Here is a 57,671-nt window from a genome sequence, read left to right as displayed (position 1 = left end):
AACCTGGGATAACTAATAACTTAAATCGGGAAGACAATAATGAAGAAACAGATCGCTCGGAAAGTATTAGGTGTTGGCGCTTCAATTTTATTAATGGGCGGCTTGAACCTGGCTAACGCAGAGACTATCAAAATCGCCATCGCCGGCCCGCAGTCCGGTGACGTTGCTCAGTATGGCGACATGCAGGTAATCGGCGCGGAAATGGCTGTTGAGCAGATCAACGCTGCTGGCGGCGTAAACGGCGACAAGCTTGAGGCGATTAGATACGACGACGCCTGCGAACCCAAGCAAGCGGTGGCCGTAGCCAACAAAATCGTTAATGACGGTGTTAAATTTGTAGTGGGCCACTTGTGCTCCAGTTCCACTCAACCGGCTTCCGACGTCTACGAAGACGAAGGCATCATCACTATCACGCCAGCTTCCACCAACCCGGACATCACTGAGCGCGGCTACCAGATGATTTTCCGCACCATCGGTCTTGATAGCCATCAGGGTCCGACCGCTGGCAAATTCATCGCGACTGTAGTCAAGCCCAAGCGCGTTGCAGTTATTCACGACAAGCAACAGTACGGTGAAGGCATCGCAACTGCGGTAAAGAAAACGCTGGAAGAGAAAAACGTCAACGTCGTTCTGTTTGAAGGCGTTAACAAAGGCGACAAAGACTTCTCTCCCCTGATCGCAAAACTGCAGAAAGAGAACGTAGACTTTGTTTACTACGGCGGCTACCACCCTGAGCTGGGCCAGATTCTGCGTCAAGCGTCAGAGAAAGGCTTGAACATCAAGTTCATGGGTCCTGAAGGCGTGGGCAACAAAGACATCAGCCAGATCGCAGGTAAAGCTTCCGAAGGACTGTACGTAACTCTGCCACCCGCTTTTGATCAGAGACCAGAAAACAAAACGCTGGTTGACGCATTCAAAGCGAAAAGCCAAGACGCCAGCGGCGCATTCGTAATGACTTCCTACGCAGCAGTTCAGGTTATTGCTGACTCAATCAAAGGCGTAGGTTCTACCGATACTGATGCGATCCAAGCTTACCTTCGTAGCCACTCCTTCAAAACCCCCATGGGTGAAATTGCGTTTGACGAAAAAGGCGACTTGAAAGGTTTCGATTTCGAAATCTACACCTGGCACGCAGACGGCTCCAAAACCGTAGTAAAATAAACCGTATCGCTTCATAACAACACCTTCTTTCCGGTTCGCCGGAAGAGGGTGTTTTTATTAGCAAAGCCTGTCAGTTTCTAGGCCGGTTCAAATCTTCCGGAGTAACACCCATGCTAGAAGTGATTCTTTACTTCATTCAGCAATTAATTAACGGAATTACCATTGGGAGCACTTATGCTCTCATCGCCATAGGCTATACCATGGTCTACGGCATCATAGGAATGATCAACTTCGCTCACGGCGAAGTCTACATGATAGGAACTTACGTCGCGTTCATGGCTATTTCTGGTATGGCCATGCTGGGCATTGAGTTTCTTCCATTAATCTTCCTGGTCGCCCTGCTTTCAAGCATGTTGGTGTCCAGTAGCTTCGGTTGGGCCATTGAGCGTATCGCCTACCGCCCACTGCGTGGCGGCAACCGTTTGATCCCCCTTATTTCGGCCATCGGGATGTCCATTTTCCTGCAGAACTATGTTCGTTTAGGACAAGGTTCACGGGATATCGCCATGTCATCTCAGATCAGCGGCGGCTGGAGCTTCGGTCCGGAAGACGGCTTCCAGGCGTCCCTTTCCTATATTCAGGTTCTGATCTTCATCGTCACTATCATCTCCATGACAGTGCTGACGTTGTTTATCTCTCGATCCAGAATGGGCAGAGCCTGTCGCGCCGTGGCGCAGGATTTGAAAATGGCGAACCTGCTTGGCATCGACACCAACCGCGTTATCGCTTCCACTTTCGTCATTGGCGCAGCGCTGGCGGCGGTAGCGGGCACGCTGCTCGGCATGTACTACGGTGTCGTAAATGCATTCGTCGGATTCATTGCCGGCCTTAAAGCCTTTACTGCAGCCGTTCTTGGCGGCATCGGCAGTATCCCTGGCGCAATGCTGGGCGGCATCATTCTCGGCGTCACCGAAAGTATGACCGCCGCGTATTTCAGCACAGAGTACAAAGACGTTGTCTCTTTCGCGCTACTGGTACTGATCTTGTTGTTTAAGCCGACAGGCATACTCGGCAAGCCGGAAGTGGAGAAAATCTAATGCGCAAGAATCTGCCGTTCGCTTTATTCACGGCCGTCATTACTCTGGTTCTGTCCTTGCCGATATTGGGCCTGAAGCTGACTCATGAAGGCACCAAACTCGTACTCGAAGGCGCTACACAAAGCACCTACGTGTACATTTTTCTCGCCGCTGCAGCGGTTTTCCTGAGCCAGCTGTTTAGAGAGCAACTGAATGCCGCCAAAGCGGCGGTCAAGCCCAAAGGAAATATTCTGGCCAAGCTAATGCCGCCGGAAGAAAAGCGCGACATGGCCGGCAAGATCTTTTTTGTCGTCCTGCTTATCGCTGCAGTTCTGATTCCTTTCAACACGGGACGCATCTGGTCAGATATCGCCACCTTGGCGCTTATCTACGTTATTCTCGGCCTTGGCCTGAATATCGTAGTGGGTCTGGCTGGCTTGTTAGACTTGGGATACGTCGCTTTCTACGCTGTCGGCGCATATAGCTACGCCCTGTTATCACAATACTTTGGTTTGTCATTCTGGGTGTGTCTGCCTATCGGAGCATTGCTTGCTGCGACATTCGGTTTCCTGTTGGGCTTTCCGGTATTGAGATTACGCGGCGACTACCTCGCCATCGTGACTTTAGGTTTCGGAGAAATCATCCGTATTCTCTTGAACAACCTGACCAGTCTGACCGGCGGACCTAACGGTATTGGCGGCATTCCTAAGCCAACGATTCCGATGCTGCAGTTCGATCCTGAATTCTCCATCGTTAATCTGGAATTCAGCCGTAGAGCTGCCGAAGGCAATGTTGCATTCCATGAGTTCTTTGGCGTTCCTTACGACTCATCCTTGAAAGTTGTCGTGCTTTACCTCATCGCACTAGTGCTGGCTTTGGTGACGATCGTCATCGTTCGCCGCCTGATTCGCATGCCTGTAGGGCGCGCATGGGAAGCCCTGCGTGAAGATGAGATCGCATGTCGCTCACTGGGCTTGAACCGTACCGCTATCAAGCTGTCCGCCTTCACCATCGGCGCAGCATTCGCAGGTTTTGCAGGTTCTCTATATGGCGCTCGCCAGGGTCATATCAGCCCTGAGTCGTTCATCTTCTTCGAGTCCGTTATTATCCTCGCCATCGTTGTTCTTGGCGGCATGGGCTCGCAAATCGGCGTCATGGTCGCAGCCGTTCTGGTGGTGCTGCTTCAGGAATTGTCGCGGGAATTCGACGAGTATCGCCTACTCGCGTTCGGTATGGTCATGGTGTTGATGATGATCTGGTGTCCGCAAGGATTGATCCCGATGAAACGCCCACATCTGCAGTTGAAACAGGAGTAGGACAATGCTGTCTGTTCGCGATTTATCCATGAGGTTCGGCGGCCTGCTCGCAGTAAACGGCGTGTCGCTGGACGTCAACGAACGGGAAATCATTTCCATTATCGGCCCTAACGGCGCAGGTAAAACGACTGTCTTTAACTGCATCTCCGGCTTCTATAAGCCGACCTCGGGGCAAATCACCTTCAAAGGTAAGCAGGTACAAGGGCTACCTGATTTCAAGATTTCCCGCCTTGGTATGGTTCGCACGTTCCAACACGTGCGTCTATTCAACCGCATGACGGTAATTGAAAACCTGTTGGTGGCGCAGCACCGTCACGTCAACACCAACCTGCTTTCTGGCTTATTGAAGACGCCTTCTTATCGTAAGAAAGAAAGCGAAGCCATGGAGAAAGCCGCCTATTGGCTCAAAAAAGTCGACCTGCTGCCACTCGCCAACCGCGAAGCGGGTAACCTCGCTTACGGTCAACAACGTCGTCTGGAAATTGCTCGCTGCATGGTGACAGGACCAGATCTGTTGATGTTGGACGAACCCGCAGCCGGTTTGAACCCGAAAGAGACCCGGGATCTCGACGAGCTGATAGTCAGCCTGAAGCATGACTACAACGTCTCCATTCTGTTAATAGAACATGATATGGGGCTGGTAATGGGCATTTCTGATCGCATCTACGTTGTCAGCCAAGGCACGCCTTTGGCCGACGGCACGCCTGATGAAATTAGAACGAACCCTGATGTCATCAAGGCGTATTTGGGAGAAGACTAATGCTTACACTCGAGAATGTTTACACCCACTACGGCAAGATCGAAGCTCTGCACGGCATCAGTCTGGAAGTTAATCAAGGTGAAATCGTCTCACTTATCGGCGCCAACGGCGCAGGTAAAACCACGTTGCTGATGACGGTCTGTGGCGACCCGAGAGCCAGTGATGGCCGCATCACCTTCATGGGTAAGGACATCACCGAAACGCCGACATCTGAAATCATGCGCAGCGGCATCGCCATTGTGCCTGAGGGTCGTCGTGTATTCTCTGGCCTCACCGTAGTTGAAAACCTGCAGATGGGCGCATTTTTCTCTGACAAGAGCGACTTTGCGCGCACGCTGGAATACGTCTATGACCTGTTCCCACGCCTACGCGAACGTCACAGCCAACGTGCAGGTACAATGTCCGGCGGTGAACAACAGATGCTGGCGATCGGGCGCGCCCTGATGAGCCATCCTAAAATGCTGTTCCTGGATGAGCCATCCTTAGGCCTGGCTCCGATTATCATCAACCAGATATTTGAGATCATCGGCAAGCTCAGAGAAGAAGGCATGACCATCTTTCTGGTGGAGCAGAACGCCAACCAGGCGCTGCGTTTGGCGGATCGCGGTTATGTACTGGAAAACGGCAAAGTTGTGCTTCAGGATACCGGCGCAAATCTGCTGGTGAACGAGGACGTTCGCAAAGCTTACTTGGGCGGCTAAACACTACCGCCTCGTCTATCCGGCGGCGTCGCAGGCTACCCCTGAGCGCCGCCTTTCCTTAAAAGTAATATCTGTAGACTATCCCAGCCTCCCATCTGCCGTCACTGCGATTCCATTCTTGAGACAAGTGCGCTCTGAAAGCATGGTTTTGCGCAAAATCGAAGTTTTGCTCCAGCACCCCGCGATAGCGTATTTCATCGCTACTAAAGTACTCGCCTTCCACTCTTGTGGACTGAAAACCCCAGGGCAAATTCAATAAATAGCCCGTACTTATTCCTGCCGCCGGGGTGATCCAGGTTTTATACTCCGGATCATGCTCCAAACGCGCGGTCAAAAAGCCAAACAAACTCAATCCTTCCGCTACGTCATAACTGCGCCCAGCGCCGCCATTTACTTGATAGGCCTTGTCACCGCCAAAGTCACTCCAGACGCGCTCAAAGCCCGCTTGAACTCTCCATGACAATGGACGCAGAAACTTATTAACCGGCGATTGCGAAATAATATTAATTATGTCGAAACGATGCAGCTCCCAATTGTCATTCTCGTAAAAGCGGAACTGAGCGTCGCCTGCAATTATTTGAGCGCCTCGTGGATAGCCTTCCTGACGATCCAGCAAATCATGATAGCTGTATCTGAATTGAAGCTGAGTAAAAGCATCCCCATCACGACTACCGCCGCCAATGCCCATCATGGTGCTGCCATGCCCAGTTTCGGGTGGCTCAGGGATAGCTGGCTCAACACTATCTGCAGGCAGTTGGCTTATCCGTTGCAGCAGTTTAAAGCTACGGCGCGCCAGATCCGGACTCCTTTGTGTCTTTCTCTGCTCGTAGCGATTATAGCTGTAAGCGGTCTGCGCCACCGCGCCTTGCCGGGAAAGCGGTAAAGCGCTGAAGTCCAAGGACGCCATCATCTCCGGGTTCTCCGCCACCAGGTAGGCCAACTCTCTCTCGGACTCATCCAACCGGCGTATTCTTTCCTTCAACAGCACGGCCTCAGAGGGGCGGTAGCGCCGTTCCGCGACATAACGCCCTTCTATGACCGCACGTACGGTGTCGGCCGGAATTGCAGTCAACGGAAACTTCGATGTCAGAGGCGAAGACGGACGTGCTATCTCCAGCAACTCAAGAAGACGGAAGGCGCAGTTTTCATCCAGAAAATAATACTTGAAACGCACGTCTTTCAGCTCCCATAAGTGCATCAACATCCGCTCTACTTCCTCGGGGGTCAGGTTCAGACGGTACTCCCACATGTCCCTGTTTTCCATGTAGCTGTACTCTTTGATCTTTTCAAAGTAACGCATCATGCTGAACTGACCTGGATAACCGCCGGCAAGGCCTCGATATGCAAAGAAAATGGAGTTATCGTCGCCATTGATAGTGGCCCCGAAGTTTAGCGCCCAGGACAACCATTCCGAATCGTCTTCAACGTTTGCGGGATCAAATCTCAGAAAAGTATGTCCGAACATTGACGATGGACTATTTAAGTAGGCAGCTGGGAAAATCAAAGAGACTTTGGCTGCGTTTACCTCCTCTCTCCACTGAAGGTATTCAGGGCATGACAAAGGCGCCTGCAAGGTGGAAATATTCGGTAGCTGCGCCTCAAGCCATTTTTTACGCAAAGGAAAGTGGCAGACAACACTTTCTCTTATACCTCTATTCTCGCTCACCATCGCCTGTAGGGTCGCCTCAAGTTCCGCCTCGGCATCAACCTTTCCTGTTTCCGCCAGAAAAAAACTTGGATCATCAATGAAACTTGAATAGCCGGTCGGGCTCAAGGAGTCAGTGCGAAAATGCAACAACCCTAACCACTCAGAAGAGGAAGCCAAGGTGTTTAACAAAGATTGTTGTCTCTTCAAGGTATCTACAGTGACATCAGAAAGAGCGGCAAATGCAGAACTGATTAAAAGAAATACAGCAGAAAGGAAAACGAACAGAGAATGCTTCAACCGCATAGGGCGTCATGCGCTCTTAATTGAGATCAGGTTAGAGAAAGAATCAACGCCCGGGCCACCGGGCGTCGCTTCATATTCTGACTTCAAGCGGCGTACTTGGAAAGCCTCGTGTCTGTCTTCATCACATCTATGACGGACTTCATCACTTGCTCCGCCGTTACGTTTTCACTGGGGAATAGCTGATTAAAATTATCATGCATAACCTGGTTAAAACGCGCACGGTCTTCCTGCTTCACTTCTAGAGCGACAGCAACTGTGGTCAAGGCGTCTCCATGGCCGCGCGCCACATCCTCAGAAAACTCATCCATAATTGGCGTGAGGTTAACCAGGGACGATCCACCATAGGTCAGCACGCCATTCGCCGAACATCCGTTGGTTCCTGAAGTCATGCCGAATGTGTTATTACCCGAAGTGCCATTAGTAATGGTGGCCAAAAGATGGATAGGCAATCCGCTTTCCCCTGCGAACAGCATATTACCCCATCCACAGTCCGGCCCCCCTGGAGCTTCGGCAAATGCGCCTGAAGTCATCGACAAAAACCCAACAGCGAGCATCATTTTTCTCATAACGATTCCTCTTTCAACGTTAGCTTATTCTCGTCGCGTACCATTTGTGCAAATATCAGCGCCCATCCCGGCAACAAACGCCAACCAACTCGTTTAAACGAGTTGCGACAAACTCTTTCTGAAATAGGCATCAAACAGCTATGCTGAAACAGAAACGCTTGGTCATTTCTCACCAGGGCGTACAGACTTGGCGCCATCACATGGCCCGAGGTAAGCCTAGTTCAGGTATACAGGCAGATCAAATTGTGAACGTCAGATCAGATAAATTTAATACTTATACGAAAACTGTTTTCAAACTTGGTTTATTAGGGGCGCTACTTTTTCTGAGTGCTTGCAGTGGGCTGCTCTTTTACCCCGACAAGCATATCTATCGCACACCCGATCAAGCACAAGTTCGTTACGAGAACATATTTCTCGATACGCCAGATGGCGAGCGTCTGCATGGATGGTTGCTTCATGCTTCTATGCCATTACGTGGCGTTGTCTATTTCCTGCATGGAAATGCTGAGAATATAAGTACTCACTGCGGTAACGTGATATGGCTTCCTCAGCAGGGCTATGACGTGTTTTGTCTGGACTACCGGGGGTTTGGTTTATCTTCAGGCAAGCCAGATATGGCTGGCGCTCTTAGTGATGTAGGAACCGGTTACGAATGGTTGAAAGCACATTATTCGGATGCAAACACGCCTTTTTTTGTGCTTGGACAAAGTATCGGCGCAGTGCTCACTATTGATTTTGTAGGACGGATTCCTTTCAATGAAGTAAAACCCACCGCTGTCATCGCCGACGCTCCTTTTAGCGAACTGAGAGATATAGCACGTGAGAAGCTTGCGGCTGGTTGGCTGACCTGGGCTTTTCAATATCCCTTTTCCTATATGCTTCCAGCGAATTACGACCCTGTTGATTACGTTAGAAATATCTCACCCATTCCTTTGTTGATAATTCACAGCACCTCAGATCAAGTCATTCCCTATCACCATGGAGAGAGAGTATTTCAGCACGCAGGCGCCCCCAAATACTTCTTAAGCACCGATACACCTCACACAGCTACCTTTAGCATTCCAGAATATCGCCAAGCACTACTGAACTTTCTCGCCAATCCCGAGAAATCGCCACTCTAAATTTGGCTGCCTAGTCTTGAAATAGGAGCCAACTCTATTCAGGACGGGTCACGGGCATAAAAAAAGCCGCATTATGCGGCTTTTTCTTAGGAAGAGTGGAATTAACCAGCCATTGAAGCTTTTTCGTCTTCAGTCACTTCCTTAATAGAAAGTTTGATACGGCCGCGAGCGTCAATATCCAGCACCTTAACAACGACTTCCTGGCCTTCTTTCAGATAATCAGTGACATTCTCAACGCGCTCTTGCGCGATCTGAGAAATATGCACCAGACCGTCTTTACCAGGCAAGATGTTCACAAATGCGCCGAACTCAACAATGCGCTCAACCTTACCGCGGTACAGCTTACCGACTTCCGCTTCAGCAGTAATCTCTGTGATGCGATAAATTGCTTCATCCGCCGCCAGTTTGCTCTCCGCGTAGATACGCACAGTGCCGCTGTCGTCGATATCGATAGAAGCGCCTGTGTCTTCACAAATAGAGCGAATAGTAGCGCCGCCCTTACCAATAACGTCGCGGATTTTATCTGGATCAATCTTGATGGTTTCCATCTTCGGCGCGTTATCCGCAACGGAGTCACGTGGAGCGGAAATCACTTTATTCATTTCACCGAGGATATGGAGTCGCGCATGCAGAGCTTGCTCTAATGCAATTTCCATGATTTCGTCGGTAATGCCGTTGATCTTGATATCCATCTGCAGCGCAGTGACGCCCTTCTCGGTTCCCGCCACTTTAAAGTCCATGTCACCCAAGTGATCTTCATCACCCAGGATATCGGTCAATACAGCAAAGCTCTCGCCTTCTTTAACCAAGCCCATTGCAATACCTGCAACTGGCGCTTTCACAGGAATACCGGCATCCATCAGAGCCAAGCTGCTGCCGCATACGCTGGCCATTGAGCTAGAACCGTTTGACTCCGTGATCTCAGAAACACAGCGAACTGCGTAGGGGAATTCCTCAAGATTCGGCATCAACGCCTGTACGCCACGACGCGCCAAGCGACCGTGACCAATCTCGCGACGACCTACGCCGCCAACTCGGGATGCTTCGCCTACAGAGTATGGAGGGAAGTTATAGTGGAACATGAACGAGTCTTTCTTCTCACCTTCCAGCGCGTCCACCATCAATACATCACGCATGGTGCCCAGAGTCGCCGTCACCAGAGCCTGAGTCTCACCGCGAGTAAACAGTGCAGAACCGTGGGTATTCGGCAGTACGCCAACTTCAATTTTCAGGTCACGAACAGTTTTTGTGTCGCGGCCGTCAATACGTGGTTCGCCCTTCAAAATGTTCTGACGGACACAGGTCTTTTCAAGCTTGCTGAAATACTTTTTGACCAATTCAGCTTCGAATTTGCCTTCTTCTTCACCTGCCAACGCTTCTTCAGCCTGCTGACGGAGCTCGCCCAACTTGGCGTAACGATCCGCTTTAACACGGATGCCATATGCTTCGCTGATAGAGCCAGCAAATTTGGCCTTCAGCGCATCTAAAAGTTCAGCATTAACCTCTGGAGCCTGCCAATCCCACTTAGGCTTACCAGCTTCCTGGGCGAACTCTTTGATCGCCTGCACAGCCACTTGCATTTCCTGGTGAGCGAACAATACCGCGCCAAGCATCTGGTCTTCAGTCAACTCTTTCGCTTCAGATTCAACCATCAGAACCGCATCTTCGGTTCCTGCGACAACCATATCCAAGCTGGAGTTTTCAATTGCTTTAAAACCAGGGTTCAACAGGTAGCCATCTTCTTCAGAGTAACCAACGCGCGCAGCCGCTAATGGGCCCTGGAAGGGAACGCCGGATATTTCCAATGCCGCCGCAGCGCCAATAATGGATGCGATATCTGGATCGACATCCTTGTTCGCAGACATAACGGTACAGATGATTTGCACTTCATTCATGAAACCATTTGGAAACAGCGGACGAATAGGACGGTCGATCAGACGGGAGGTCAGAGTTTCTTTCTCTGATGGGCGTCCTTCACGCTTGAAATAACCGCCAGGAATACGACCAGCAGCATAGGTTTTTTCTTGATAGTGAACAGAAAGAGGGAAGAAATCACGACCTGGAACGGCTTCTTTCTCTGCAACAGCGGTGACCAAAACAACAGTATCGTCCATTGTCACCAACACGGCTCCAGTTGCCTGGCGAGCTATTCGGCCAGTTTCCAGAGTGACTGTTGAGTTGCCGTATTGAAATGTTTTACGAACTGGGTTCACTTTGACTCCTTACGAGTGTTTTTAATTTTTAAGCTTAAGTTTTAATCCGGAATCAGCTGCTACTTACCGATTCGAGCCTTAGATACCCAACAAAGGAACCTTTGATTTATTCGATCTCTCAACAAGATCGCAGACTTCTCCAACACTTAAGGAGCAGGTGTGTACAGAAAATTTCTGTCAGCGCCCGACCCTCTTGCTTCAATTCATCCGGCTCAATGCCTTCAGAAAATCATCAAGTATCGAATAAATCGGAGGTTCCTCAAAAAGTAACGGGGTATCAAATATTTGATACCCCGGATACTAAAGCAATACCTTTGTCTTCTTAGCGACGCAGACCCAGTTTCTGGATCAGGTCAACATAGCGTTGGGTATTTTTGCCTTTCAGGTAATCAAGCAACTTACGACGCTGGTTAACCATACGGATCAAACCACGACGTGAATGGTGGTCATGCTTATTCGCCTGAAAGTGTTCTTGCAGTTTGTTGATATTTGCAGTCAACAGAGCCACTTGAACTTCAGGAGAACCAGTATCACCTTCCTTTACTTGGTATTCCTTAACAATAGCCGACTTTTCGGTAGCAGATAATGCCATGATTTTTCTCCAAATATGCGATTAATGCGGAAACGACCGCGCATATTAACAGCCGCCCCATTTATTCAGCGCTTAATGCGCTCACATTCAGTAACCGAACGGGTTTTACCGTTCCGTCACTCATCACTTCTCCCAAGCCGATAAACCTACGTCCGTTAGAATATAAACGCACCCTACCCTCGCTTGAGAGAGGCGATATTTTAACCGTTTGCCCCTGGATAATCGAGCCCGTATTAGCTTCATCAAGTAATATTTCAGGGAATTGCCGGACCGATGAATCAACAGGCAACAAACGTTGCTGATATCTCTCTGCCGCAAGCTGACGCCCGCTTTCATCCTCAAATGGCGCAAAGCTGACGCAATCCTCCAGCGCAAATGGCCCGCAACGAGTACGACGCAATTCCGCCACATGCGCACCACATCCTATAACTTCACCAATATCTTCCACAAGGTTTCGAATATAGGTCCCTTTACTGCAGAGAACCCGCAAGCGTAAATATGGTTGAGTATATTCCAGGAGCTCAAGCTCATGGATCACGATGTCTCTCGCTTCCCGCTCAACCTCAATACCTTGCCTGGCAAGCTTATAAAGCGGAGTTCCTTTGTGTTTAAGCGCAGAATACATGGAGGGAATCTGTTTTAGATTCCCTCGAAATTGCTTGAGGATGTTTTCCAGTTCGGAAATAGACAGATCAGGAACAGGCGACTCGGTAATGATATCGCCCTCAGCGTCAGACGTAGTGGTAGTGCGCCCAAGGTAAGCGCAGGTCACATACTCTTTATCTGAATCCAGCAGTAGCTGGCTAAACTTGGTCGCCTCACCGAAGCACAATGGAAGCACCCCAGTCGCAAGAGGATCCAAGGCGCCCGTATGGCCCGCCTTCTGCGCATTCAGCGCATATTTAACCTTCTGCAAAACCGCATTGGAAGTCCAATCTTGCGGTTTATCGACAACCAATACGCCATCTAAAGGCACGCCTTTCTTACGCCTTGCCACTGCCAACGATACCCTCAGTTGAGACTATCGTCTTTAGTGTCAGTAGCGCCGCCATCTTTGGCGCGCGCTTTCTGAATCAGCGCCCCTAATCGTTGGGCATTACTAACGGAAGCGTCGTAATGGAAACGTAGTTGAGGCATGACTCTAAGCTTGATTGCACGTCCTAACTCGGAACGCAAAAACCCTGCAGCGCCCTCTAGAACTTTCAGAGAAGCTTTAGAAGCATCGCCATCTTCCACATCCTTCAAATTCAGAACAGTTACATATACATCAGCGTAAGAGAGATCTTTGCTCACTTTAACGCTGTTTACAGTAACCATTCCCAAACGGGGATCCTTCAATTCCCTTTGAATCAGCTGCGCAAGCTCTTTTTGAATTTGTTCCGCAACTCTGTCTAATCGACTGAACTCTCGAGCCATCTATGTCTTTACTCTTAATTGCATGCAGCGACTACACAAGAAATGAATGAGCGTTACAGAGAACGCTCAACTCTTATCTTGTCGAATACTTCGATGATATCGCCGACTTTAACTTCATAGTTGCGAACACCGATACCACATTCGGTACCTGCACGCACTTCTGCTACGTCATCCTTGAAGCGGCGCAGAGATTCAAGCTCGCCTTCAAAAATAACCACGTTGTCGCGCAATACTCGAATAGGCTTGTTGCGATATACAGCGCCTTCCAGAACCATACAGCCAGCAACTTGTCCAAATTTCGGGCTCTTGAACGTATCGCGCACTTCTGCGGTGCCGACGATATCTTCCCGGAACTCCGGCGCCAACATACCAGTTAGAGCCTTCTTAACATCATCAATAATGTTGTAGATGACGCTATAGTAACGGAGCTCTATGCCCTCTTTTTCAACGATTTTACGAGCGCTTGCGTCTGCACGCACATTGAAGCCCACTATGATCGCCTGAGTAGAAAGCGCCAAGTTAGCATCCGTTTCAGTAATGCCGCCAACACCGCTCGCTACGATCTTGACCTGAACTTCTTCATTACCAATTTCGGTCAGAGCGCCAATCAACGCCTCCAAAGAGCCACGCACATCTGTCTTTAATACAATGTTTAGCTCTTTTACGCCGCCTTTACCCATGTTTTCAAACAGGTTTTCCAGGCTCGCAGCCTGTTGACGCTGAAGGCGGGTCTGGCGCTCTTTATTGTGACGGAATTCGGCAACTTCACGCGCTTTCTTCTCGTCAGGCACAACAATAAACTCATCGCCAGCATCGGGAGTGCCGTTCAAGCCTAGAATTTCCACTGGGATTGAAGGACCAGCATCCTGAACATTCTGACCGTTTTCGTTCACCATGGCCCTTACTCGACCATAGTACTCACCAGCCAAAACAATATCGCCATGGCGCAGAGTTCCGTTTTGCACAAGCACGGTAGCAACAGAGCCGCGACCACGATCCAGACTGGACTCAATGACGACACCTTTACCAGGTGCATCAGGCACCGCCGTCAGCTCCAACATTTCCGACTGTAGCAGTACCGCTTCCAAAAGGTCGTCAATACCATCGCCAGTGTGAGCGGAAACAGGAACAAACTGAACATCGCCCCCCCACTCTTCAGGGATAACATCAAGAGCAGACAGCTCGTTCTTAACACGATCTGGATCTGCTTGCTCTTTGTCCATTTTGTTGACGGCTACTACCAGTGGCACGCCGGCAGCTTTTGCGTGCTGAACCGCTTCTTGCGTTTGCGGCATGACACCATCGTCCGCAGCAACAACAAGTATAACAATATCAGTACATTGCGCCCCGCGAGCACGCATAGCGGTGAACGCGGCATGCCCGGGCGTATCCAGGAACGAGATCATTCCTCGAGGTGTTTCTACATGATATGCGCCGATATGCTGAGTAATCCCACCAGACTCCTGAGCCGCCACCTTCGCGCGACGAATGTAGTCGAGCAACGAGGTCTTACCATGGTCAACATGCCCCATGACACTGACAACTGGAGCGCGCGATTTTGATTCGCCTTCAAAAGAAATGGACTCAAGTACTTCCGTCTCTACCGCATCTTCTTGAAGCAGCTTGACTTTATGACCCATTTCTTCAGCTACCAGCTGAGCGACATCTTGATCGATTGCCTGATTTAAAGTCGCCATGATCCCCATACCCATCAGGCGTTTAACAACTTCTACGCCTTTCACGGACATTTTCTGGGCTAGTTCTGCGACTGTAATAGTATCCGAAATCACAACCTCCCGAACAATTGGTTGGACAGAACGGTCCTGAACCACCTTGCTCTTCTTTTTACGTTGACGAGCCCGCCTAGGGGCATCTTCACTTGAGTCATCCTCTTCAACTGCGATGACTTTTGAAGACTTGAGTTGAGGCGCAGGCTTAGGCTTATGCTTCTCGCGACGTTTAAGGTCTTCGGCGTCGGCAGGCTCTCGACGCACCTCGGAGTCTTCTTTATTACGTCTATGCTTAGATGTTTTTCTTGCTTCTGACTTTTCAGCGTCATCCTCTTCCTGGTCAGCCGTCCCGCCAGCTTTCTCCAGCCCACTTCCAGCAGTTGCGACGCCAACTGCCTCATCGGCTATTGCTTCTGACGCTATCTCGACTTCTTGAGTATCAGTGCTCACCACTTCCTGCTGTGCGCTTTCAACGACTTCAGTAGTAGCCTCTATAACAGACTCATTCTGAAGCGCTGCTTCATCCTCTGTTTCTCGCTCTCTAGCGGCCTCTTCAGAAGCTCTCTGTATATCCTGTTGTTTCTGCGCCTCTATATCGTTGACGGCGTCACTACGTTTGATGTAGGTCCGCTTCTTACGCACTTCAACGTTAATAGAGCGATTAGCCCCTGTTCCTGAGGCTTTCAGCGTAGTGGTGGTCTTACGCTTCAAGGTGATTTTCTTTGGCTCAGAAAATGATTCGCCATGGCTTTGCTTTAAAAACGCCAATAGTTTCTGTTTCTCTGAGTCCGTAACAATATCGCCTTCACCGCGCTTTTCCAGACCCGCGTCAACCATCTGCTTTAACAGACGCTCAACGGGAGCCCCGACGTCTTCGGCAAGCTGCTTAATAGTAACTTCTGCCATGCTTGTCTCCTGTTTGCCCCCGAATTACTGTTGTTCCTCAAACCATGGTTTACGCGCCGTCATGATTAGCTGCGCAGCTCGTTCTTCATCAACTTCATCTATATCGAGGAGGTCATCAACAGATTGTTCGGCCAAGTCTTCCATCGTGACAATACCTTTGCTTGCGAGCACAAACGCCAAGTGCCGGTCCATCCCCTCCATGTTTAACAGGTCTTCCGCAGGCTCCGCTTTTTCCAGTTGCTCTTCGCTTGCTAGTGCTTGATTGATCAGAACATTTTTCGCTCGTTTACGAAGCTCAGTCACCAGATCTTCGTCGAAATCTTCGATAGCGAGCATCTCTTCCATCGGGACGTAGGCGACCTCTTCCAGCGACGTAAAGCCTTCGGAAGCCAATACCTCAGCCAAATCTTCCTCTACGCCCAGCTGGTCGATAAAGCAGTCGACATAGCGTCTAAACTCTTCTTCCTGCTGCTGCCCAGCTTGCTCCTCAGTTAGAACATTGATTTCCCATCCAGTCATTTCTGAGGCTAATTTGACATTCTGCCCGCTACGTCCAATCGCCATCGCCAAATTATCTTCTGAAACAGCCACCTGCATAGTGTGACTATCTTCATCAATGATAATGGAAGCCACTTCCGCTGGGGCCATAGCGTTAATAACCAACTGAGCGGGGTTATCATCCCACAGAACAATGTCGATACGCTCGTTACCAAGTTCACTGGAAACCGCTTGTACTCGCGAGCCTCGCATACCTACACAGGCGCCAACTGGGTCTATACGTCCATCATTTGTCTTAACTGCAATCTTCGCCCGTGAACCGGGATCACGTGCAGCGGCTTTGATCTCAATAACTTCTTCTGCGATTTCAGGCACTTCAATTCTGAAAAGCTCAATCAACATTTGAGAGCAAGCACGGCTCAAAATCAATTGAGGCCCTCGGTTATCCATTCGGATATCCAATAGCAATGCACGAACACGATCACCTACACGATAGGTCTCTCTGCTGATCAACTGGTCCTTTGGCAACAGCGCTTCGGCGTTAGCGCCCAAGTCAACAATTATGTTATCTCGGGTCACTTTCTTGACGACGCCACTTACCAAATCGCCGACTTTTTCTCGATAGCTGTCGACTATTTTAGTCCGCTCAGCCTCACGCACCTTTTGAACAATGATCTGTTTGGCTGCTTGCGCGCCAATTCGTCCAAAGGCGACCGCCTCAACTTCCTCTTCATGGATGTCGCCTGGCTTCAGGTCAAGACCACTTTCATGTATCTCTTCCAAAGTAAGTTCAGTTCCTAAAGCAGGAACAGCATCATTATCCACCACCAACCAACGACGAAACGCCTGATATTCACCAGTCTTTCTATCGATATCCACTCGAATATCGGCCTCTTCGTCTTCATAGCGCTTTTTAGTAGCGGTAGCCAAAGCCAATTCAATAGCTTCGAAAATGACATCTTTATCTACCCCTTTTTCGTTGGAGACCGCTTCCACAACCAACAAGATTTCTTTGTTCATCTTTACCCCGTAATCCCATCAATACTGCGGCACAACATTCGCTTTATCTATCGTTTCCACAGGAAATATAAATTCTTCCGCGTCCACTTGGAGCACTACTTCATCATTTTCAACAGCCGCCAAAAGGCCCTTGAACTTACGCCGCCCATTAAAAGGCGCTTGCAGCCTGACCTCAACAACAGAGCCTATATATGCCTTATATTGCTCAATGTTAAAGAGCGGCCGATCCCACCCTGGTGAAGAAACTTCCAGGGTATACTCCCCCTTTATCGGATCTTCAACATCCAAGATAGCGCTAATTTGACGACTCACTTTTTCACAGTCATCAACCAGCACCCCGGACTCTTTGTCGATATAGATTCGCAACAAACTCCTCTTCCCTTGGGCAATGAAATCCATTCCCCAAAAGTCGCAGCCCATTCCTTCTACCACGGGCTTGAGAAGTTGGTATAGATCGTCTTTACGAGCCAATAGATTATCTCCGATAGGGAGCACACCCAGCGTGTGACCTACGCTAAGTCGCCAAACAAAAAATGGGCACTAAGCCCATCCTCCGACCACACCATAGTGCAGTTAATAAAAAACCCCTGAAAAGGGGTTTTACAACGCGTATCCCAGAAAATACGGCAGCAAAATTATAGTTGCTGCAAAGAAGGCGAGCAACGGGCTCGCCTGTCTTTAATATGGTGCCGAAGGCCGGACTTGAACCGGCACAGCCATAGGCTACTACCCCCTCAAGATAGCGTGTCTACCAATTTCACCACTTCGGCATAAACCTTATTCTAACTCAGGCTTGCTATCGGAAGGAGCTTCCGAAGCGCTCTGAGACTCACCAGCATTTGCAGTTCCTGCTTCAGTAGAAGGCTCACCAGACTCTGAGGAAGAGCCAGAAACCGTTTCAACAACAGGAACTCCGATTGCAGTGACCTGACCAGCTTTCTGCTTAGCAACATAAGCTAATGCAAAACTACTCAGAAAGAAAACGATGGCTAATGTAGTTGTCATTTTCGTCAAAAAAGAACCACTACCACCAGAACCAAAAACTGTTTGAGATGCGCCACCGCCAAAGGAAGCGCCCATGTCAGCGCCTTTACCCTGCTGAATCAACACCAAGCCAATAACACCAGCTGCAACGATCACATGAACTATAACAATCAGGGTTTCAAACAGTTCCATTTAATCTACCTTACTCTACCGCAGCCTCGATAATAGAGACGAATTCTTCCGAGACTAACGAGGCCCCACCAACTAGCGCCCCATCTACATCCGGCATTGAGAACAGTTCTTTCGCATTTGACGACTTAACGCTGCCGCCATACAAAATTCTAATTTTATCCGCAATCTGCGGAAAATGCTTGCGGATATTATCCCGCAACGCTTTATGCATACTCTGTGCATCATTTGGCGATGCAGTTTTACCTGTGCCTATAGCCCATACCGGCTCATAAGCTACCACCCACGACTCATCGGGCTGCACTGACAAGAACACGGCATCAAGTTGTTTAAGCGCAACTTCTTCAGCCCGTCCCGACTCACGCTCTTCCAACGTTTCGCCAATACACAGTATCGGCTTCAATCCTGAATCAATGGCTCGCTTAACTTTACAGGCGATGACATCATCACTTTCAGCGAATAACACCCTGCGCTCAGAATGCCCCAAAATTACCCAAGAGCACTTTACATCGACGCACATTCTTGCACTGACTTCACCAGTATAAGCACCATCCTCGGTGGCGGAGCAATTCTGAGCCCCTAACTCAACCTCAGAGCCAGAAACTGCATCTCCAACACTTGGAAGATACGGAAAAGGAGGACAAACCACCACGTCCACTGAGCCTAGCGCCTTAGCGCCAACTATATTGTCTAATAGATCTGCATTACGCTCGAGACTTCCATTAGATTTCCAGTTTCCGGCAATCAGTTTTTTTCGCATTCAACCCTCCAGTTCGCGCGAGGCGCACATACTAACCAAACTCCCTATAAGTTACAAGTAGCGCGCCGTTATTATCTAACTACTCAATGCGCTGAAGGTGTTCACACAGATCCTTCAACTATTTTGGCCAACTCAGCAACTATAGACCGGACCTTCGCCTCATCTTCACCTTCAGCCATTACTCTAATAACTGGCTCTGTCCCTGATGGCCTCAATAGCACCCTTCCCTTGCCTGCAAATTGTTTTTCTGCGCTAGCAATTGCAGACTGGATTGTCACATGCCCTTTTATATCCACTTTCTGACTCACCCTCACATTTATCATATGCTGGGGCAGCTTACTCATGCCTTTTTTAGCTTCGTGGAGCGTAATTCCCAAGTCAGAAAGCGCAGCCAAAACCTGCAGAGAGGAAATAATACCATCTCCCGTTGTAGTCCGATCCAAACAAACAATATGCCCAGAACCTTCGCCACCCAGACACCAATCGTTGCGCAACAACGCCTCCATGACATATCTATCGCCAACATTAGCGCGCTCAAAGGGAATCCCCAACTCACCAAACGCAAGTTCTGCGCCGAAGTTCGTCATCAGCGTTCCAACAACCCCTCCCTTTAAACGCCCCTTACGCATCTTGTCGCGCGCAATGATATACAGAATCTCATCACCATCAACAATCTCGCCTTTGTGATCAACCATGACAACACGATCCCCATCACCGTCGAAGGCAATCCCCAGATCTGCGCCGGTTTCAACAACTTTGGCCGCCAGCTGATCAGGATGCGTAGAACCTATTTCATGATTAATGTTCAAACCATCAGGCGTCACACCAATAGTTTCTACTTTGGCGCCAAGCTCCTTAAACACGCTGGGCGCGACCTGATAGGTGGCGCCTTGCGCGCAGTCCAGAACAACTCGCATCCCAGCAAAAGACATATGAAACGGAACTGTACTTTTACAGAACTCTATATATCGGCCTTTTGCATCTTCAAACCGAGCCGCCTTACCTAACTGGCTTGACGGCACGATCTCCATGGGCTGCCGAATGAAATGCTCAATCTGCTCCTCTGTTGAGTCAGGAAGCTTGGTTCCCTCAGCCGAGAAAAATTTAACGCCGTTGTCATTGAACGGGTTATGTGAAGCACTAATGACAATACCTGCACAAGCGCGAAATGTGCGAGTAAGATACGCAATAGCAGGGGTTGGCATCGGCCCTAGCATCGCCACATCCACACCAGCTGCAGCCAGCCCAGACTCCAGCGCGGACTCAAAAATGTATCCAGATATACGAGTATCCTTACCGATGAGGACCCGGTTACGACGCCCTTCCTGACGAAAAACACGTCCAGCCGCCCACCCTAGCTTCAACATAAATTCCGGGGTAATAGGGCCTTCACCTACTCTTCCACGTATCCCATCAGTACCAAAATACTCTTTACTCATATCTGTTTAGACTCCTCTAATCGCTGCAGCCACTTTAATTGCATCGACAGTGGCTCCGACGTCATGCGCTCTAATGATTCGAGCGCCGTTATATATGGCGACTGCCGCAGCGGAAACGCTTGCAATTAAACGCTCCTCCACTGCTTTACCGGTTATCATTCCCAGCATGCTTTTGCGTGACACTCCCACCAGCACCGGGGACCCCATGCCCACAAACGCTTGCAAATGTTTCATTAAGGCAAGGTTGTGCTCCAAGGTTTTGCCAAAACCAAACCCCGGATCCAACATTATTCTATCTATATCGATTCCAGCTTCGAGAGCGGCCGAGCGTCTCGCGCCCAAGTATGACGAGACTTCTTTAACAATATCAGTATAGATTGGATTATCTTGCATAGCCCCGGGCTCGCCTTTCATATGCATCAGACAAACTGCCGCCTTTGAAGATGCTGCCGCCTCCAAAGCGCCATCCCGAGTCAATGCACGCACGTCATTAATTAAATCCGCCCCGAGCACCACGGATTCACTCATTACTTCAGGGGTGCTGGTGTCCACGGAAATATGCACATCAAAACGCGCGCGAACAGCTTCAACCAAAGGACAAACTCTATCCAGCTCTTGACTGACCGTCACCGGAGCCGCACCCGGCCTGGTGGACTCGCCACCAACATCTATAAAGACGGCACCTTCAGAAACCATCTTTTCAACCTGCCTTAAAGCGTCATCTGGGGACAAAAACCGTCCCCCGTCAGAAAAAGAATCAGGAGTGACATTCAATACACCCATTACCACAGGGGCGCTCAAGTCCAATATAGAATTTGGAAGTGTCAGCTTCATTCGTTATCTCATTCGAAATCTGGAGAGGGTTATACAAAATAAAAAGACCCGGTAAAACCGGGTCATTTAGCTAGACTGAAATGCTTATTGAATTAATGAGATCCGGCTGCTCCGCCAATCTCACCTCCTTTCGGTGGATTCGCATTCGCCTCGGCATCTTTGACAGGCTGAGCCCCGCCAGGCGGATTAGAATCCCCCCACCCCTTCGGAGGAGGCGGCTCCTGATCAGCCATGATAGCGTCGATTTGCTCTGAATCTATCGTTTCGTACTTCATCAAAGCATCTGCCATCATGTGCAGCTTACTCATGTTTTCAACGAGTAATTTGCGCGCATGCTCATAGCAGTCATCAATAATAGTTCTTACTTCATCATCAATACGCTGAGCTGTTTCAGGAGAGTATACCTTCTGGGCATGACCAGCCGAACGCCCTAAAAACACCTCTTCGTTGTCATCATCATATAGTAGAGGCCCCAACTTATCCGACAGCCCCCACTTCGTAACCATATTGCGAGCAAGGCCAGTGGCGCGCTTGATGTCATTGGAAGCGCCGGTCGTAACCCCCTCAACTCCCAATGTCAGCTCTTCAGCGATACGACCACCAAACAAGCTACATATATTACTGATGAGATACTGTCGGCTATGACTGTAACGATCCTCTTCTGGCAAGAACATCGTCACACCCAAAGCGCGACCACGAGGAATGATACTGACTTTGTAAACAGGATCGTGCTCAGGCACCAACCTACCGACAATAGCATGGCCCGCTTCATGATAAGCTGTGTTACGCTTCTCTTTCTCTGACATAACCATAGACTTGCGCTCTGCGCCCATCATGATTTTGTCTTTCGCCAACTCCATTTCATGCATGCCTACAGTGCGCTTGTTAGCGCGAGCAGAGAATAACGCAGCCTCATTTACCAAGTTCGCAAGGTCCGCGCCGGAAAACCCGGGCGTTCCACGTGCAATAACGGAAGCATTCACATCATCCTCAAGCGGCACTTTACGGAGGTGCACTTTCAAAATCTGTTCACGCCCAACAATATCTGGAAGCCCCACAACCACCTGACGGTCAAAGCGACCAGGACGCAATAACGCAGGGTCGAGAACATCAGGACGGTTGGTCGCAGCGATTACAATTACGCCTTCATTACCTTCAAAACCGTCCATTTCAACCAATAACTGGTTCAAAGTCTGTTCGCGCTCGTCATGTCCACCACCCAGACCTGCTCCACGGTGACGACCGACAGCATCAATCTCATCGATAAAAATGATGCAAGGCGCCTGCTTCTTCGCCTGATCGAACATATCTCTGACACGCGAGGCGCCAACCCCGACAAACATCTCAACGAAATCGGAGCCAGAAATTGAGAAGAAAGGAACTTTCGCTTCACCAGCAATGGCCTTCGCCAGTAGAGTTTTACCAGTTCCGGGGTTACCTACCATCAGTACGCCACGGGGAATTCTTCCGCCAAGGCGCTGGAATTTGCTAGGGTCACGCAAGAAGTCTACGATTTCCTTTACTTCTTCTTTAGCTTCATCAACACCAGCCACATCAGCAAAGGTCGTCTTGATCTGATCCTCGCCCATAAGCCGGGCTTTACTCTTGCCAAATGACATCGGGCCCTTACCGCCAGCCCCCCCCTGCATCTGCCGCATGAAGAACATAAAGACCGCAATAATGACCAATATCGGGAACGAGGCGACTAATAGTTGAGTCCAGATACTTTGAGTTTCTGGCTCGCGCCCCTCGACGACCACCTCATTTTTCATAAGGTCGCCAATTAAACCCAAGTCGGGAATTTCAGGGCGAATGGTTGCGAACCTAGACCCATCTTGTCTTTCCCCGTCAATCGCCACGCCGTCTATGACTACTTTTTTCACCTGGCCACTGTTGACCATCTGTAGAAATTCAGAGTAATTGAGCTTTTGGGCGGACGAGGGGACATTGAAATTGTTAAATACCGTCAGCAGCACTGCTGCGATAATCAACCAAAGTAATAAATTTTTAGCCATATCGTTCAAGGGCCATCCCTCTTTTCTTACAGACTCGAATAGTGATTTGTCGCTCGGTTCTATGCATTCGCAGGGTTTAGATAACACCAAACCATACTATATGTCCATTATCGCCGCTATTTACATTAATTTTACTAAACAGGACGATTACGAAAGTTTATCCCCGAAACCCTTTGGCAACTAGGTAAATCTCACGTGACCGAGCACGGGACGCGTCAGGTTTGCGTATATTTACGCTACTAAACCTGCCCCTGGACTCTTGCATAATCTGATCGAAGCCTTCCCCCTGGAAGACCTTGGCGACAAAGCATCCATTCTTCTTAAGAACGCGACACGCCAAATCAAGCGCTAATTCAACCAGATACATCGCTTTCGGTATATCGACCGATTTCATCCCACTCATATTGGGGGCCATATCGGAAATTACAAGGTCAACAGGCCGACCGTTTACTTCGTTAAGGATCGCATCCAGCATTTCTTCCTCAGTGAAGTCCCCCTGAAAAAACGTCACGCCAGCAATACTGTCCATTGACAGCAGGTCGCACGCGATTACTTTCCCCTGATCGCCCACTACGTCAGCAACGACTTGAGACCAACCTCCAGGAGCCGCACCGAGATCTATCACGGTCATTCCCGGCTTCAACAATTTGTCCTGCCGGTCGAGCTCAATCAATTTATAGCTGGCTCTCGAACGAAATCCGTCCTCTTTGGATTTTTTTACATAGACATCACTATGATGCTCATTCAGCCACCGAGAGCTGGATTTAGAACGTCCCACTTTATTGCCTCTGACACGATTATTTTAGTATAGGCACATTTGCTGATACTGTGTTTTTTTGTTCAGAAAGTGCGCCATAGTGCGTTACTATACACGCTTTTCATACGCAAGAAGGTTTCCACACAGACATGACTCTACCCATAGAGCAACGCAAGCAGTACCGCGCTATCGCACATCACTTGAAGCCGATCGTCACTATCGCCGGCGCGGGCATTACCGAAGGCGTTATCAATGAGCTTGAGCGCGCATTGAACGACCATGAGTTGATCAAAATTAAAATTGCTGTCGGCGAAAAGGAAGAAAGAGCCGAGATCATCAAAGAGCTTTGCGAGATGTCCCGCTCGGAATTAGTTCAAGTAATTGGGCGCACCGCGATACTGCTTCGCAAAAATCCCAGGCCCAACCCCAAGCTTTCAAACCTTTTACGTCATCAATCTGGCGCAAGCAAGTAAATTAAAAAAGCCGGCTAACGCCGGCTTTTTATTTACGCACCGCCCTGTTTACAGGTGCTGCACGCCATCAATTTCATATTCAACCATGCCGCTTGGCACCTGCACAACGACAACGTCGCCGACAGTTTTTCCAATCAATGCGCGCGCAATCGGAGAAGACACTGAAATTTTGCCTTTCTTAATATCCGCTTCGTCATCACCCACGATCTGATAAGAGCTGGCGTCATCTGTATCCAGATTGATGATATTCACGGTTACGCCAAAAATGACCTTCCCTGTATTTTCAATAGAGGTAACGTCAATCACCTGGGACATGGACAACTTACTTTCGATTTCCGCAATGCGGCCCTCGATAAAGCTCTGTTGTTCACGCGCAGCATGATATTCAGCGTTCTCCTTTAAGTCTCCGTGCTCTCTGGCTTCCGCGATGGCCGTGATTACACGCGGCCGATCCACAGTCTTCAGACGATTCAACTCTTCACGCAGGGCTTGCTCCCCTGCTTTTGTCATAGGTATTTTGCTCATTTGTCGCCTTGAATGGTTGCATGAATATCCTGAAGACGATTCACAGCGTGATCCTGCCCAACCTTGATAGCACGGCAGAATGCCTCACCTCCCGTCAGGGTGGTGGTATAGGTCACCTTGTATTGTAGGGCCGACTTACGGATTTCCGCAGAATCCGCAATCGCCTTCCGGCCTTCCGTAGTATTGATAATCAAATCTACTTCTTCATTTTTTATGGCGTCTACGATATGAGGTCTGCCTTCTCGCACTTTATTGATCCGTTTTACGGGAATGCCCGCTTCTTCGATCGCTTTTGCAGTTCCCGCAGTCGCCATAATCTCGAAGCCTACAGCATTTAACTCTTTAGCTAAAGACACCGCTCCCGCTTTATCCGCATCCCTGACGCTCAGGAACACAGTTCCGCCGGTCGGCAAAAAGTCTCCGCCAGCCGCCGCAGCCTTGGCAAAGGCCTCATCAAAACTTTTGCCAACTCCCATGACTTCGCCCGTGGACTTCATTTCTGGGCCAAGTATCGGATCTACGCCCGGGAACTTGTTAAACGGGAACACAGACTCTTTGACATTGTAGAAACTAGGAATAATTTCCTTGGTAAAACCCTGCGCCTCAAGAGATTTGCCCGCCATGCACAGCGCAGCCACCTTAGCGAGCGACACGCCTATCGCCTTGGAAACGAACGGAACAGTACGAGAGGCTCTGGGGTTCACCTCTATCACATAAATTTCGCCGTCCTGATAGGCCAACTGCACATTCATCAAGCCGACAACCTGCAGCTCAAGAGCCATCTTGATGACCGTTTCACGCATTTTGTCCTGAACATCCGCAGGCAAACTGTACGGAGGCAGCGAACAAGCCGAATCACCAGAGTGGACACCCGCCTGTTCGATGTGCTGCATAATGGCGCCGATCACCACTTTCTCGCCATCAGAAACCGCGTCGATATCGACCTCGATCGCAGCATTCAGGAAGTGATCCAGCAATACAGGGCTGTCGTTGGAGACACGCACCGCATCTCGCATATAGCGCTGTAGTTCAACTTCGTCGTAGACGATTTCCATGGCGCGGCCACCCAACACATAAGAAGGACGAACAACCAAGGGATAACCAATTTCCTTCGCCTTGCTCAACGCTTCTTCCTGGCTGCGAGCTGTCGCATTCGGCGGCTGACGCAAGCCCAAGCGAACCACCATCTGCTGGAACCGTTCACGGTCTTCCGCACGGTCAATCGCATCAGGAGTCGTTCCGATAATTGGTACGCCCGCTTCTTCCAGCCCTCTCGCCAATTTAAGCGGAGTCTGACCGCCGTAGTGAACAATTACGCCACGCGGCTTTTCCAAATGGACAATAGCCAGAACGTCTTCCAAGGTAATTGGCTCGAAATACAACCTGTCAGAAGTGTCGTAATCCGTAGAAACGGTCTCAGGATTACAGTTGATCATGATGGTTTCATAGCCGTCATCGCGCAATGCAAAGGCGGCGTGAACGCAACAATAATCGAACTCAATCCCCTGACCAATTCTGTTAGGGCCACCACCGATCACGATGATTTTTTCACGATCGCTCGGTTGCGCCTCACACTCTTCGTCGTAAGAGGAATACATGTAAGCCGTAGAGGAAGCAAATTCCGCCGCACAGGTATCTACACGCTTGAATACCGGCTTGATGCCATATTCCAAACGCTGCTTACGCAACGCTTTTTCGTTGATGCCCAGCAGCTCGGCAAGACGCTGGTCAGAGAAGCCTTTACGTTTCAGTCGACGCAAACGGTCCGCAGTCAAGTCGGACAGCGCCATATTGCCGAGCGCTACTTCATCTTTGATCAAATCTTCGATCTGCACCAAGTACCATGGGTCAACCTTGGTGTACTCATAGACTTCCTTGACGCTCATTCCTGCTCGGAACGCATCGCCAATGAACCACATCCGCTCGGCGCCGGGCACTTTCAAGCCACGAGTTAAAACATCACTAGCGTCTTCAGACCCAAGATCAACTATGGGCTCAAAGCCAGCCGAGCCAACTTCCAAACCGCGCAGCGCCTTGTGGAGCGACTCCTGGAAGTTACGACCAATCGCCATCACCTCGCCCACTGACTTCATTTGCGTCGTCAGTGTCGCATTGGCTTGCGGGAACTTCTCAAATGTGAAACGTGGCACTTTGGTGACCACATAGTCAATGCTCGGCTCAAAAGAAGCCGGCGTGACGCCACCAGTGATGTCGTTACTCAGCTCATCCAGGGTATATCCAATCGCCAGTTTTGCAGCGACCTTAGCAATAGGGAAACCCGTCGCCTTGGACGCCAACGCTGATGAACGGGACACACGGGGATTCATCTCAATCACCACCATGCGACCAGTTTCGGGGTCCATACCAAACTGAACGTTGGAGCCACCTGTCTCTACGCCAATTTCACGCAACACAGCTACCGAGGCGTTACGCATGATTTGGTACTCTTTATCCGTCAACGTCTGCGCAGGCGCGACGGTAATGGAATCACCAGTGTGCACGCCCATTGCGTCAAAGTTTTCTATCGCGCAGATGATAATGCAGTTGTCCTTCTTATCACGAACAACCTCCATCTCATACTCTTTCCAACCGATTAACGATTCGTCAATCAGCAGCTCACGAGTCGGCGATAATTCCAGACCTCGCTCGCAAATCTCAGTAAACTCTTCCTTGTTATAAGCAATGCCGCCGCCAGAGCCGCCCATTGTGAAGGAGGGGCGAATAATAGCGGGGAAGCCGATCTGATCCAGCACTTGCAGAGCTTCTTCCATGCTATGCGCAATAGCGGAACGAGGAGTCTCCAGACCAATGGCTTTCATCGCCTTGTCAAAGCGCTCACGATCTTCCGCTTTATCAATGGCGTCCTGTGTGGCGCCAATCATCTCTACGCCATACTGCTCAAGGACGCCTTCACGAGCCAAGTCGAGCGCGCAGTTCAAAGCAGTTTGCCCGCCCATGGTTGGCAACAACGCGTCTGGGCGTTCTTTTTCAATGATTTTCGCGACTGTGCGCCAGTTAATCGGCTCGATGTAAGTGGCGTCGGCCATGGCCGGATCAGTCATGATGGTGGCGGGGTTGGAGTTCACAAGGATAACGCGGTATCCCTCTTCTCTCAGTGCTTTACACGCCTGCGCCCCGGAATAGTCAAATTCACAGGCTTGTCCGATGACGATAGGACCGGCCCCAATAATCAGGATACTATTGATGTCTGTACGTTTTGGCATGTGTGCTCTTCTACTCGCTCGAATCTTGCGACGCCCCGCAGGCCGCCGACATCACCCAGAATTACGCCTGTTTCGGTTCAGACGCGGCGCCGTCGGGCGCCGACGCTGAAATCCGAGTATTAGACTGATCGGTATTTGACTTCCCGCATGGAGTCAATGAACTGGTCAAATAAGGGAGCCACGTCGTGCGGGCCCGGACTCGCTTCAGGGTGCCCCTGAAAACTGAAGGCGGCGACGTCAGTGCGTCGAATTCCTTGCAATGAGCCGTCAAACAGAGACTTATGCGTAGTCTCCAGGTTGGCGGGCAACGAGGATTCATCCACCGCAAAGCCATGGTTTTGGCTAGTGATCATCACTTGCCCCGTGCGCAGATCCTGCACTGGATGGTTGGCGCCGTGATGCCCGAACTTCATCTTCTCTGTGCGTGCTCCGCTGGCCAGCGCCAGTAGCTGGTGCCCCAAACAGATGCCAAATACAGGCGTCTGGGATTTCAGAATCTCAGCAATGGCCTCAATAGCGTAGTCGCAAGGCTCAGGATCGCCTGGTCCATTAGATAGGAACACGCCGTCCGGAGACATCGCCAATACATCCTGCGCAGGCGTTTTCGCCGGCACCACGGTTACGCGGCAACCGCGCTCAGCGAGCATACGCAAAATGTTCTTTTTCACGCCGAAGTCGTACGCGACAACGTGAAACTCGGCATCCTCCAGAGTCTGATATCCTTCTCCTAGAACCCAAGTCGACTCAGTCCAATTCAAGACGTCCGTACGAGTCACCTCTTTGGCGAGATCCATCCCTTTCAGTCCGGGAAAGGCTTTAGCCGCAGCCAACGCTGCTTCCGCCGAAGCCCCTTCGCCCGCCATGATGCATCCGTTCTGCGCGCCTTTCTCCCTTAAAATACGAGTCAGGCGACGGGTATCGATGTCAGCGATGGCGACAATACCGTTTTCCCGGAGATACTCCGACAAACTCTTTTGGCTGCGCCAGTTGCTAACTGTCATGGAAAGATCGCGAATCACCAGACCTGCCGCCCAGACTTGATCTGATTCGACATCTTCTTCGTTAATTCCGGTGTTGCCTATGTGGGGGTATGTGAGAGTGACAATTTGTTTTGCGTAGGAAGGATCGGTAAGAATTTCCTGGTATCCGGTCATCGCAGTATTGAAAACCACTTCGCCGGTGGTTTCGCCGGCTGCGCCGATAGATATCCCATGAAATATGCTTCCGTCTTCAAGTGCTAGTATTGCGGGTGTAGTCAATTCCATAGCTCGCCAGTTGAAAACGTCTAATCAAACACTTATGAAGGTGGACTCAACTTGCAAAAAAGCGAGAGGGAGATTTAAACTCCGTCCCGCTTTTTAGTGATGTCCGATGTGTATGGGCAACTTGCGCACAAACCCCAATATTCTAGTGGATTCGGTCAAGACTGTCTATTTGTTTTCCAATTTCTTTGGCGATTTTATTCTTTATCAAGCTCCGCGCACCCGAAACCCAAGTGCGCATACAAGCCAATACGAAGTCAGATTAACCTATTTCAGACCCAGCACATCCTGCATGTCATACAGCCCCGGAGCCACGCCATGCAACCATAAGGCCGCCTTAACGGCGCCTTTTGCAAAAGTCATGCGACTGCTCGCCTTGTGCGTTATTTCTATACGCTCCCCCATCGTCGCAAACATCACCGTATGATCGCCAACGATGTCGCCCGCGCGAATCGTCTCAAAACCGATAGTCTTTTTATCCCGCTCCCCAGTGATACCTTCACGACCATAAACTGCGCACTCATTCAAGTCGCGCCCCAGCGCCTCAGCTACAACCTCGCCTAATCTCAACGCAGTACCCGACGGCGCATCCTTTTTAAAACGATGATGCGCCTCGATTACTTCCACATCGTAATCGTCACCCAGCGTTTTTGCGGTCAGCGCAAGAATATTCAACAGTAAATTCACACCCACGCTCATATTGGGGGCAAATACTACCGGACAGTCCTTCGCCGCTTCAGACAAGTGCGTTTTTTGCGACTCACTGAACCCCGTCGTTCCAATCACTATCGCTTTGCCCTCTTTACGACAAAGCGCCAGCAACTCAAGCGTGGTCTCCGGCGAAGTGAAATCGATAATCACATCAAAGTCGTCCAGCACTTGCGCCAAGTCATCAACGCAGGCCACGCCTTTTTTACCTACGCCGGCGATTTCTCCCGCATCAGCGCCAACCAAAGAGCTGCCAACTCGCACAGAAGCAGCCCCCAAAGAAGCATCCGGGTTATCGCAGACCGCTTCAACCAACACTTTACCCATGCGCCCGGAAGCGCCCACTATCGCTACTCTGGTCATGCTTATTCCTCTGTTTTCTCTGGAATATTACTGTTATAGGCGTTCCGCCACCGCTCCAATACAAAAAAACCGGCGTTCGCCGGTTTTTCGTTGCGCATGCAGACTGCTAGAACTTCATATCGTCAAAAAAGCTTTTCACGCCTTCAAACCAGCTATGCTTTTTTGGCGCTTGCTGTCCACCGCTCTCCTCCATTGAGGTTTGAAACTCGCGCAGCAAGTCCTTCTGTTTCTTGGTCAGGTTTACAGGGGTTTCCACCACTACCCGACACAGCAAATCTCCTGGCGCGCCACCACGAACTGGAGTCACGCCCTTTCCGCGCAGACGGAACAGTCTGCCGGTTTGCGTTTCCTCTGGAATCTTGAGCTTCACCCGCCCATCAAGCGTGGGCACTTCAAGCTCCCCACCCAATGCTGCGTCGACAAAGGAGATTGGCACTTCGCAATACAGATTTCTGCCATCACGGGTAAATATCTTATGTTCACGTACAGCGACCTGAACATACAAATCTCCCGGCGGCCCGCCGTTTACTCCCGGCTCGCCTTCACCTGATAAGCGAATGCGATCGCCAGTATCCACACCGGCGGGAACTTTAACCGAAAGCGTCTTCTGCTCTTCCACATAGCCGCTGCCGTGACAGGAGCGGCAGGGGTTGCGAACAATTTTTCCTGCGCCGCGACAGCGAGGACAAGTCTGCTGGATAGAGAAGAAGCCCTGTTGCATGCGAACCTGGCCAGCGCCGTTACAAGTGCCGCAGGTTTCAGGCTGCGTGCCTTTTTCTGCGCCGCTTCCGCCGCAACCATTACACTCTACTTGAGAAGGAACGCGAATCTTCACGGTTGTGCCGCGAACCGCTTCTTCCAAGTCGAGATCCAGGGTATACCTTAAATCTGAGCCGCGATTCGCCCGAGTGCGACCTCCGCCGCCCCCGCCAAATATATCGCCGAATACGTCGCCGAATATGTCGCTGAAACTGGCTCCGCCGCCGAAACCGCCAGCCCCAGCATTGCCATCCACTCCGGCGTGACCGAACTGGTCATAGGCCGCTCTTTTCTGGTCATCAGAGAGCACATCGTAAGCTTCAGTAGCCTCTTTGAACATCTCTTCAGCCGAAGCGTCTCCGGGGTTTCTGTCCGGGTGATATTTCATCGCCAAACGCCGGTAAGCCTTCTTGACATCCTTACCGTCTACGTCCCGCGAAACGCCCAACACTTCGTAATAATCGCGTTTTGCCATAACTTAATCTTATGCGCCAACTGCAAAAAAACCGGATTATAACCTAAACACAATAAGGCAGTGCGGTTAAATTCCGCACTGCCTCAGGCATGCAAGGAGCCGGACTATTTCTTATCGCCGTCCTTAACTTCTTCAAACTCGGCGTCGACTGCGTCATCCGCTGGCTTAGCAGCGGCGTCTTCAGCTTGAGCGCCAGCGTCTCCGCCTTGCTGTGCGGCCTGCTCAGCATACATCTTCTGCGCCATGGAAGAAGATGCTTCGCTCAGCTTCTGCATTCTGTCTTCAATAGCTTCTTTATCGTCGCCTTTGATCGCTTCTTCCAGCTCTTTGATAGCTGCTTCAATGGCCACTTTTTCTTCAGCAGTCACTTTATCGCCAGCATCTTTAAGCGTTTTCTGAGTAGCGTGAACCAGAGCGTCCGCCTGATTGCGCGAAGACGCCAACTCTTCAAACTTCTTATCTTCCGCCGCATGCGCTTCCGCATCCTGCACCATCTTATCGATTTCGTCTTCGCTCAAGCCAGATGAGGCTTTGATAACGATGGATTGCTCTTTACCAGTCGCTTTATCCTTCGCAGATACGTGCATGATACCGTTGGCGTCGATATCGAAGGTCACCTCAACCTGAGGCACGCCACGAGGCGCGGGAGGCAGACCAGTCAAATCAAAACGGCCTAACGACTTGTTCATTTGCGCTTGCTTACGCTCGCCCTGCAGAACGTGGATAGTCACAGCCGTCTGATTGTCTTCCGCAGTAGAGAACACTTGCGACTTCTTGGTCGGGATAGTCGTGTTCTTCTCAATGATCGGCGTGGAAACGCCACCCATGGTTTCAATGCTCAAAGACAATGGCGTCACGTCCAGCAGCAATACGTCTTTCACGTCACCAGACAATACCGCGCCCTGGATAGCTGCGCCGATAGCGACCGCTTCATCAGGGTTAACGTCTTTGCGCGCTTCTTTACCAAAGAAGTCGGCCACTTTGCTCTGCACCATTGGCATACGAGTCTGACCGCCAACCAGAATCACTTCGTCGATTTCTGAGGAGCTGCAACCAGAATCTTTCAATGCGATGCGGCATGGCTCAAGGCTACGCTCAACCAGCTCTTCCACCAGACTTTCCAGCTTGGCGCGAGTCACTTTAACGTTAAGGTGCTTAGGACCACTTGCATCAGCAGTAATGTACGGCAGATTCACATCCGTCTGCTGACTGCTGGAAAGCTCGATCTTAGCTTTCTCTGCAGCTTCTTTCAGACGCTGCATCGCCAATGGGTCGCCTTTCAGGTCGATACCGGAATCTTTCTTGAATTCCTGCGCCAGATAGTCGATCAAGCGCAAGTCGAAGTCTTCACCACCCAGGAACGTGTCGCCGTTGGTGGCCAGTACTTCAAACTGCATCTCGCCGTCTACATCAGCGATTTCGATAATGGAGATATCGAAGGTTCCGCCACCCAGGTCATAAACGGCCACTTTACGGTCGCCACCCTTCTTGTCCATACCGTACGCCAACGCCGCCGCAGTCGGCTCGTTGATAATACGCTTAACTTCCAGACCGGCGATTCTGCCTGCGTCTTTGGTAGCCTGACGCTGCGCGTCGTTGAAGTAGGCCGGTACGGTGATAACCGCTTCCGTCACCTTCTCGCCCAAGAAGTCTTCCGCCGTTTTCTTCATCTTTTTCAGAACTTCAGCGGAAATCTGGGGAGGCGCCATTTTCTTGCCTTTCACGTCGACCCAAGCGTCGCCGTTGTCAGCCTTGGCGATAGTGTAAGGCACCATTTTGATGTCTTTTTGCACTACATCGTCTTCAAAACGTCTACCGATCAGACGCTTGATGGCGAAAAGAGTATTCGTGGGGTTAGTTACCGCCTGACGCTTGGCGGATTGACCTACCAGCGTCTCATCGTCAGTGTATGCAACGATGGAAGGCGTAGTGCGTCCGCCTTCAGAGTTTTCAATAACGCGTGGCTTGTCGCCTTCAAGAATCGCTACACAGGAGTTTGTAGTCCCCAAGTCGATCCCGATAATTTTACCCATAATTTCTACTCCTGAAAAAATCTCGCTAATTGATTACCAGCTAATATTGGAGTTGATCTCAATTTTTCAACCCGAAGCTGGCGGGATTTTGTACGTTTTCAACCAGCGCTGAACGCGTATAAAGCGCGATCAGACGCCTTTCGACACCATAACCATGGCTGGCCGGACCAAACGTCCGCTCAGTAGATAGCCTTTCTGCAATACCGCAATAACGGTATTTGGCTCTACATCGGCTTGCGGCACCATGGACATAGCCTCATGAAATTCCGGGTTGAAGGGCTGCCCCATGGGATCAACCACTTCCACTTCGAATTTTTTCAGGCCGGAGTTGAACAGAGACAACGTCATTTCCACGCCGTCTTTCAAAGTCGTGACCTGGGGTTCGGCGGACTCCGTGGCGCCACAGGCTTCCACCGCCTTTTCCAAGCTATCCACTACCGGCAAGAGCTCTTTCACAAAGCGCTCCAGAGCAAACTTACGCGCTTTCTCAACATCGTTTTCAGCACGACGGCGTACATTCTGCATCTCAGCATGTACGCGCAACATTTGCTCTTTTTGCTCACCGAGCTCCTGCTGCAATCTCTCAATCAACTCGTCACGGTCAGCGGGTTCGCCGCTCGCCTGAGCCGTTTCAGCTTGCTCAGCCATTGCGGCTTGCGCCTGATCGTCAGCGATGACTTGTTCTTCTACTTGACTCTTAGAATCTTCAGACATTTGATCGAATCTCCCAAAATCCATCCGATACTTTTGAATTGCCCTCAATATGGGGTCGATCAAACCGGTTTCAACCAGCCAAATATCGACAATCGTCAGGAAATGACGCAGGTCACCCGACATTGACTCCAGTCAGCATCCAAAATGACTGCAAATCATACAAAAAATACTCTTCGCACCCTCTTGTTGCGTCATGAGTTTCACTGTATAAATACACAAATAACTGTATATATAGACAGTCACACTTATAGGACAACGCCCTATGCTCACTCATTTGTCGATACGGAACCTAGCCATCGCCAGCCACCTGGAGCTGGACTTTGCTGAAGGCATGACGGCTATCAGCGGGGAAACCGGCGCAGGCAAATCCATTGTTCTGGACGCTCTCGGCCTGACCCTCGGCGATCGAAGTTCTGCAGACATAGTGAGGCACGGTTGTGAACGGGCGGAGGTGAGCGCAGTCTTTGATTTGAGGCGTCTGCCGGAGGCGTTGGCCTGGCTGAAATCCAGAGAACTGGATAATGGCGCGGAATGCATCTTACGCCGAACTGTCACCAACGAAGGTCGATCTCGCGGCTACCTGAATGGGCAGCCCGTCACCATGCAAGACCTTCGCGAACTCGGCGAAACGCTCATGGATATCCATAGTCAGCATGAGCACCAGTCTCTATTGAAAAAGGAAACCCATCTGAAAATGGTGGATGACTTTGGAGGCCACTCCCAGCAGCTTCAACAGGTACGGGACCACTTTCAATCCTGGCGGCGCATAGCCGCCAAACTGAAAGAAAAGCTCAGCCACAGCGAAGAACAGGAAGCGCGACTGCAATTACTCACTTATCAGGTCGAGGAGTTGGATGCTCTAGCGCTGCTGGAAGGCGAGATTGAGCAATTGGAGCAAGAGCAGGAGCAGCTCGCCAACGCAGAAAATATCATCATGAAAGTTCAGCAGGTCGGCGAAGGTTGCCTGGAAGCCGATGGCGGCTGCATCGACCAACTAAGGCGCGCCATTCATCTGCTGGAGGAAATTAATCTCAACAACGCCTCTCTGCAGACTGCTCGTCAGATGCTGAACGAAGCCATGATCCAGCTTGATGAAGCCAACGGTGAGCTGCGCCATGTACTGGACAGCGTGGAGATCAACCCTGAGCGCCTGCAAGAAGTGGAAGCGAGACTGACCGCCATCTATGATCTTGCTCGCAAGCACCGCGTGGCCCCTGAAGAATTAATGACGCGCCATGTTGAGCTGGCGAGCGAACTCAACAGTTTGACTGATGGCGAAGAGAACCTGGAAAAGCTTGAAGCCCAATCCAAAGAGCTGGAGCAGAAGTATAATCAGGCGGCGAAAAAACTCACCTCCATGAGAACAAAAGCAGGAGAGAAACTACAAGGCGCGGTGAAAAAGCAATTGGTGAAACTAGGACTGAATCCTGAGTTCATCATCCAGTTCTCGCCTCTGAAATCCCCGTCTGCGCTGGGAGACGAGGAAGCTGAAATGTTAATCAGCATGAACCCTGGCCAACCACCCAAGCCTTTGCAAAAGATCGCATCCGGTGGCGAGTTGTCGCGAATCAGTCTGGCGATACAGGTCGTCGCTGCCGCATCCTCCGATACGCCTACATTAGTATTTGACGAAGTGGATGTCGGCATCGGCGGCGGCACGGCGGAAATCGTCGGGCGCATGCTGAGAGAGCTTGGGGCGAAAGCGCAAATTCTCTGCGTCACTCACTTAGCACAGGTGGCTTCCCAAGCTCACAACCACCTTTTCGTGACCAAGCATGTAAGCAGTGGCCAGACACAATCAGCCATACTCAAATTGGAAGGCAGCGACCGTATACACGAAATCGCCAGAATGCTGGGAGGTGTGGATATTACTGAGCACAGCCTGGCGCACGCGCATGAGATGCTGACTTCCAGCCAACTCCAGTAAGATTCCCTACGGCAAAAGGATTTGCTTGTGGCTTTATTTCCACACCGTCCGTATAGCTACCTGATGGCTATCTATATTAGCTATAAATTGGCTATATAAAGGAAGGCTCGATAAGTTTAGATAGATACGCAGGAATGCGATGGAGCAAATGGAGCAAATGGAGCAATGAGAGGACAGGATAGCGCTCCAGGGTTTACTCAGCGCTATCCCTACAAACCGGAAGCTATTTCTTCTTTGGCTTCACGTACAGCGTAAGGCTATGGTCAACGATTTCATAGCCGTGCTCTTCCGCAATTTCCTTTTGGCGCTTTTCGATAACCGGATCGAAGAACTCGATAACATCGCCGGTTTCCGCACAAACCATGTGATCATGGTGTTCATCATGATTGAGCTCGAACACCGCATGAGCGCCTTCGAAGTTGTGGCGAAGAATCAGTCCTGCGGATTCAAATTGCGTCAGAACCCGGTAGACCGTGGCCAAACCTACGTCGTCTCCCGCCTCCAGCAGCGCCTTATAAACATCTTCCGCACTCATGTGCCGGTTATCGGCGTTTTCCAGAATACTGAGAATCTTTACCCGCGGAAGGGTTACTTTCAGGCCTGCTTTCTTCAGTTCTACGTTTTCGTTCGTCATTTTACCGGGAAACCCAATACCAGTATCGTTGGCAATCAGTTATCATTCCACGTCACGCCAAGATAGTTTAAAAATATCCATGATGCAAAAGTTACGATCCCTTGTAATCCTCCTTATTATACACACTCTCACAGCCTGCACCTTCCCAGGCGTCTACAAAATAGATGTCCAACAGGGAAACATCGTGGAGAAAGAAGCTGTGGACCAACTCAAGGTCGGCATGAACCGTCGTCAGGTTCAGTATCTATTAGGCTCTCCAGTATTGGAAAGCACGCTCGACCCCAGCTACGACACCTATTTCTATTCTATCCAGCTGTCGGGCGGTAAGATTTATCGTCAGAACATCACTCTGGAATATGAGAATGACATTCTGGTGAATATTGCCAAAGCAAAGCTGCTGCCAGCTGATTTGGCGAACCCCGGCAAGGCTTACAAACTACGCGGCCAAGCTGAGCCTTCTGAGACAGTGGAAGAGACGGACGTTTATAAAACGACCAACTAAGCGTTCAGCAAAACAGGTTTGATTAAGTTTAGCTAGCCCTTTTTGGCCCGATTCAGTCGGGCCTGCTTCGGGTCTATTTTGAGTGGCCGATATATCTCAACTCGGTCGCCCTCTCTCAGGGCATGGGATTTGGGGTCTGAAATGGCCTTACCAAATATCCCCATCTTTGCCGACTCCAGCTCTATTTGCGGAAAGAAATGAGTGACGCCAGACATCTGGACCGCCTCATAGGCAGTTGTTCCCTCCACCACAGCCAGAGGAATGATCTTCTGCTGCTCAGGTAAGGCATAGGCTACCTCCACCTGAATTTTTAATTTATCCATGCTCACGCTCACTTCTACACATCAGCATTTTCGCCATTCGTCAGAGAATTCGATTCATAACGCAAAATAGGCGCGGCCTAGCGATAGATCACCTGCGCGCGTTTGCAGAACGCATCCACCATAGTTCCAGCGGCCTGGGAAAATACGGGCCCAAGCGCCATCCCGGTTAATGCGCCAGTCAGCTCATACTCCAGTGCTAACGCGACTTTGCAGGCAGCTTCGTCCAGGGCCAGGAAACTCCAACGGCCCTGAAGCTTGCGAAAAGGTCCATCCACCAATGTGAGGATAATTTCCGAAGGACGCACCAAACTATTACGGGTAGTAAAAGCGTGTCTTACTGAGCCCTTACTGACCTGGATGCGCGCAAGCATTTCATCAGAACTCTCTTGAATCACTTCCGTCATTCCGCACCAGGGCAGGAATTCAGGATAGGCGCGCACGTCATTCACCAGATCATACATGCGCTCAGCAGAGTATGTGACCAGCGCACTACGACTAATCTGGGGCAACCTCGTTCTCCTCTTCTACGTTTTCAACATTCACTTCCGGGTTCACCGGGGCGGATTTCACCAAATCCACCTCTTCCGGTTCGGCCTCTTCCAGGACTTCCTTACTGCTACTCACGACTTCTTCCGAGCAAAGCCCGCCGTTTTTCGGAGCGGTGAATTCACAGCTATGTAGCAGCAAGTCAAAAACCATGGAGATTTGTATAACAATCAACACAGGAACACAAAAGTATCTCAGCAGCGGATAGCCCCAGCGAAACAAGCGCTGCTCGGGGCTAAGGCGCAAGGCCTGTGCAAGCCGCTCATAGGGGAGCACATAGCCGCATAGTACTGTCAGCAGACATCCCGCCACCGGCAGCAAGATCGTGGATACCACAAACTGCAGCAGACTGAATAGCGGAATGCCCGCCAGTTGCCAATGCCGATGTCCCGCCATGGACATAACCAGCAATGCGCCCAGCCCCCATAACGCAACGTGAGTGATGGACGCGGCGCTCACCCGCGATAAGGAGTATCTTTCCTGTAGCCAGGCGACGCCGGGTTCAATCAGGAAAACTGCAGAGCTCCAGGCGGCCAGCGTGAAAAAGATAAAGAATAAAACGCCAAACACTGACCCCATCGGCAGCTGACCCAGCGCCAGTGGAAGCGATTGAAAGATCAAGGAGAACCCCTGGTCTGGAGGCAGTTCCGCTTTTAACAGCCAGGACAACACCACCAGCCCCGCGACAGCGCCAACTAATAGATCCACAAAAGAGATGATCAATACTGAGCGCCCGACTTTGCCATGATTAGGCATGTAAGCGCCCAACACCATCATGACGCCTGCGCCAATGGACAGAGAGAAAAAGGCGTATTTGTAGGCGGCCAGCACGCCCGCCCAGGAAAGAGAAACCGACTCGAATGAAAACAGGTAGCTAAGAGCCCCGCCCAAATCACCATAACGCGCGCTATAGACCAGCATCACCGCAAGCATCACGAACATCAGAGGGACGATGTACAACATCGCCTTTTCCAGACCGTGATAAACGCCTTTCACTGAAATGAGAAACACCAGACCAATGAACACGCTTAGCCAGATGATCATAACGGTGGTGTTTTGTTGTAGCGCGCTCAACACGGCCGGCATGGCGCCGGGCTCAATGCCTTGAAACTCGCTGAAGGCTGACTTCAGCGCGTAAGACAGCCCCATTCCCGCCACTAATGAATAGATCACCACCGTCAGCAACGCGGCGATGACCATAAGGCCTCCGGTCCAACGCCACAGAGAAAAGCCTGAGCTTTGACCACCCACGCTCTGTAACACGTCAACAGGGTTGCGACGCACGTAGCGCCCAAGTCCTATTTCCAATACCGCCAGAGGCAAGGTCAGGGTCAGCAGCGCCAACGTATAGGCGATAAGAAAAGCCAGTCCGCCGTATTCCGCCATCAGGGAGGGAAATGTCCAGATGTTGGCGAACCCCACGACAGCGCCCACGCCCGCCATGACGAACGTGCGCTGCCTGACCCAGCGGTCACGGCCCTGCAACAACATTCCAACTTTTGAATTCAAAGGCACTCAGACATCCGTTAATTCACAGCAATTGAGAGGTTCGACGGAATTCTACGTCGACGACGATGGCGCATTGTAGCGGATTATGCTGACCCAAGTCAGGAGACCTTAGCCATATGGATCAGGTTAATTTACAATAGCCGACTTTGTCCGAGAATCGTAAGGAAATATGAGTCAAGCCAAAAACAAAAATACCGGGTCCACCATCGCCCTGAATAAGAAGGCCCGCTTCGACTATCACATTGTTGAAAAGTTCGAAGCCGGCCTCGCGCTAACCGGTTGGGAAGTAAAAAGCCTGCGCGCCGGAAAGTGTCAGTTAGTGGATTCCTATGTATTACTGAAAGACAGTGAAGCCTGGTTGTTAGGCGCCCATATCACACCGTTGAAGGAAGCCTCCACTCACGTCATTGCAGATCCCACCCGCACTCGTAAGCTGCTGCTGAATCGTCGTGAGCTCAACAAGCTGATCGGCGCAGTGTCGCAGACGGGCCACACTTGCGTGCCTTTGGCCCTTTACTGGAAAGGCAATAAAGTGAAATGCGAAATTGCCCTGGTGAAAGGCAAGAAGGATTTCGACAAGCGCGAAACCGAAAAAGAGCGCGACTGGAATCGTCAAAAACAACGCGTTATTCGCGATCATGTTAAGCAGTGACCCAGTCAGGATAGGAAAGACGTTCTTATCCTGATTCTCTCCTTTCTCACACTTCATTGCCGTATCGGGTTGAGCTAACGCCACTCCCCTACCATACTTACCCGTCAAAGCAAGCGTTTGCGCACGACCGTATTCCGTCGACAACGCATAACGCCGAATCTAACCTTATTTAGTCACGGACAGCTTTGACGAGGCGGCTATGAAATCACATGGAGAGCCGATGTCGGCGGTAGACACCGCCTGGTTGCGCATGGAGCGTCCCGCCAACCTGATGATGATCTGCATCGTGCTGGTCATGGAAAACCCCGTCCATGCCAGCGAACTCAAACAATTATTCACCCAGCGTTTACTGCCCCTGCCCCGCTTCCGACAGACAGTGCATAAAACCGAACATGGCTGCTTCTGGCGCGACGACGCCAACTTTAATATCGACAATCATGTGCATTTAGTTGGACTACCCGGCGCGGGGAACCAGCAGGATCTGCAAGATCTGGCCAGCGATATCAGCAGCACGCCGCTGGATTTCAGCAAACCGCTCTGGCAAGTACATTTGGTCGACCGTTACCAGAGCGGCTCCGCGATGATTATTCGAGTTCATCACTGTATCGCGGACGGCATTGCGTTGACCCGGGTCCTGCTGTCCTTAGCGAATCAAAAAGACGGCTGCTCAGCGCCTCAACAGGTTAACCCGATATCAAAACCCGCCTCTTGGAGTGGCGTCGCCGCCAAGGCCCTGCATAACGCCATGCATATCGGGCAGGAAATAATAGAAGAAGGCAAGTCTCTGGCGCGCCATCCAGAGCAACTCCTGGCCATAGCGCGCCAAGGCGTCGCAATGGGGTCGGAGGTCGCCCGCGTCGCCGCGCTGCCGGCCGATCCAGCCACCTGTTTTAAAGGCGATCTAAGCGGGAGAAAGCGCCTCGCATGGGCGCAGCCATTAAACTTCCCACAAGTAAAGCAGACTGCGCAGGCTCTGAAAGCGACCATCAATGATGTGTTGTTGTGCGCGGCTACCGGCGCTTTGCGGCGTTATCTGGTGGAACGCTGCATTGAGCTGGATGTGGAAACAATTCACGCCGCCGTGCCTTTCAACCTGCGCCCATCGGAAGAGCCGGCCGACGCTCTGGGCAACCAGTTCGGCCTGGTGATTGCGCCATTGCCGATCGGCGTTCATGACGTGGCGGAACGTTTTGAAGCAGTGCGCCGCGATATGCTGGCGCTTAAGCATTCTCAACAGGCGAAAGCGTTTTACGGATTACTGGGGTTGCTTGGCAAAGGCCCGGACTTTCTGGAGCAAACGGCATTGGAGATGCTAAGCAGAAAAGCGTCTGTAGTGATCACCAATGTGCCTGGCCCCAAACAAGCGCTATATCTGGCGGGCAGTAAATTACTGACGCCCATGATTTGGGCGCCGCAATCTGGAGAGGTCGGCATCAGCCTCAGCATTATCAGCTATGATGGAGCAATTCAGTTCGGCGTCGCGGTAGATCAGGGGCTGATACCCGATCCAGACAAGCTGGCCGGCTACTTTGTCGACGCATTTGCAGAACTGCGAGCACTGACCAAAACCCGCTCCGCCAGTTAATCGAGTTTCTCTGCGAACCCACCGCCCAGCGCCTGATACAACGCCATCATATTCTGCAATTGCGCCAGACGGTTCGCAGTAAGCTGCAATTGCGCAGAGCGCCGTGTTTCCTGCTGGTCCAGCCAGGCTTGCACGCCTGTGGCGCCGGAGCGATAACGGACCTCCGCCAGACGCTCGGCTTCAGAAGCCAGCTTGAACGAAGTGCGCAATGCGTCTTCCTGGGCCATCAATTGTGTTCTGGCGGAAAGTTTATTTTCCACCTCCGCCAACGACGAATAGAGTTTCTGCCTGAACTCAATCACCGCCTGCTCATAGGCGGCTTCGGAGACCTGAATATTCAATTGCGTCTGCCGCCACTGCAGGAATGGCAGACTGAGTCCCGCCCCCAAGGATGCAACGGGATTGCGCAAGATATCCGCCAGTTCCGAACCGCCTGTCGCCAGCGATCCGGTCAGGCTGAAGCTGGGGTAATAACTGGTGCGACTATGGTCCGTATCAGCCAGAGCGCTGCGCAAACGCATCTCCGCCGCCTGCATGTCCGGCCTTCGCGCCAGCAATGCAGCAGGGGTAGCCAAAGGCAAAGTGGGCATCGCCATTGCAGGCAGAGTTTTGGGGTCAGGCGTGGTGTTTTCCGGCGCCTGATCAAACAGAATCGCCAGGGCGTTTTGCGCTTCCACTTTGTCCTGCAGCAGTGTGGTCAACGAAGCGCGCTGACTCGCCAGATTCTGCTCAGCCTGAATCAAGTCCAGATTGGAGACCGCGCCGCTACGATGTTTCACTTGAGCCAGTTCCAACGCTTTGGCCGTGTATGCCAGCGACGCCTCGCTCGCGGCGATAGATTCATTCAGATAGGCCAGACGCCAATACAGATTCGCAGTGGTCCCGATCAACGCCAACGCGGCGCCCGCCCTGTCCTGCTCGGTCGCCATCGCTTCCCAATGAGCTGTGTCGCGAGCGCTGGACAGCTTCCCCCACAGATCAATCTCATAGCTCAATCCAAGAGAAGCGCCAACGGATTTACTGCTGGTATGAGCGTCAATATTGCGCTCCCGGGAAGCGCTGAACTGCGCGGTGACATCCGGCGTCAGATTGCCGTCTGCGATGCCTGCGCGCAGTCGGGCCTGACGCACTTTCAACGCCGCCAACGCCATGTCGCTGTTACTCTGCAGCGCCCGTTCGATCAAGCCATTCAATTCCTGATCCTGAAACGCCCGCCACCATTGCTCGGACGCCAACGTCTGCTCTCCATTCACTGGCGCATAGCTCCAGGAGGCGGGCAGCTCCAATTGCGGCCGCGTATATTGCGAGCGCGCCAAGCCTTCACACCCCGTCAACAGCATGGAGGACAGCAACAAAAGAGCTATGTGTTTTTTCCCGCCCGCGTTTATGGAACTCACTCGCTTTACTCCAAACTTCATGCGATTACCGTACATCAATCACTCCCGCGCCAAGGCTTCAATCGGGTCCAGCCGCGCCGCATTTCGCGCAGGCAAAAAGCCGAAAAGCACGCCGATCAGGGAGGAGCAAACCACCGCAGAGACGATCGCAGTGACGGAAAATGACATCTGCATATCCTGCACCAGCAACGAGAACAGACCGCCCACGCCGAAAGACAGCAAAATACCGATGCCGCCGCCGATCAGACACACCATCACGGCTTCAATGAGGAACTGTTGCAATATATCGCTCTGCCGGGCGCCGACCGCCATGCGGATGCCAATCTCACGAGTACGTTCAGTGACTGACACCAGCATGATATTCATGACGCCTATGCCGCCGACGATCAAAGAAATGACGGCGATGGAGGACACCAACAGGGTCAAAGTGGTGGTGGTTTTCTCGACCGCCTTCAAAATACTGTCGGTGCTGAACGTGAAAAAGTCCTTCACGCCATGACGCAGGGTCAGCAAACGAATGATGCCTTGCTCCGCCACGGCGCTGGAAATCCCGTCCGGCGTGCGAACAATAATGGAACTGAAATTCTGCCTGCCAATCAGACGAGTCGTCGCGGAACTGTAGGGCATCCACACTGACAGATTGCCGCCGCCTCCGAACATATCGTTTTTGTCCTCCGCCACACCGATCACAGTCCAGGGCGAAGCGCCAATCAAAATCACTTTGCCAATAGGGTCATCGCCACCCGCGAACAGCTTCTTGCGGGTATTATTGTCGATCACCACCACCTGCGCCTGTGTGCGAATATCTTCCCGCAACAGCGGCCGGCCTTCCGCAACAACCAGTCCTTTCACGCGGAAGTACTGTTCGCCAACTGCATTCACGTTCACATTGGCGGCGACATTGCGGTAGCGCAGTTGCTGGCTGTTGACGATACTGGGCGTCACGCTGTCGACAAAGGGCTGCGCCTGTAACGCCTCCACATCGGCGGCCACCAAGGTATCAATGGCGGCGGCTCGCTCATCCCCCCAATCCTTACCGGGAAAAATCTCGATGGTGTTGACGCCAATGGAATTGATGTCGCTGATGACTTTCTGCTTGGCCCCTTCGCCGATGGCGACAATACTCACCACGGCGGTGATGCCGATAATAATGCCGAGCATGGTCAACAGCGTTCGTAGCCTGTGAGAGGTCATGGCGATCCAGGCCATTTTAAACGCTTCAGTGAAACGCCCCAGCCAGGCGCCTCGCGCCTCTTTGCGGCCTGTCGCCGAAGTAGCGTCGGTCGCCGACGACGCGGACGCCTCCGATTCCGAAACGGGATTCACCCGGTCAGCAATAATTTCGCCGTCCTGAATCTCAATGATTCGTTCTGCTTTCGCCGCCACTTGCGGATCATGGGTCACGATAATGACGGTGTGCCCCTGCTGATGCAGCTCTCGCAACACTGTCATGACTTCCTGGCCGCTGCGCGTATCCAGCGCGCCAGTAGGCTCATCCGCCAGAATGACTTCGCCGCCGTTCATCAGGGCTCTGGCGATGCTCACCCGCTGCTGCTGACCACCGGAAAGCTGGCTGGGCTTGTGCTCACAACGCTCCTCCAACCCCAGGCGCGACAGCAACATGCGCGCCCGCTCCCGACGTGAACTTTTGGAGACGCCGGCGTACACCGCCGCCAACTCCGCATTGCCTAACGCATCCAGGTGCGACAGCAGATGATAGCGCTGAAAGATAAAACCGAAGTGATTGCGGCGCAGGGCGGCGAGCTCATCGTCATCCAGCTCCCTGGTTTCCCTCCCGCTGATTTTATAACTGCCGCTGCTCGGGCGGTCCAGGCATCCCAGAATATTCATCAAGGTCGATTTTCCCGACCCCGATGTCCCCATTATGGCGACTATTTCACCCGGATAAATCTTCAGGTCCACGTCTTTCAGCACGGCGACCTGCTGCTCCCCTGCCTGGAAAATCCTGTTCAGGGCGCTTATTTCAATCAAAGGCTCCTTCATACAGCGAGCTAGCCTCCGATAACAACAGAGGTTTCACCGTCTGCCGGAACTGACAGGCTGTCGCCGAGGATCACATTGTCTCCATCATTCAAACCGGACAGCACCTGCACGTAAACGTTGTCGCGGATGCCGGTTTCAATGGTTCGGTCTTCCGGCTGGCCGTTCACCAGCACACGCACTTTGTGCTCTGCGCCGCTGATCTCCTGGTCGGGATCTAACGCCGAAATAGGAATGCTCAGCGTTTGCGATTGTCTATTAATAATGATGGACACTTGCGCCGTCATGGCTACTCGCAGGGAGTAGTCGGAATTCGGCGCTTCCAGCACACCGCTGTAATAGACGGCGGTGGTGGAGTTGCTGACGGAACCGTTGTCGGAGATATTGTCCGGGGCCAGCTTGATGGTGCGCAGGACACCATTGTATTGACGATCCGGATCGCCCAGAACCGTGAAGTTCGCCTCCTGGCCGGACTTCACTTTAGTGACGTCCGCTTCGGATATTTGCGCCTTCACCGTCATCGTGTCCAGGTTTGCGAGGATCAGCAGCGTCGGCGCCTCCTGGGTCGATACCAGGGTTTGTCCCTGTTCGAATTTAGTGGCGATCACCACGCCGTCCATCGGCGCTACGATCTTGGTGAATCCGAGATTAGCCTTCGCGGTTTCGACCTGGATTTCCGCCTGACTGATCTGGGCCTCCAGCGCTTCAATGTCGGCCTTCGCGCTTTCCAGCTGGGCGCGTGCGTTTTCCAGCTCGGACACGGACGCAGCCGCCTGCGCATTCATCTCACGCTGGCGTTTAAACTCCAGCTCGTAGTAACGCAGCATGGCCTCACGGGACCGCCGCGACGCCTTGGCGTTTTTCAATTCCGCCATGGCGCGGCTCAACTCATTGCGCTGTAACACCGGATCGATTTCCGCCAGCAGTTGGCCTTTGGCCACCCTATCGCCGACAGAGACGTTCATGGACTTCAACTGCCCGGTAACCTGAGCGCCCACCGCCACTTGCTTGGCGCCTTCCAGGACGCCGGTGGCCAGCACCGTTTGCTCTATATCCCGCTTTTCCACAGGGGCGGTAACGTATTCAACGGGCTCAGGCTCGAACCAACTCTGAGCGTTCCAGCCGACAGCGGCCAAAACAACAAAAATGACCACTCCCACCACAGCAGGACGACGCGATTTCTTTGCCATGCGAATTACACAAGAAGTTAATTAATGAACACAGATATGTTGAAGTCGCCGTGAACCCGGCATCCGCCAGGGGGCGACGTTAATCAGAGGGGCTGCTCCAAAGTAGAGCACTCTAGCGAATTTTGCCTAGAACTTCTAACAAAAACACAAAACATGGACAAGCTTTATGGAAACCGCAATGCGCCGGTCATCAAAGCTCAAAACCGCCGTGAAAAGAACAAAAAAAAGGGGCGCAAAATTGCGCCCCGGAAAATAGCCCGGACTTAAATACCGGACCCTCTCATGCATTCATGAATAACGTAGCGAGTACGTCGAATTACTCCGCAGACCAGTTGAACAGTTGCTCAACGATAGTGGTCAGAGGCTGGCTGTAACCTGCCGCATTTTTCGCGTTGGTTTTCCAGCTGGAAGGAATAGGTTGTCCTTTCGCCCAGCCAGAGCCGCCTTGGGTGTATTGAATGTTCAGGTTGTAGTTGGAGCTGTTGTTGTAGCCTTTAACGCCAACGTAGTAAGTTCCCGCTTCGTTTGCAGAGCACTCCTCGTTAGAGCCTTCCTGATATGGACGGCACTGATAGGTAGTGTCGCTTGGCTGGGCGCCTTTGTTCACGTACAGGTCCGCATCGCTGTCGCCAGTCATGGTGACTTTGAAGGAGCCAGTGGTGGTGAACGGACCGTAGAACGCCCACTTGTTCTGCTCGATTACGCCCGCTTTTTGCTCTGTCTTGGTCTCGCTGGTGGAACCAGTCGGGTTGTAGTAAGAGACAGCGTGCGCGCCAGGTCCAGGAGTCCACAGGAAGTCAGGGTGACGGTTGTTGTACCACTCGCCGCCAATGATGTCGCCGTTGGAATCCAGCTCCAGGTCATACACGTAACGAACGGTGTAAGTACGGTCGTATGACGGATAGTCTTTGTCTCTGTGAGTCGGGCTGGTTTCCACAATGTAAGTCAGCTTCATCTGAACGCCGACGACTTGCTTCGCTTCCTGAGCGCGATACTTGGAGAACTTGTCCTGGGTGTAATCGCTCATGGCGATAACCGCTTCTTGCGCTGTGTTGTAGGAAGCGCCAGTTTGCGGGTTGAAGTAAGTGTATTCGTACTTCAATACTGGCTGGTTCCATACTTCATAATCGAATGTCGCGTCGATAACGAAGCTGCGCTTGCTTACGCCGATCTGGTTGACCACCGCTTTGTGCCAGCTGCCTGGGTTGCTGTCGAAACAGGCTTGATCCAGGATACGTCCGTTTTCATCTTTGCCGGGATCTTTGGAGTTACAACGTCCGCCGATAAAGCGCACGCCTGGGGACGCTTCCGCCCACAACAATGTACCCAATGCTTTGATGTCGGATGGGAAGAACTTGATGTCCTTGCCTTCTGGCGACTTAACAGTGATGGAGCTAGATGGACGCGGCAGCATGTAAGCGGCAGGGGCCCAACCGTGGCACAGACCCATCCAGGCTTCAACGGAACCGTAACGATCCCAGTAGCCTTTACCGGACTCCCACATTTTCTGAGTCAGAGTGAAGTTGGAGTCGCCCACCAGCAAGTCGTACTTTTCAGACGGAGACAGGTTATCGATTTCGCCTGCGTCGATATATTCTTGCGGCTTGTGAGTGCTGGTCGCGAAAATCCAGTGGTCGTACCAGTTGGAGGGCCAGGAATCATTCAGCTTGGGATCGGCGTAGCGAATGCCCAGTGCTCCTTTGTAAAGACCCCAGTAGTCGTCGGACCAAGGCTGGCTGGCCAGGGAGGCTTTAGTCAGATTCGCAGTATCCATTTCGTGAACGTTGCCAATCAGTTGGTCGCCGTTGTCCACCAGGCGCGCAGCATTGTCGTTGCTGAGCTCCATAGAGCGCATCATCATGAAGCCGTTGCTGCGGGAACCATTCAACAGATCTCTGCGCAGTTCATCCTTATCTTCTACGAAGTCGCCGGAGAGAATTGCTTCGTCACTGAATACTGGCATAGCCAGATCGCCGTTGGCGGCTTCTTTGACAGGCACTTCGTCCATGACTGCGGCAGGGTTAGCGTGGAAACGCTCCAGATAGTCGCGAACGTACTGTGCGTCCTGGCCGGAAACGTCGGCCAAAGTGACGGCGGAGACGCTCAGCGCCAGAGTGGAGACAGAAAATGTAATAGCCCGTTTAAGCGTGTTTTTGTTCACGGTTATAACTCCTTTTAACCTAAATAAATCAGTATTTATATCTTTCCGTTTAACTGTTCAGATATTATGCGTAGCCATTGTTTTATATGTATAAAAGGCGGGGATCAGGCATATACATCAACTTATAAATATAAGCCTATGCCAGACCAAACAACGTATCTCCTTATATGCGGATCGTTCCATATCCTTTTACCGGCTAGGTTAGCCGGGCGGCAATCTATCAGGATTAGTCCATTTGGTCAAGCGTTTGAAACACGGCCTCTCACACCATCAAAAATTCACATAATTACTTGAAAAACATCAATAAAATTAAAAGCCGCCTATTTTCTTCGTGCAAAAAAAGAGCTGTAGCATCATTGTTTTGAGTTAAGTCAATACAACGGACTTAATACTCCATTCCAAAAAATCACAGCCATTTTTTATGAATACCTTTTCATGGCTACAATCCCCTAAAAGGCGAGGCCATTTTAATGCTCGCGCATTATATTAATATCGGTATGGAATACTGTTGACGCAGGTTTAAATTGATTGGAGTCAATAAGTTTAAGGGTGAATGCCGCGCAAGAAACAATTGAGAGGCGAGTTGCGATCTATCCGACCAAAGATTTATCCAACAAACTTAAAGAGGGTAACGATGGAAGTTTCGCCTCTCAGCGAACGCCTCCAGTCATAGCTAAAAAAGACGCTTGAAGATACGGCGGATGAAAAGGTTGTCAGCGCCACACTCACAGCAAGCAAAGCTCTGAGCAAAACGCTCAGAGCTTCATTTCGTTCATCAAGTCGAAACCGCCAGTTTTAGACTCAACGACAAGAACCGCTGGACTCTTTTAAGCCTTCGATTCTGTGTCCAAGAGAGTCCAGGTTGGAGACCGTCAACGCTGCGTCACAGGCTTCTGAGAAGAAGCCATAATCCATGGTTTTCACAGTTTGAGTGTCAACGGATTTAGAGTTAATGATGCGTATGTCTGTTGGGTCCTGCAGCGCCCCGTTCATGATTCTGTAGCCGGCGATGCTCGCCACACCGCGCCAGTACCCATTAGAGCCTGGGTTTATTGCAACGGTGTTGTCAAAGGTGACGGAGTGAGGCGCAGGCGCCGAATGGTCTGGGTTGTTCTTCCCCGTCAACACAAAGCCTGAGAGCCCGCTGTCTGTAACCGTGACATTTTTAACCAGGGCGCATGAGGCGCCATTAGCGAACTTTACGCCGAAGGCATGGGTGCGCGAAATGGATGCGACATCCACCAGGATATCCGCGAGCGGATTGCCAGTGAAGTCAATGCCCTCCCACACATCTGTTATTTTCGCCCCTCGAATTGCTATATTGAATTCGTCCCTGTCCGTTTTTTGTTCGCAATTTGCCTGCTTATCCAGATCATCAAAGTTTGAGCCGATAGTAATCCCGTCCGTTTGATATGGCATAGCGCCATCAATTAAGTGAGCGTAGATTCTTTCAATGCTGGGATTATTAATCCGAATATTATTCGAGCGAACGATGAGCAAGCCCGCTATTTGCTCCTCAATACGAATCAGGTTGTCGCTCCCACAGTTCGCAGGATCATGAATCATGCGAGAACTCCAGTCCTTACGCGATAGCAGTGAATTCTTGGTTAGCGTGCTTTCATCTTCCCGGCAGGGGCTCCAAAACATATCGTGGACGTACAGGTCGTTGATTGTCACGTTGTCAGAATCAGCAATCAGAACGCCAGGTCCGCGCCCATTGCCGCTGACTTCTACGTTACTCAGGGTCACCTTGTTTGCATTGTCTATCCAGATTCCAGCAGAATCGGACATAGAGCCAGAGGTCTTATTACCACCACGCACAAGCGCGATATTTTCCAACTCGACCTGCAGTGGCGCTTCAGCCGCGCCGCGGATCAAAAAAGCTCTGTAGTTTGAGGGATTCGCGAGATAGCTGGCGTCCGGCGCAAATAAGAATCTGGCGTTCTTAATCGCCATGCTTTTATTAACATCGACTCTCTTCTTGATCAGATAGGTCTGGTTCTCGCCATCCAAAAAACCCATTTCAGGCTGGTGATTATCAATGGCGTTGAATATCGCCTGCGTGTCATCCGCCACGCCGTCGCCCATCGCGCCATATTCTCTTAGCGTTTCCGCCTGAAGATACGGGCTGGCCGTCGCCGATAACAACGCCAGAAAAACTACTTTCTTCATGAATTATCCTTTCAAAATTACGCAATCATGCGCCTTTAAACCACAGTTACCCCTCAAAAACAAAAGCTCAAAGTAAGGCGGGTCAATCTTATCCGTTTTTGCTCCAATCAGGACCGAGTTTTCGCACTGCTCACTCAAAGACATCGCTCCGTTTTTAAGCGCCTACGATATTAGCCCCCTGCTGCACGCCACTTCCCTGCCCGTTTGACGCTTTCGCATATCGATACAATACTTTAAGCAACTACTGTCGGCGCCACAGTTATCCTGGCTTGGCGTCGGCGTTCGCCTTCTAAGCAGGTGGCGTTCTGATGTTTATATCAAAGACGTTGAAGTGGCGGAGCCTGCTCCTGACATTCGCATTCTTGCTGCCGTCCGGCCTGACCATTGCTGCGGACCCCGCCGCCGGGCTTCGGTTTATCACCGAAGAGTCGCCTCCCTATAACTACACCGAAAATGGCCAGCTGAAAGGAAGCTCCGTGGACTTGCTGGAAGCGGTGCTGCAAATTATCGGTTCAAAACAGACACGCAAAGACATACAGGTGCATCCCTGGGCGCGGGGATATCGTATGGTCTTGAACGAGCCGAATACCATGCTATTCAGCACCCGTCGCAATCCTGATCGCGAAGACTTGTTCCGCTGGGTTGGTCCTGTCGCCTCGTCGCCGGTAGTGCTTATGGCGAGAAAGCGTCGTGATTTTGAGGTAAAACAGTTATCGGATCTGGATGATCTCTCAGTCGTCGCGGTCGCCAGCGATATGGGCGAGCAGGTGTTGGACGCCTACAAAATTCCGAAAGATATCCGCCAGACCGTCTCACATCCGGATATCGCCGCCCGCATGCTGATTTTTCGCCGCATCCACCTGTGGTCCTATGGACAAAGAACCGCACTATGGCTGCTCAAACAACAAGGCGCCAAGGTGGAGGATTATGAGCCCGTATGGAGTTTCGGCTCCGCGGGAGATCTCTATTTCGCCTTCCACAAAGACACGCCCGATGAGACGATCCAGCTCTTTCAGCATGTCCTGGATCAATTGAAAAATGACCCTGGCGATGATGGACTTTCAACCTATGAGAGAGTGTTGAAATCCTACCTTGAGTAAATCCTTTCTACCGCTGTCATCACCGTGTAAAAAACACCCTGATCATAAAATACAAAAAATCCAGCAAGCCCTACGGAATAAAGGGATTGCGGTGTTTTCCAAAGAGATATCCACAGGTTGTGTGGATATTTAAAGGAGAAATTCTGCGCAACGCTGGAAGAGTTGGCGCAAAAATCACTCTAACGTCGCCACCAGACGACGTGCGGCGTCAAGCGCGGAGGCGCGGTAGCGGTCCGCCATCTGTAAGGGCTGCATGGAGTCTATGTTGAAATACAGAGAGGCGATGCCAAAAGCGACGGACTGCAGAGCATCGCCGTCAATATCGGGATAATCCCGTCTGAGAATCTCAGCGATATCGCCATAAAACCGCTCTGTCCATGAGCGCATGGCGTCGCTGATCGCCGCATCCCGGCTCGCGGCGAAGATCAAGGCTGACTCCAATTGCATGCGTTCTCTGTCATCGTCTTCATATTCAAACAGCATGCGCAGAAATGCTGGCGCGACTTCCATCGCCGGCAGGTCACTCAGCATCTCTCTCCACTCACGGTCATACTGCGCCGCCATTTGCTCGATTAGTTGCAGAGTCAGATCCTCGCGGTTGCCGACATAATGACGCACCAGACTGCGTTGCAGCCCTGACTCTTCCGCAATACGCTCCAACGTGCTCCCTTCCAGACCATATCGGGCTACACAGCGCCGAAAGGCCTGCATGATTTCTTCCGTTCTTTCCGACTTTTTACTTGGCCGCGCCATAACACCCCTCACATAAATTATCAGCATTGACAATTTATTCTTGCGCACATAGATTGTCAATAATGACAACTTACCTGTTTAACCAACCCGAAACGATGACACCGATAAAAAATCTGCACGCCGGACTCACCTGCGTGATGAGCAACAAGATGAACAACAAAGGGCAGCGCAATGAACGCCGCACCTGAAATAGGCTTATGCCGAATATTAAAAGAGTTCCGCTGGCGCGTTGGACTCACCTGGCTATTGGTGTTTCTCGAATATGCTCTGGACGCGGCCATCCCTCTACTGATCGGACTGGCGATAGACGACATGCTGTCCGGCGGTTCGACCCAACTGGCCTGGCTGGTTTGCGCCTTCGTTTTGATCACAGCCATCGCGGTCCTGCGTCGTTTCTATGACACCCGCGCCTATAGCAAGATACGCGTCAAACTGGGCTCAGAATTGGATCAACGACAGCAGGCGTTGTCCGTCTCCATTCGCAATGCGCGTTTGCATATGGCGACGGAGCTGGTCGACTTTATTGAAAAGGACACGCCGGAACTATTCGCGGCGGTCATCACACTGGTCGCTTCCGCCATGATTCTGTCGTCTTTCTCAATGGACCTTGCAATGAGCGCCCTCGGACTACTGGTCGCCATGCTGACGGTGTATCTGTGTTTCCATCATCGATTTTTCCGCCTCAACGGCGGCCTTAACTCACAGATGGAGCGCCAAGTCAGCATATTAAGCGCCCGCCAGCCGGGACAGTTGCTGAAGCATCTGCACGCCATACGACATTGGCAGGTGCGCCTGTCCGATGCGGAGTCCATTGTCTATGGTCTGATTTTTTTGCTGATCACCGCCTTCGTCGTACTCAACCTTTGGCTCTGTAGTAGCTATGTCGGCATAACAACAGGCGCCCTGTTCTCCATTGTCACCTATTCCTGGCAGTTTGGAGACGCGGCAGTCTCACTGCCGACGACATTACAGAGCTGGTCGCGCCTGCATGAGATTACGATACGTCTGAATAACCCGGAAGCTCATGGCGCCGCCTGATGTAAACTCAATCGCCCTTCTCTCAAGGGCGATTGACTCCAGCTGGTCAAGCCGCTAGTTTAGCCAAACTAACGCTATTCGCCCCGGGCGCTCGCCAGGAGCCTGATAGCGCAATCGACTCCAGCCTCAATGCAGTCTGCTCAAAGGAGGACAATGACAACTCAACACTGTTCCCACGCCAACCCGCACATTTGCGTCTGCCCGCATGTTTTCGACATGTCAGTTAAAAGCGGCGTTAAGCGCTTTATCGGGGTTGGAGAGCAAGCGGAATATCTTTGTGCGGAATGCGCCGATGCGGAAAACTTTAAACATTGCTATTGGTGCGATGACTGTTTTGTTGCGGCGGACGCCAATTGTTATTGGTCGATAGCAGGCATGCTGGAAATCAAAAGGGAACCGAAAGCATTCCTTTTTACCCGGCGGGAAATTCATCTCGACTTACTAAACGGACGCACCCTTCTTGACCTTGAGCCGCTAAAGAACCATCCCACGGACGCCATGCTTTTCACCGATGATGGCGGATTGTGGCGTGTGAATCTCCAGAATGGCGAATCCGTCCAGGTCGCAACCTTACCTGTTGAGCAGATCCATCCCGCTGGGGCAATTACCCTGAAGATCAGTCCTGACAATCAGTTTCTGGCCATCACCTCTTTGCTATACCGGCATGCAGACGAAGGCTCTTCCAATAAAGGCTTGGTGCTGGACCTCAGCTCTGGCGAGATCCTCATGCAGCTTGACGCTGGCGACTACCATATGGAAGAAGCGGACTTCCCCGTTGCTTTTTCCGAACATGATGGGAAAACCTTGTTAGTCTGCGCCACCGACTGGAATCAACTGGATATCTTCGACCCGAGAACAGGAGAATGTCTAACCCAACGCCATTCCGACACGCCACCAAAACATGATGAAGACGCTACTTTTATGAGTGAATGGAGCGGCGCCCTCGTTATCTCGCCTGACAACCAACGCATCGCCACTATCGGCTGGGTATGGCACCCTGTCGGCGTCGCCTACAGCTGGGACTTGCAGCACTGGCTTAACCACAACCCCTGGGAGCCGGACATCGGCGAATCCAAAGTCATGTACGCCAGCTGGGATTACTTCTGGTCCTCGCCCTTTTTCTGGATCGACGAAGACCGCATCTGTATTTGGGGATGCCAGGACCTGCATACCGACTACGACGTCCCCCTCGCCAGCGCAGCCATCTTCGACGTCAAAAGCGGCGACCAAATTAAATGGTTCGCCGGCCCCACCATGAACGCCTTCTACTACGACCAATACCTGTTCTCAACCACGGAAAAAGGCGACGCCATCACCATCTGGGACCTGGAAAGCGGCGCACTGCTATACGAATACCCGTGCGACCTTCCTGTTAACTATCTGCCGGGAAGTAGAGAATTTGTTTGTAATGAGGGTAATGGGGTGTTGGCGCTGTATGGGTGGAGTTTGTAGGTTTTCGGTATGAGTTTAATTGAGCTGGTATGTGGCGGGGAGTGAAAACGGCGTACTTAATATCTGAGTTCAATTTTTATTACTTACACAGGGAAAAAGACCCTGTAAATAATTCTGTGTATCTGCCAGGTTATTAAAGATACTCCGATAAGCGATCTTCGAACTCGATCATAAATCGGTTCAGCGCTGACTTCCAATTCCTGATCGGCATCGTCCATTTCTTCGATGCATCCATGATCGCCAGATACACCACCTTCCTCGCGGAATCATCTGTGGGGAACAGTTTCCGTTTTTTGACCACCTTCCTAATGACGCTATTAAGGGACTCTATGGCGTTGGTGGTGTAGATGGCCTTTCGAATGTCTGCCGGGTAGCGGAACAGGGTGCTGAGATTCTCCCAGTGAGCGCGCCAGAAACGGCTGATCTGGGGATATTTCTCATCCGATCGTTCGGCAAACCTGTCCAGCTCAGATAGCGCCTCTTCCTCAGTGGTCGATTGGTAGATCCGCTTCAGATCTGTCGTCACTGGCTTATAGTCTTTCCACGGCACATACTTCACCGCATTTCGCACCATATGCACGATACAGAGCTGTATCTGGGTTTGGGGATACACGGCTATTGATCGCTTCGGGAAAACCCTTCAGGCCGTCCACACAGGCGATCAGGATATCCTTCACGCCCCGGTTCTGTAACTCGGTCAGCACATTGAGCCAGAACTTCGCCCCTTCGGTTTCCGAGATCCACATACCAAGCAGTTCTTTATGACCTTCCAGATTCACTCCCAGGGCCAGATAGATCGCTTTGTTGATCACCTGCTTGTCCTGGCGGATCTTCACTACAATGCAGTCCAGGTATACGATGGGATAGATAGCGTCCAGCGGGCGGGATTGCCACTCCACCACTTGCTCGATCACGGCATCCGTGACTTTGGAAATCAAGGTGGCGGAGACATCCGCGCCATACATCTCCTTGAAGGTGGCCACGATCTCACGAGTGCTCATGCCTTTGGCGTAGAGGCTGAGAATCTTGTCATCCATGGTGGTGAAACGGGTCTGCTGTTTCTTGACCAGCTGAGGCTCAAAGCTGCCTTGACGATCTCGGGGAGTGTTAACTTCAAACTGACCGTCCTCAGTACGGAGGGTCTTACTGGAATAGCCGTTTCGGGTATTGTCTGAATCTGAAGGCTGATGCTTCTCGTATCCCAGAGCTCATCCAGCTCCGCATTGGGTGCGGCTTCGACGGTCACTTTGGTGAGCATCTGACGGAACTCGTTGAGATCCTTTTCTGTTTTCAGAGATTTGGCTGCCTCACGGGCAAATGCTTCTAGTTCTTTCTGATTCATTGTCTGCCTATCCTTAACCCCGCAATAGGGTACTAGTGATAGGCAGATACACAAATTAAATTACAGCCTCACCTAAAGTCGAATCACAGTCCGCGCACAGTCATTTCAAACTCACATCCATCGCATTTAATTCTGTATGCAGAACCCTTGTCATCGAAAATGTACTCGCCTCCGCAGCGAATACACCTTCTCTCGGTCTTACCATCGGAGCGAAATTCAGCAAATGCTTCTTCAGCTGAATCACACTCCTCTCGCGTAACTGTTGGTAGCTTTCGTTTACTCATAGCCGTAGATCGTTTTCTTCATGAATTTGTTCATATTTATTTTAACACCAGCTTCTTCAGCCCTTGTCATTGCATCTAGCAATAAATCGACTCGTTCTTGCTGTGATAACCCAGGTGAGTTTTTCGCAGCCCAATAGCTCGCTCTAAATTCATCGTTCCAAGCTCCAATATCGACAGAAGTTCCACGATGTGCCCTATGACCTAACTCATGAGCCAACACTGCACGCGTACTCATACTGGAGCGAGGATGAAAAGCTCCCTCAATCGGTAGCACATCTCCTCGAACCCTAATCTCATCAAGTCCATCTACGTATCCGGTTTGTCCGCCTTGATTAAATTTCAGGATGGAAGGATCACCGCCAATTTCCTCAAACTCTCGCGTTAGGACTGCAATATCATCATCGCTCAACTTTATATTCGCTGGTCGTCTTGCACCATTACCTTGAATGAACCTAGTACTGTCTGGAACACCATCTGCTTCCCCAATCACGAATCTAGCTGTAATCTTTGTAGGAAACGCGGGCCTAACAGCCCCCTCCTGCAAACTACTATATGGCCCTAGTTTAATATAGCTTACAGGTTCGTATAGGCCTACGCTTCGATTCATGACTCTCCCAGATTC

General features: G+C 51.3%; 47 protein-coding genes, 1 tRNA gene and 1 pseudogene. 14 read left to right on the top strand and 35 right to left on the bottom strand.

From position 1 onward, the window contains the following. Nucleotides 1-39: 39 nt before the first annotated feature. The 5 genes from KP814_RS11610 to KP814_RS11590 all read left to right on the top strand — a co-directional run bounded on the left by KP814_RS11610 (nucleotide 40) and on the right by KP814_RS11590 (nucleotide 4,954). Nucleotides 40-1,161 carry a branched-chain amino acid ABC transporter substrate-binding protein gene (locus KP814_RS11610; protein ID WP_256446002.1) on the top strand — a complete coding sequence of 374 codons (1,122 nt, stop codon included), beginning with the start codon at nucleotides 40-42 and terminating at the stop codon, nucleotides 1,159-1,161. Between the two features lie 110 nt (nucleotides 1,162-1,271). Further along, on the top strand, nucleotides 1,272-2,198 hold the full coding sequence (gene livH, locus KP814_RS11605; RefSeq protein WP_216736923.1) for a high-affinity branched-chain amino acid ABC transporter permease LivH: 927 nt from the start codon (nucleotides 1,272-1,274) through the stop codon (nucleotides 2,196-2,198). Continuing rightward, entirely contained in the window at nucleotides 2,198-3,493 is a 1,296-nt protein-coding gene (locus KP814_RS11600; protein WP_216736922.1) for a high-affinity branched-chain amino acid ABC transporter permease LivM, read from the top strand. The genes livH and KP814_RS11600 overlap by 1 nt, the downstream gene beginning before the upstream one ends. Before the next feature lie 4 nt (nucleotides 3,494-3,497). After that, nucleotides 3,498-4,253: a high-affinity branched-chain amino acid ABC transporter ATP-binding protein LivG gene (gene livG, locus KP814_RS11595; RefSeq protein WP_216736921.1), complete on the top strand. Its 756-nt coding sequence runs from the start codon at nucleotides 3,498-3,500 to the stop codon at nucleotides 4,251-4,253. Beyond that, nucleotides 4,253-4,954, top strand: coding sequence for an ABC transporter ATP-binding protein (locus tag KP814_RS11590; RefSeq protein WP_216736920.1), 702 nt, complete (start codon nucleotides 4,253-4,255; stop codon nucleotides 4,952-4,954). Before livG ends, KP814_RS11590 begins: the two co-directional genes overlap by 1 nt. A gap of 58 nt (nucleotides 4,955-5,012) precedes the next feature. Here the strand turns inward: KP814_RS11590 and KP814_RS11585 are convergent, their stop codons facing one another. After that, nucleotides 5,013-6,905 (bottom strand): DUF4105 domain-containing protein, encoded by a 1,893-nt coding sequence (locus KP814_RS11585; RefSeq protein ID WP_216736919.1) that lies wholly within the window; start codon nucleotides 6,903-6,905, stop codon nucleotides 5,013-5,015. Between the two features lie 83 nt (nucleotides 6,906-6,988). Beyond that, entirely contained in the window at nucleotides 6,989-7,471 is a 483-nt protein-coding gene (locus KP814_RS11580) for a DUF3015 domain-containing protein (RefSeq protein ID WP_216736918.1), read from the bottom strand. Nucleotides 7,472-7,611: 140 nt separating this feature from the next. Here KP814_RS11580 and KP814_RS11575 point away from each other — a divergent pair, with 140 nt between their 5' ends. Continuing rightward, a complete protein-coding gene (locus KP814_RS11575) occupies nucleotides 7,612-8,592 on the top strand; it encodes an alpha/beta hydrolase (RefSeq protein WP_253938319.1) in 981 nt (326 codons plus the stop codon). Nucleotides 8,593-8,693: 101 nt separating this feature from the next. Here KP814_RS11575 and pnp read toward each other — a convergent pair whose 3' ends face one another. From pnp to rlmE, 14 genes are all read right to left on the bottom strand, one after another. After that, nucleotides 8,694-10,805 (bottom strand): polyribonucleotide nucleotidyltransferase, encoded by a 2,112-nt coding sequence (gene pnp / locus KP814_RS11570; protein WP_216736917.1) that lies wholly within the window; start codon nucleotides 10,803-10,805, stop codon nucleotides 8,694-8,696. Between the two features lie 322 nt (nucleotides 10,806-11,127). After that, nucleotides 11,128-11,397, bottom strand: a complete 270-nt coding sequence (gene rpsO, locus KP814_RS11565; RefSeq protein ID WP_127973264.1) for a 30S ribosomal protein S15 — start codon at nucleotides 11,395-11,397, stop codon at nucleotides 11,128-11,130. Between the two features lie 61 nt (nucleotides 11,398-11,458). Further along, entirely contained in the window at nucleotides 11,459-12,394 is a 936-nt protein-coding gene (truB, locus tag KP814_RS11560; protein ID WP_216736916.1) for a tRNA pseudouridine(55) synthase TruB, read from the bottom strand. Between the two features lie 14 nt (nucleotides 12,395-12,408). Further along, nucleotides 12,409-12,813, bottom strand: coding sequence for a 30S ribosome-binding factor RbfA (rbfA, locus tag KP814_RS11555; RefSeq protein ID WP_216736915.1), 405 nt, complete (start codon nucleotides 12,811-12,813; stop codon nucleotides 12,409-12,411). 53 nt (nucleotides 12,814-12,866) lie between these two features. Further along, nucleotides 12,867-15,449, bottom strand: a complete 2,583-nt coding sequence (gene infB / locus KP814_RS11550) for a translation initiation factor IF-2 (protein WP_216736914.1) — start codon at nucleotides 15,447-15,449, stop codon at nucleotides 12,867-12,869. A gap of 24 nt (nucleotides 15,450-15,473) precedes the next feature. Beyond that, nucleotides 15,474-16,967 (bottom strand): transcription termination factor NusA, encoded by a 1,494-nt coding sequence (nusA, locus tag KP814_RS11545; protein ID WP_216736913.1) that lies wholly within the window; start codon nucleotides 16,965-16,967, stop codon nucleotides 15,474-15,476. Between the two features lie 18 nt (nucleotides 16,968-16,985). Continuing rightward, entirely contained in the window at nucleotides 16,986-17,438 is a 453-nt protein-coding gene (rimP, locus tag KP814_RS11540; RefSeq protein WP_256446001.1) for a ribosome maturation factor RimP, read from the bottom strand. Nucleotides 17,439-17,651: 213 nt separating this feature from the next. Beyond that, nucleotides 17,652-17,737, bottom strand: a tRNA-Leu gene (locus KP814_RS11535). A 7-nt stretch (nucleotides 17,738-17,744) separates the two neighbouring features. Continuing rightward, a complete protein-coding gene (gene secG, locus KP814_RS11530) occupies nucleotides 17,745-18,143 on the bottom strand; it encodes a preprotein translocase subunit SecG (RefSeq protein WP_216736912.1) in 399 nt (132 codons plus the stop codon). 10 nt (nucleotides 18,144-18,153) lie between these two features. Continuing rightward, nucleotides 18,154-18,900: a triose-phosphate isomerase gene (tpiA, locus tag KP814_RS11525; RefSeq protein ID WP_216736911.1), complete on the bottom strand. Its 747-nt coding sequence runs from the start codon at nucleotides 18,898-18,900 to the stop codon at nucleotides 18,154-18,156. Nucleotides 18,901-19,001: 101 nt separating this feature from the next. Continuing rightward, entirely contained in the window at nucleotides 19,002-20,339 is a 1,338-nt protein-coding gene (gene glmM, locus KP814_RS11520; RefSeq protein WP_216736910.1) for a phosphoglucosamine mutase, read from the bottom strand. Between the two features lie 6 nt (nucleotides 20,340-20,345). Next, nucleotides 20,346-21,173: a dihydropteroate synthase gene (gene folP / locus KP814_RS11515; RefSeq protein WP_216736909.1), complete on the bottom strand. Its 828-nt coding sequence runs from the start codon at nucleotides 21,171-21,173 to the stop codon at nucleotides 20,346-20,348. A gap of 92 nt (nucleotides 21,174-21,265) precedes the next feature. Continuing rightward, on the bottom strand, nucleotides 21,266-23,188 hold the full coding sequence (ftsH, locus tag KP814_RS11510; protein WP_253938327.1) for an ATP-dependent zinc metalloprotease FtsH: 1,923 nt from the start codon (nucleotides 23,186-23,188) through the stop codon (nucleotides 21,266-21,268). 157 nt (nucleotides 23,189-23,345) lie between these two features. Continuing rightward, entirely contained in the window at nucleotides 23,346-23,966 is a 621-nt protein-coding gene (gene rlmE, locus KP814_RS11505; RefSeq protein ID WP_216736907.1) for a 23S rRNA (uridine(2552)-2'-O)-methyltransferase RlmE, read from the bottom strand. A 128-nt stretch (nucleotides 23,967-24,094) separates the two neighbouring features. Between rlmE and yhbY the strand changes: the two genes are divergently transcribed. Then, nucleotides 24,095-24,418 (top strand): ribosome assembly RNA-binding protein YhbY, encoded by a 324-nt coding sequence (gene yhbY / locus KP814_RS11500; protein WP_216736906.1) that lies wholly within the window; start codon nucleotides 24,095-24,097, stop codon nucleotides 24,416-24,418. 48 nt (nucleotides 24,419-24,466) lie between these two features. Here the strand turns inward: yhbY and greA are convergent, their stop codons facing one another. The 7 genes from greA to grpE all read right to left on the bottom strand — a co-directional run bounded on the left by greA (nucleotide 24,467) and on the right by grpE (nucleotide 34,481). Further along, nucleotides 24,467-24,943 carry a transcription elongation factor GreA gene (gene greA, locus KP814_RS11495; protein ID WP_216736905.1) on the bottom strand — a complete coding sequence of 159 codons (477 nt, stop codon included), beginning with the start codon at nucleotides 24,941-24,943 and terminating at the stop codon, nucleotides 24,467-24,469. Continuing rightward, nucleotides 24,940-28,167: a carbamoyl-phosphate synthase large subunit gene (carB, locus tag KP814_RS11490; RefSeq protein ID WP_216736904.1), complete on the bottom strand. Its 3,228-nt coding sequence runs from the start codon at nucleotides 28,165-28,167 to the stop codon at nucleotides 24,940-24,942. Before carB ends, greA begins: the two co-directional genes overlap by 4 nt. A 119-nt stretch (nucleotides 28,168-28,286) precedes the next feature. Then, entirely contained in the window at nucleotides 28,287-29,426 is a 1,140-nt protein-coding gene (gene carA, locus KP814_RS11485; RefSeq protein WP_216737051.1) for a glutamine-hydrolyzing carbamoyl-phosphate synthase small subunit, read from the bottom strand. Nucleotides 29,427-29,696: 270 nt separating this feature from the next. Then, a complete protein-coding gene (dapB, locus tag KP814_RS11480; RefSeq protein WP_216736903.1) occupies nucleotides 29,697-30,500 on the bottom strand; it encodes a 4-hydroxy-tetrahydrodipicolinate reductase in 804 nt (267 codons plus the stop codon). A 106-nt stretch (nucleotides 30,501-30,606) separates the two neighbouring features. Next, nucleotides 30,607-31,734, bottom strand: a complete 1,128-nt coding sequence (gene dnaJ, locus KP814_RS11475) for a molecular chaperone DnaJ (protein ID WP_216736902.1) — start codon at nucleotides 31,732-31,734, stop codon at nucleotides 30,607-30,609. A gap of 104 nt (nucleotides 31,735-31,838) precedes the next feature. Then, nucleotides 31,839-33,767, bottom strand: coding sequence for a molecular chaperone DnaK (gene dnaK, locus KP814_RS11470; protein ID WP_216736901.1), 1,929 nt, complete (start codon nucleotides 33,765-33,767; stop codon nucleotides 31,839-31,841). A 129-nt stretch (nucleotides 33,768-33,896) separates the two neighbouring features. Next, nucleotides 33,897-34,481: a nucleotide exchange factor GrpE gene (gene grpE / locus KP814_RS11465; RefSeq protein ID WP_216736900.1), complete on the bottom strand. Its 585-nt coding sequence runs from the start codon at nucleotides 34,479-34,481 to the stop codon at nucleotides 33,897-33,899. Nucleotides 34,482-34,743: 262 nt separating this feature from the next. Here grpE and recN point away from each other — a divergent pair, with 262 nt between their 5' ends. Next, entirely contained in the window at nucleotides 34,744-36,408 is a 1,665-nt protein-coding gene (gene recN, locus KP814_RS11460; protein ID WP_216736899.1) for a DNA repair protein RecN, read from the top strand. Between the two features lie 223 nt (nucleotides 36,409-36,631). Here recN and fur read toward each other — a convergent pair whose 3' ends face one another. Then, nucleotides 36,632-37,042, bottom strand: a complete 411-nt coding sequence (gene fur, locus KP814_RS11455; RefSeq protein WP_011395166.1) for a ferric iron uptake transcriptional regulator — start codon at nucleotides 37,040-37,042, stop codon at nucleotides 36,632-36,634. Between the two features lie 184 nt (nucleotides 37,043-37,226). Here fur and KP814_RS11450 point away from each other — a divergent pair, with 184 nt between their 5' ends. Further along, the gene (locus KP814_RS11450) at nucleotides 37,227-37,544 is read left to right on the top strand and encodes an outer membrane protein assembly factor BamE (RefSeq protein WP_164887379.1); all 318 of its coding nucleotides are present in this window, start codon (nucleotides 37,227-37,229) and stop codon (nucleotides 37,542-37,544) included. Between the two features lie 32 nt (nucleotides 37,545-37,576). Here KP814_RS11450 and KP814_RS11445 read toward each other — a convergent pair whose 3' ends face one another. From KP814_RS11445 to KP814_RS11435, 3 genes are all read right to left on the bottom strand, one after another. Next, complete coding sequence (locus KP814_RS11445) at nucleotides 37,577-37,867, bottom strand: RnfH family protein (RefSeq protein ID WP_216736898.1); 291 nt, start codon at nucleotides 37,865-37,867, stop codon at nucleotides 37,577-37,579. A 77-nt stretch (nucleotides 37,868-37,944) separates the two neighbouring features. Beyond that, a complete protein-coding gene (locus KP814_RS11440; protein WP_127973285.1) occupies nucleotides 37,945-38,376 on the bottom strand; it encodes a type II toxin-antitoxin system RatA family toxin in 432 nt (143 codons plus the stop codon). Then, a complete protein-coding gene (locus tag KP814_RS11435) occupies nucleotides 38,363-39,928 on the bottom strand; it encodes a sodium-dependent transporter (RefSeq protein WP_371824056.1) in 1,566 nt (521 codons plus the stop codon). Before KP814_RS11435 ends, KP814_RS11440 begins: the two co-directional genes overlap by 14 nt. Before the next feature lie 163 nt (nucleotides 39,929-40,091). On the opposite strand from KP814_RS11435, the gene smpB reads away from it, so the two are divergent. Together smpB and KP814_RS11425 are read left to right on the top strand one after the other, a co-directional pair. Further along, complete coding sequence (gene smpB / locus KP814_RS11430) at nucleotides 40,092-40,574, top strand: SsrA-binding protein SmpB (protein ID WP_216736897.1); 483 nt, start codon at nucleotides 40,092-40,094, stop codon at nucleotides 40,572-40,574. A gap of 199 nt (nucleotides 40,575-40,773) precedes the next feature. Then, nucleotides 40,774-42,159 carry a wax ester/triacylglycerol synthase family O-acyltransferase gene (locus KP814_RS11425; protein ID WP_216736896.1) on the top strand — a complete coding sequence of 462 codons (1,386 nt, stop codon included), beginning with the start codon at nucleotides 40,774-40,776 and terminating at the stop codon, nucleotides 42,157-42,159. Here KP814_RS11425 and KP814_RS11420 read toward each other — a convergent pair. The 5 genes from KP814_RS11420 to KP814_RS11400 all read right to left on the bottom strand — a co-directional run bounded on the left by KP814_RS11420 (nucleotide 42,156) and on the right by KP814_RS11400 (nucleotide 51,080). After that, entirely contained in the window at nucleotides 42,156-43,556 is a 1,401-nt protein-coding gene (locus KP814_RS11420; protein WP_371824055.1) for an efflux transporter outer membrane subunit, read from the bottom strand. The two genes, KP814_RS11425 and KP814_RS11420, sit on opposite strands and share 4 nt — an antisense overlap. A 39-nt stretch (nucleotides 43,557-43,595) precedes the next feature. Beyond that, nucleotides 43,596-45,560, bottom strand: a complete 1,965-nt coding sequence (locus KP814_RS11415) for a MacB family efflux pump subunit (RefSeq protein ID WP_216736894.1) — start codon at nucleotides 45,558-45,560, stop codon at nucleotides 43,596-43,598. 8 nt (nucleotides 45,561-45,568) lie between these two features. Next, complete coding sequence (locus KP814_RS11410; RefSeq protein WP_216736893.1) at nucleotides 45,569-46,747, bottom strand: efflux RND transporter periplasmic adaptor subunit; 1,179 nt, start codon at nucleotides 46,745-46,747, stop codon at nucleotides 45,569-45,571. A 316-nt stretch (nucleotides 46,748-47,063) separates the two neighbouring features. Next, nucleotides 47,064-48,908 carry a pre-peptidase C-terminal domain-containing protein gene (locus tag KP814_RS11405; protein ID WP_216736892.1) on the bottom strand — a complete coding sequence of 615 codons (1,845 nt, stop codon included), beginning with the start codon at nucleotides 48,906-48,908 and terminating at the stop codon, nucleotides 47,064-47,066. An 801-nt stretch (nucleotides 48,909-49,709) separates the two neighbouring features. Continuing rightward, entirely contained in the window at nucleotides 49,710-51,080 is a 1,371-nt protein-coding gene (locus KP814_RS11400) for a hypothetical protein (protein ID WP_216736891.1), read from the bottom strand. 308 nt (nucleotides 51,081-51,388) lie between these two features. Between KP814_RS11400 and KP814_RS11395 the strand changes: the two genes are divergently transcribed. Further along, complete coding sequence (locus KP814_RS11395; protein ID WP_216736890.1) at nucleotides 51,389-52,180, top strand: ABC transporter substrate-binding protein; 792 nt, start codon at nucleotides 51,389-51,391, stop codon at nucleotides 52,178-52,180. 174 nt (nucleotides 52,181-52,354) lie between these two features. Here the strand turns inward: KP814_RS11395 and KP814_RS11390 are convergent, their stop codons facing one another. Further along, a complete protein-coding gene (locus tag KP814_RS11390; protein WP_216736889.1) occupies nucleotides 52,355-52,933 on the bottom strand; it encodes a TetR/AcrR family transcriptional regulator in 579 nt (192 codons plus the stop codon). A gap of 171 nt (nucleotides 52,934-53,104) precedes the next feature. Here KP814_RS11390 and KP814_RS11385 point away from each other — a divergent pair, with 171 nt between their 5' ends. Further along, complete coding sequence (locus tag KP814_RS11385; RefSeq protein WP_216736888.1) at nucleotides 53,105-53,971, top strand: ABC transporter six-transmembrane domain-containing protein; 867 nt, start codon at nucleotides 53,105-53,107, stop codon at nucleotides 53,969-53,971. Between the two features lie 153 nt (nucleotides 53,972-54,124). After that, entirely contained in the window at nucleotides 54,125-55,423 is a 1,299-nt protein-coding gene (locus KP814_RS11380) for a WD40 repeat domain-containing protein (RefSeq protein ID WP_216736887.1), read from the top strand. Nucleotides 55,424-55,556: 133 nt separating this feature from the next. Here the strand turns inward: KP814_RS11380 and KP814_RS11375 are convergent. Together KP814_RS11375 and KP814_RS11370 are read right to left on the bottom strand one after the other, a co-directional pair. Beyond that, nucleotides 55,557-56,765: pseudogene (locus KP814_RS11375) on the bottom strand (IS256 family transposase). Between the two features lie 276 nt (nucleotides 56,766-57,041). Continuing rightward, the coding region (locus tag KP814_RS11370) for a hypothetical protein (protein WP_216736886.1) at nucleotides 57,042-57,671 on the bottom strand (630 nt) is incomplete at its 5' end.

Source organism: Hahella sp. HN01 (assembly GCF_018986435.1).
In the GTDB taxonomy this organism is placed as follows: Bacteria; Pseudomonadota; Gammaproteobacteria; order Pseudomonadales; family Oleiphilaceae; genus Hahella.
The sequence above is the reverse complement of the archived record's forward strand: the minus strand, read 5'-3'. Positions and strand labels throughout refer to the sequence as shown.

Excerpts from the sequence above, each read along its gene's own strand:
- recN (WP_216736899.1), top strand. The coding sequence starts at position 34,744 with ATGCTCACTCATTTGTCGATACGGAACCTAGCCATCGCCAGCCACCTG.
- nusA (WP_216736913.1), bottom strand. The coding sequence starts at position 16,967 with ATGAACAAAGAAATCTTGTTGGTTGTGGAAGCGGTCTCCAACGAAAAA.
- KP814_RS11415 (WP_216736894.1), bottom strand. The coding sequence starts at position 45,560 with ATGAAGGAGCCTTTGATTGAAATAAGCGCCCTGAACAGGATTTTCCAG.
- dapB (WP_216736903.1), bottom strand. The coding sequence starts at position 30,500 with ATGACCAGAGTAGCGATAGTGGGCGCTTCCGGGCGCATGGGTAAAGTG.
- livG (WP_216736921.1), top strand. The coding sequence starts at position 3,498 with ATGCTGTCTGTTCGCGATTTATCCATGAGGTTCGGCGGCCTGCTCGCA.
- yhbY (WP_216736906.1), top strand. The coding sequence starts at position 24,095 with ATGACTCTACCCATAGAGCAACGCAAGCAGTACCGCGCTATCGCACAT.
- rbfA (WP_216736915.1), bottom strand. The coding sequence starts at position 12,813 with ATGGCTCGAGAGTTCAGTCGATTAGACAGAGTTGCGGAACAAATTCAA.
- grpE (WP_216736900.1), bottom strand. The coding sequence starts at position 34,481 with ATGTCTGAAGATTCTAAGAGTCAAGTAGAAGAACAAGTCATCGCTGAC.
- KP814_RS11610 (WP_256446002.1), top strand. The coding sequence starts at position 40 with ATGAAGAAACAGATCGCTCGGAAAGTATTAGGTGTTGGCGCTTCAATT.
- KP814_RS11600 (WP_216736922.1), top strand. The coding sequence starts at position 2,198 with ATGCGCAAGAATCTGCCGTTCGCTTTATTCACGGCCGTCATTACTCTG.
- carB (WP_216736904.1), bottom strand. The coding sequence starts at position 28,167 with ATGCCAAAACGTACAGACATCAATAGTATCCTGATTATTGGGGCCGGT.
- ftsH (WP_253938327.1), bottom strand. The coding sequence starts at position 23,188 with ATGGCTAAAAATTTATTACTTTGGTTGATTATCGCAGCAGTGCTGCTG.
- KP814_RS11575 (WP_253938319.1), top strand. The coding sequence starts at position 7,612 with ATGCTGAAACAGAAACGCTTGGTCATTTCTCACCAGGGCGTACAGACT.
- dnaK (WP_216736901.1), bottom strand. The coding sequence starts at position 33,767 with ATGGGTAAAATTATCGGGATCGACTTGGGGACTACAAACTCCTGTGTA.
- KP814_RS11590 (WP_216736920.1), top strand. The coding sequence starts at position 4,253 with ATGCTTACACTCGAGAATGTTTACACCCACTACGGCAAGATCGAAGCT.
- folP (WP_216736909.1), bottom strand. The coding sequence starts at position 21,173 with ATGAAGCTGACACTTCCAAATTCTATATTGGACTTGAGCGCCCCTGTG.
- tpiA (WP_216736911.1), bottom strand. The coding sequence starts at position 18,900 with ATGCGAAAAAAACTGATTGCCGGAAACTGGAAATCTAATGGAAGTCTC.
- KP814_RS11385 (WP_216736888.1), top strand. The coding sequence starts at position 53,105 with ATGAACGCCGCACCTGAAATAGGCTTATGCCGAATATTAAAAGAGTTC.
- livH (WP_216736923.1), top strand. The coding sequence starts at position 1,272 with ATGCTAGAAGTGATTCTTTACTTCATTCAGCAATTAATTAACGGAATT.
- KP814_RS11400 (WP_216736891.1), bottom strand. The coding sequence starts at position 51,080 with ATGAAGAAAGTAGTTTTTCTGGCGTTGTTATCGGCGACGGCCAGCCCG.
- KP814_RS11445 (WP_216736898.1), bottom strand. The coding sequence starts at position 37,867 with ATGGATAAATTAAAAATTCAGGTGGAGGTAGCCTATGCCTTACCTGAG.
- KP814_RS11380 (WP_216736887.1), top strand. The coding sequence starts at position 54,125 with ATGACAACTCAACACTGTTCCCACGCCAACCCGCACATTTGCGTCTGC.
- fur (WP_011395166.1), bottom strand. The coding sequence starts at position 37,042 with ATGACGAACGAAAACGTAGAACTGAAGAAAGCAGGCCTGAAAGTAACC.
- rpsO (WP_127973264.1), bottom strand. The coding sequence starts at position 11,397 with ATGGCATTATCTGCTACCGAAAAGTCGGCTATTGTTAAGGAATACCAA.
- secG (WP_216736912.1), bottom strand. The coding sequence starts at position 18,143 with ATGGAACTGTTTGAAACCCTGATTGTTATAGTTCATGTGATCGTTGCA.
- greA (WP_216736905.1), bottom strand. The coding sequence starts at position 24,943 with ATGAGCAAAATACCTATGACAAAAGCAGGGGAGCAAGCCCTGCGTGAA.
- smpB (WP_216736897.1), top strand. The coding sequence starts at position 40,092 with ATGAGTCAAGCCAAAAACAAAAATACCGGGTCCACCATCGCCCTGAAT.
- KP814_RS11580 (WP_216736918.1), bottom strand. The coding sequence starts at position 7,471 with ATGAGAAAAATGATGCTCGCTGTTGGGTTTTTGTCGATGACTTCAGGC.
- infB (WP_216736914.1), bottom strand. The coding sequence starts at position 15,449 with ATGGCAGAAGTTACTATTAAGCAGCTTGCCGAAGACGTCGGGGCTCCC.
- dnaJ (WP_216736902.1), bottom strand. The coding sequence starts at position 31,734 with ATGGCAAAACGCGATTATTACGAAGTGTTGGGCGTTTCGCGGGACGTA.
- KP814_RS11585 (WP_216736919.1), bottom strand. The coding sequence starts at position 6,905 with ATGCGGTTGAAGCATTCTCTGTTCGTTTTCCTTTCTGCTGTATTTCTT.
- KP814_RS11390 (WP_216736889.1), bottom strand. The coding sequence starts at position 52,933 with ATGGCGCGGCCAAGTAAAAAGTCGGAAAGAACGGAAGAAATCATGCAG.
- KP814_RS11425 (WP_216736896.1), top strand. The coding sequence starts at position 40,774 with ATGAAATCACATGGAGAGCCGATGTCGGCGGTAGACACCGCCTGGTTG.
- KP814_RS11395 (WP_216736890.1), top strand. The coding sequence starts at position 51,389 with ATGTTTATATCAAAGACGTTGAAGTGGCGGAGCCTGCTCCTGACATTC.
- KP814_RS11410 (WP_216736893.1), bottom strand. The coding sequence starts at position 46,747 with ATGGCAAAGAAATCGCGTCGTCCTGCTGTGGTGGGAGTGGTCATTTTT.
- glmM (WP_216736910.1), bottom strand. The coding sequence starts at position 20,339 with ATGAGTAAAGAGTATTTTGGTACTGATGGGATACGTGGAAGAGTAGGT.